This is a genomic window from Micromonospora sp. MW-13, assembly GCF_003434305.1.
Taxonomy (GTDB): Bacteria; Actinomycetota; Actinomycetes; order Mycobacteriales; family Micromonosporaceae; genus Micromonospora.
In genome coordinates, this window is sequence record NZ_QKKX01000001.1 from 1 (window position 1) to 56,966 (window position 56,966).

At 72.6% G+C, this 56,966-nt stretch carries 52 protein-coding genes, 1 tRNA gene and 3 pseudogenes (1 of these 56 running past the window's edge); 30 read left to right on the forward strand and 26 right to left on the reverse strand.

What is annotated here, in order from left to right; all coding sequences use genetic code 11:
- Positions 1-143: 143 nt before the first annotated feature.
- Entirely contained in the window at positions 144-395 is a 252-nt protein-coding gene (locus C5N14_RS31905; protein WP_165878003.1) for a hypothetical protein, read from the reverse strand.
- 11 nt (positions 396-406) lie between these two features.
- Here C5N14_RS31905 and C5N14_RS00010 point away from each other — a divergent pair, with 11 nt between their 5' ends.
- From C5N14_RS00010 to C5N14_RS00035, 6 genes and pseudogenes are all read left to right on the forward strand, one after another.
- On the forward strand, positions 407-850 hold the full coding sequence (locus tag C5N14_RS00010) for a hypothetical protein (protein ID WP_117664723.1): 444 nt from the start codon (positions 407-409) through the stop codon (positions 848-850).
- Positions 851-1,059: 209 nt separating this feature from the next.
- Positions 1,060-1,332, forward strand: coding sequence for a hypothetical protein (locus C5N14_RS00015; protein ID WP_117664724.1), 273 nt, complete (start codon positions 1,060-1,062; stop codon positions 1,330-1,332).
- A 170-nt stretch (positions 1,333-1,502) separates the two neighbouring features.
- On the forward strand, positions 1,503-1,895 hold the full coding sequence (locus C5N14_RS00020) for a nuclear transport factor 2 family protein (protein WP_117664725.1): 393 nt from the start codon (positions 1,503-1,505) through the stop codon (positions 1,893-1,895).
- Positions 1,896-2,025: 130 nt separating this feature from the next.
- Positions 2,026-2,268: pseudogene (locus C5N14_RS00025) on the forward strand (tyrosine-type recombinase/integrase); the annotation flags it as partial.
- Positions 2,269-2,771: 503 nt separating this feature from the next.
- A complete protein-coding gene (locus C5N14_RS00030; protein WP_128763494.1) occupies positions 2,772-3,335 on the forward strand; it encodes a hypothetical protein in 564 nt (187 codons plus the stop codon).
- A 35-nt stretch (positions 3,336-3,370) separates the two neighbouring features.
- Positions 3,371-4,327, forward strand: coding sequence for a hypothetical protein (locus tag C5N14_RS00035; RefSeq protein WP_128763495.1), 957 nt, complete (start codon positions 3,371-3,373; stop codon positions 4,325-4,327).
- 124 nt (positions 4,328-4,451) lie between these two features.
- On the opposite strand, the gene C5N14_RS00040 is transcribed toward C5N14_RS00035, so the two are convergent.
- Both C5N14_RS00040 and C5N14_RS31635 read right to left on the reverse strand, forming a co-directional pair.
- Positions 4,452-5,258 carry a protein phosphatase 2C domain-containing protein gene (locus C5N14_RS00040; protein ID WP_117664728.1) on the reverse strand — a complete coding sequence of 269 codons (807 nt, stop codon included), beginning with the start codon at positions 5,256-5,258 and terminating at the stop codon, positions 4,452-4,454.
- Positions 5,258-5,857, reverse strand: a complete 600-nt coding sequence (locus C5N14_RS31635; RefSeq protein WP_165878004.1) for a hypothetical protein — start codon at positions 5,855-5,857, stop codon at positions 5,258-5,260. Before C5N14_RS31635 ends, C5N14_RS00040 begins: the two co-directional genes overlap by 1 nt.
- On the opposite strand from C5N14_RS31635, the pseudogene xerC reads away from it, so the two are divergent.
- Positions 5,763-6,557, forward strand: a pseudogene (gene xerC, locus C5N14_RS00045) (tyrosine recombinase XerC); the annotation flags it as partial. The gene C5N14_RS31635 and the pseudogene xerC overlap by 95 nt on opposite strands.
- 69 nt (positions 6,558-6,626) lie before the next feature.
- On the opposite strand, the gene C5N14_RS00050 reads toward xerC, so the two are convergent.
- A tRNA-Pro gene (locus C5N14_RS00050) sits at positions 6,627-6,700 on the reverse strand.
- A 329-nt stretch (positions 6,701-7,029) separates the two neighbouring features.
- Positions 7,030-7,923 (reverse strand): metallophosphoesterase, encoded by an 894-nt coding sequence (locus C5N14_RS00055; protein WP_117664729.1) that lies wholly within the window; start codon positions 7,921-7,923, stop codon positions 7,030-7,032.
- A 25-nt stretch (positions 7,924-7,948) separates the two neighbouring features.
- Between C5N14_RS00055 and C5N14_RS00060 the strand changes: the two genes are divergently transcribed.
- Positions 7,949-8,404, forward strand: coding sequence for a GatB/YqeY domain-containing protein (locus C5N14_RS00060; RefSeq protein ID WP_117664730.1), 456 nt, complete (start codon positions 7,949-7,951; stop codon positions 8,402-8,404).
- A 124-nt stretch (positions 8,405-8,528) separates the two neighbouring features.
- Here C5N14_RS00060 and C5N14_RS00065 read toward each other — a convergent pair whose 3' ends face one another.
- Entirely contained in the window at positions 8,529-10,964 is a 2,436-nt protein-coding gene (locus tag C5N14_RS00065; protein WP_117664731.1) for a transglycosylase domain-containing protein, read from the reverse strand.
- A 400-nt stretch (positions 10,965-11,364) separates the two neighbouring features.
- On the opposite strand from C5N14_RS00065, the gene C5N14_RS00070 reads away from it, so the two are divergent.
- Complete coding sequence (locus C5N14_RS00070) at positions 11,365-11,682, forward strand: WhiB family transcriptional regulator (RefSeq protein WP_117664732.1); 318 nt, start codon at positions 11,365-11,367, stop codon at positions 11,680-11,682.
- A gap of 6 nt (positions 11,683-11,688) precedes the next feature.
- Here C5N14_RS00070 and C5N14_RS00075 read toward each other — a convergent pair whose 3' ends face one another.
- The 3 genes and pseudogenes from C5N14_RS00075 to C5N14_RS00085 all read right to left on the reverse strand — a co-directional run.
- Positions 11,689-12,840 (reverse strand): ArsA-related P-loop ATPase, encoded by a 1,152-nt coding sequence (locus C5N14_RS00075; RefSeq protein ID WP_207892563.1) that lies wholly within the window; start codon positions 12,838-12,840, stop codon positions 11,689-11,691.
- 53 nt (positions 12,841-12,893) lie between these two features.
- Positions 12,894-13,871, reverse strand: coding sequence for an ArsA-related P-loop ATPase (locus C5N14_RS00080; protein WP_117664734.1), 978 nt, complete (start codon positions 13,869-13,871; stop codon positions 12,894-12,896).
- A 77-nt stretch (positions 13,872-13,948) separates the two neighbouring features.
- Positions 13,949-14,491: pseudogene (locus C5N14_RS00085) on the reverse strand (hypothetical protein); the annotation flags it as partial.
- 667 nt (positions 14,492-15,158) lie between these two features.
- Here C5N14_RS00085 and C5N14_RS00090 point away from each other — a divergent pair.
- From C5N14_RS00090 to C5N14_RS00120, 7 genes are all read left to right on the forward strand, one after another.
- Positions 15,159-15,644 carry a hypothetical protein gene (locus tag C5N14_RS00090; protein ID WP_117664735.1) on the forward strand — a complete coding sequence of 162 codons (486 nt, stop codon included), beginning with the start codon at positions 15,159-15,161 and terminating at the stop codon, positions 15,642-15,644.
- 44 nt (positions 15,645-15,688) lie between these two features.
- Complete coding sequence (locus C5N14_RS00095) at positions 15,689-15,844, forward strand: DUF4177 domain-containing protein (RefSeq protein WP_013736319.1); 156 nt, start codon at positions 15,689-15,691, stop codon at positions 15,842-15,844.
- Positions 15,845-15,849: 5 nt separating this feature from the next.
- Positions 15,850-16,311, forward strand: a complete 462-nt coding sequence (locus C5N14_RS00100) for a RidA family protein (protein ID WP_117664932.1) — start codon at positions 15,850-15,852, stop codon at positions 16,309-16,311.
- 122 nt (positions 16,312-16,433) lie between these two features.
- Positions 16,434-17,246: an MBL fold metallo-hydrolase gene (locus tag C5N14_RS00105; RefSeq protein ID WP_117664736.1), complete on the forward strand. Its 813-nt coding sequence runs from the start codon at positions 16,434-16,436 to the stop codon at positions 17,244-17,246.
- Positions 17,243-20,830, forward strand: a complete 3,588-nt coding sequence (locus C5N14_RS00110) for an adenylate/guanylate cyclase domain-containing protein (protein ID WP_117664737.1) — start codon at positions 17,243-17,245, stop codon at positions 20,828-20,830. Before C5N14_RS00105 ends, C5N14_RS00110 begins: the two co-directional genes overlap by 4 nt.
- Positions 20,831-20,997: 167 nt before the next feature.
- Positions 20,998-21,477 (forward strand): hypothetical protein, encoded by a 480-nt coding sequence (locus C5N14_RS00115; RefSeq protein ID WP_243639007.1) that lies wholly within the window; start codon positions 20,998-21,000, stop codon positions 21,475-21,477.
- Positions 21,478-21,508: 31 nt separating this feature from the next.
- Entirely contained in the window at positions 21,509-23,077 is a 1,569-nt protein-coding gene (locus C5N14_RS00120; protein ID WP_117664738.1) for a serine/threonine-protein kinase, read from the forward strand.
- Here the strand turns inward: C5N14_RS00120 and C5N14_RS00125 are convergent.
- Positions 23,064-23,417 (reverse strand): hypothetical protein, encoded by a 354-nt coding sequence (locus C5N14_RS00125; RefSeq protein WP_117664739.1) that lies wholly within the window; start codon positions 23,415-23,417, stop codon positions 23,064-23,066. The genes C5N14_RS00120 and C5N14_RS00125 overlap by 14 nt on opposite strands.
- 112 nt (positions 23,418-23,529) lie before the next feature.
- Here C5N14_RS00125 and C5N14_RS00130 point away from each other — a divergent pair, with 112 nt between their 5' ends.
- The 6 genes from C5N14_RS00130 to C5N14_RS00155 all read left to right on the forward strand — a co-directional run bounded on the left by C5N14_RS00130 (position 23,530) and on the right by C5N14_RS00155 (position 32,606).
- Positions 23,530-24,012, forward strand: coding sequence for a hypothetical protein (locus C5N14_RS00130; RefSeq protein ID WP_117664740.1), 483 nt, complete (start codon positions 23,530-23,532; stop codon positions 24,010-24,012).
- Positions 24,013-24,189: 177 nt separating this feature from the next.
- A complete protein-coding gene (locus tag C5N14_RS00135; protein ID WP_117664741.1) occupies positions 24,190-26,001 on the forward strand; it encodes an alpha/beta hydrolase in 1,812 nt (603 codons plus the stop codon).
- Between the two features lie 131 nt (positions 26,002-26,132).
- A complete protein-coding gene (locus C5N14_RS00140) occupies positions 26,133-27,074 on the forward strand; it encodes a transporter substrate-binding domain-containing protein (protein ID WP_117664742.1) in 942 nt (313 codons plus the stop codon).
- Entirely contained in the window at positions 27,071-28,117 is a 1,047-nt protein-coding gene (locus C5N14_RS00145) for a hypothetical protein (protein WP_117664743.1), read from the forward strand. Before C5N14_RS00140 ends, C5N14_RS00145 begins: the two co-directional genes overlap by 4 nt.
- 197 nt (positions 28,118-28,314) lie before the next feature.
- Positions 28,315-31,380 carry an NACHT domain-containing NTPase gene (locus tag C5N14_RS00150; RefSeq protein WP_117664744.1) on the forward strand — a complete coding sequence of 1,022 codons (3,066 nt, stop codon included), beginning with the start codon at positions 28,315-28,317 and terminating at the stop codon, positions 31,378-31,380.
- An 80-nt stretch (positions 31,381-31,460) separates the two neighbouring features.
- A complete protein-coding gene (locus C5N14_RS00155) occupies positions 31,461-32,606 on the forward strand; it encodes a phosphatidylserine/phosphatidylglycerophosphate/cardiolipin synthase family protein (protein WP_117664745.1) in 1,146 nt (381 codons plus the stop codon).
- Here the strand turns inward: C5N14_RS00155 and C5N14_RS00160 are convergent.
- Genes C5N14_RS00160 through C5N14_RS00175 form a run of 4 tightly spaced genes read right to left on the reverse strand, consistent with a single transcriptional unit; the run spans position 32,599 to position 35,006 of the window.
- Positions 32,599-34,296: a hypothetical protein gene (locus C5N14_RS00160; RefSeq protein WP_117664746.1), complete on the reverse strand. Its 1,698-nt coding sequence runs from the start codon at positions 34,294-34,296 to the stop codon at positions 32,599-32,601. The genes C5N14_RS00155 and C5N14_RS00160 overlap by 8 nt on opposite strands.
- A gap of 43 nt (positions 34,297-34,339) precedes the next feature.
- Positions 34,340-34,606: a hypothetical protein gene (locus tag C5N14_RS00165; protein ID WP_117664933.1), complete on the reverse strand. Its 267-nt coding sequence runs from the start codon at positions 34,604-34,606 to the stop codon at positions 34,340-34,342.
- Positions 34,606-34,824 carry a hypothetical protein gene (locus tag C5N14_RS00170; RefSeq protein ID WP_117664747.1) on the reverse strand — a complete coding sequence of 73 codons (219 nt, stop codon included), beginning with the start codon at positions 34,822-34,824 and terminating at the stop codon, positions 34,606-34,608. Before C5N14_RS00170 ends, C5N14_RS00165 begins: the two co-directional genes overlap by 1 nt.
- Entirely contained in the window at positions 34,821-35,006 is a 186-nt protein-coding gene (locus tag C5N14_RS00175; protein ID WP_117664748.1) for a hypothetical protein, read from the reverse strand. The genes C5N14_RS00170 and C5N14_RS00175 overlap by 4 nt, the downstream gene beginning before the upstream one ends.
- Before the next feature lie 214 nt (positions 35,007-35,220).
- Here C5N14_RS00175 and C5N14_RS00180 point away from each other — a divergent pair, with 214 nt between their 5' ends.
- Both C5N14_RS00180 and C5N14_RS00185 read left to right on the forward strand, forming a co-directional pair.
- Positions 35,221-36,051 carry a helix-turn-helix transcriptional regulator gene (locus tag C5N14_RS00180; RefSeq protein ID WP_243639008.1) on the forward strand — a complete coding sequence of 277 codons (831 nt, stop codon included), beginning with the start codon at positions 35,221-35,223 and terminating at the stop codon, positions 36,049-36,051.
- A gap of 12 nt (positions 36,052-36,063) precedes the next feature.
- Positions 36,064-36,258, forward strand: a complete 195-nt coding sequence (locus C5N14_RS00185) for a DUF397 domain-containing protein (RefSeq protein ID WP_117664750.1) — start codon at positions 36,064-36,066, stop codon at positions 36,256-36,258.
- A gap of 293 nt (positions 36,259-36,551) precedes the next feature.
- On the opposite strand, the gene C5N14_RS00190 is transcribed toward C5N14_RS00185, so the two are convergent.
- The 9 genes from C5N14_RS00190 to C5N14_RS00230 all read right to left on the reverse strand — a co-directional run bounded on the left by C5N14_RS00190 (position 36,552) and on the right by C5N14_RS00230 (position 47,715).
- A complete protein-coding gene (locus C5N14_RS00190) occupies positions 36,552-37,715 on the reverse strand; it encodes an acyl-CoA dehydrogenase family protein (protein WP_117664751.1) in 1,164 nt (387 codons plus the stop codon).
- The gene (locus C5N14_RS00195; RefSeq protein ID WP_117664752.1) at positions 37,712-39,682 is read right to left on the reverse strand and encodes a biotin carboxylase N-terminal domain-containing protein; all 1,971 of its coding nucleotides are present in this window, start codon (positions 39,680-39,682) and stop codon (positions 37,712-37,714) included. The genes C5N14_RS00190 and C5N14_RS00195 overlap by 4 nt, the downstream gene beginning before the upstream one ends.
- 12 nt (positions 39,683-39,694) lie before the next feature.
- A complete protein-coding gene (locus C5N14_RS00200) occupies positions 39,695-41,296 on the reverse strand; it encodes an acyl-CoA carboxylase subunit beta (protein WP_117664753.1) in 1,602 nt (533 codons plus the stop codon).
- Positions 41,293-42,432: an acyl-CoA dehydrogenase family protein gene (locus C5N14_RS00205; protein WP_117664754.1), complete on the reverse strand. Its 1,140-nt coding sequence runs from the start codon at positions 42,430-42,432 to the stop codon at positions 41,293-41,295. The genes C5N14_RS00200 and C5N14_RS00205 overlap by 4 nt, the downstream gene beginning before the upstream one ends.
- Positions 42,429-44,129: an acyclic terpene utilization AtuA family protein gene (locus C5N14_RS00210; RefSeq protein ID WP_117664755.1), complete on the reverse strand. Its 1,701-nt coding sequence runs from the start codon at positions 44,127-44,129 to the stop codon at positions 42,429-42,431. Before C5N14_RS00210 ends, C5N14_RS00205 begins: the two co-directional genes overlap by 4 nt.
- Positions 44,126-44,947 carry a TIGR03084 family metal-binding protein gene (locus C5N14_RS00215; RefSeq protein WP_117664756.1) on the reverse strand — a complete coding sequence of 274 codons (822 nt, stop codon included), beginning with the start codon at positions 44,945-44,947 and terminating at the stop codon, positions 44,126-44,128. Before C5N14_RS00215 ends, C5N14_RS00210 begins: the two co-directional genes overlap by 4 nt.
- A gap of 44 nt (positions 44,948-44,991) precedes the next feature.
- The gene (locus C5N14_RS00220; RefSeq protein WP_117664757.1) at positions 44,992-45,594 is read right to left on the reverse strand and encodes a TetR/AcrR family transcriptional regulator; all 603 of its coding nucleotides are present in this window, start codon (positions 45,592-45,594) and stop codon (positions 44,992-44,994) included.
- A gap of 625 nt (positions 45,595-46,219) precedes the next feature.
- Positions 46,220-46,966, reverse strand: coding sequence for a metallophosphoesterase (locus tag C5N14_RS00225; protein WP_117664758.1), 747 nt, complete (start codon positions 46,964-46,966; stop codon positions 46,220-46,222).
- Between the two features lie 71 nt (positions 46,967-47,037).
- Complete coding sequence (locus C5N14_RS00230) at positions 47,038-47,715, reverse strand: Crp/Fnr family transcriptional regulator (RefSeq protein WP_007073398.1); 678 nt, start codon at positions 47,713-47,715, stop codon at positions 47,038-47,040.
- Between the two features lie 219 nt (positions 47,716-47,934).
- On the opposite strand from C5N14_RS00230, the gene C5N14_RS00235 reads away from it, so the two are divergent.
- The 6 genes from C5N14_RS00235 (at position 47,935) to C5N14_RS00260 (ending at position 53,298) form a co-directional block, all read left to right on the forward strand.
- Positions 47,935-48,627 carry an adenosylcobinamide amidohydrolase gene (locus C5N14_RS00235; RefSeq protein WP_117664759.1) on the forward strand — a complete coding sequence of 231 codons (693 nt, stop codon included), beginning with the start codon at positions 47,935-47,937 and terminating at the stop codon, positions 48,625-48,627.
- Between the two features lie 55 nt (positions 48,628-48,682).
- A complete protein-coding gene (locus C5N14_RS00240) occupies positions 48,683-49,846 on the forward strand; it encodes a CapA family protein (RefSeq protein WP_117664760.1) in 1,164 nt (387 codons plus the stop codon).
- 82 nt (positions 49,847-49,928) lie between these two features.
- A complete protein-coding gene (gene nth, locus C5N14_RS00245; RefSeq protein WP_117664761.1) occupies positions 49,929-50,717 on the forward strand; it encodes an endonuclease III in 789 nt (262 codons plus the stop codon).
- Positions 50,714-51,367, forward strand: coding sequence for a TlpA disulfide reductase family protein (locus C5N14_RS00250; protein ID WP_117664762.1), 654 nt, complete (start codon positions 50,714-50,716; stop codon positions 51,365-51,367). Before nth ends, C5N14_RS00250 begins: the two co-directional genes overlap by 4 nt.
- Positions 51,364-52,062 (forward strand): CoA pyrophosphatase, encoded by a 699-nt coding sequence (locus tag C5N14_RS00255; RefSeq protein ID WP_117664763.1) that lies wholly within the window; start codon positions 51,364-51,366, stop codon positions 52,060-52,062. Before C5N14_RS00250 ends, C5N14_RS00255 begins: the two co-directional genes overlap by 4 nt.
- A gap of 57 nt (positions 52,063-52,119) precedes the next feature.
- The gene (locus C5N14_RS00260; RefSeq protein WP_117664764.1) at positions 52,120-53,298 is read left to right on the forward strand and encodes a MarP family serine protease; all 1,179 of its coding nucleotides are present in this window, start codon (positions 52,120-52,122) and stop codon (positions 53,296-53,298) included.
- Positions 53,299-53,319: 21 nt separating this feature from the next.
- On the opposite strand, the gene C5N14_RS00265 is transcribed toward C5N14_RS00260, so the two are convergent.
- From C5N14_RS00265 to eccCa, 3 genes are all read right to left on the reverse strand, one after another.
- Positions 53,320-54,132 (reverse strand): phosphatase PAP2 family protein, encoded by an 813-nt coding sequence (locus tag C5N14_RS00265; protein WP_117664765.1) that lies wholly within the window; start codon positions 54,130-54,132, stop codon positions 53,320-53,322.
- A gap of 71 nt (positions 54,133-54,203) precedes the next feature.
- On the reverse strand, positions 54,204-55,556 hold the full coding sequence (mycP, locus tag C5N14_RS00270) for a type VII secretion-associated serine protease mycosin (RefSeq protein ID WP_117664766.1): 1,353 nt from the start codon (positions 55,554-55,556) through the stop codon (positions 54,204-54,206).
- 111 nt (positions 55,557-55,667) lie between these two features.
- Positions 55,668-56,966, reverse strand: the 3' portion of a protein-coding gene (eccCa, locus tag C5N14_RS00275; RefSeq protein WP_117664767.1) for a type VII secretion protein EccCa. It continues 2,688 nt past the right edge of the window; 1,299 of the gene's 3,987 nt are visible here — the last part of the coding sequence; its start codon lies off the right edge, out of view; its stop codon occupies positions 55,668-55,670.

Genomic DNA, 56,966 nt, shown 5'->3' on the forward strand with positions numbered 1-56,966 from the left:
GTCTCGACCGCGGCGTCCTCCACCTGCTCGACAATGACCGAACCCTGCTACGCAGCCTGCCCAACCCGCTGACCCCACAAGAGCAGGCCCGCATCCGCGACGGCCGACCCGCCGGACCACCACCGTCACCGCCATCAGCACCACTACGGGTCGAACGACGCATCAGTAGCCGAGGCGTCCTCGTCATCGCCGGTCAGAAGATCCACGTCGGCATCGGCCACGCTGGTCGAACCGTCACCGTCGAAGACGCCGACACCACCTTCCGCGTCCACGACGGCGACCAACTCCTCACGGAGGTGCCTCGCACGACCACCAAGCCCATCGCCCGGTTCAAGGTCCGCAAGCCCGAACCTCCACGACAGCGTCGGATAGCCTGCACCGACCGCGACGACCACGGAGCCCGACCATGAAGCTGCCGCCCGGAGCCACCGGCTTCAACCCGCCACCCGGCGACCAAGCGGACCTCAGGGCCTTCACCGCCATCTGCCACCAGGCCGCCCGCACCGTCGACGCGACCGTCACCGGCGTCACTCCTGCCGACGTCACACCGAACTTCCACACGATCGACATCACCCACCCTGAGCACCACATCACGGTGCTGCGGCATACCGCCCTGCCGTTCATCGCCTTCGCCCATCCCCGCGACGACCTCACCATCACCTTCGTCGACCATCCTGACCTCGCCGCCGCCATCATCAGCCTGACCGACACCCAGGTCCTCACCGTCGACCAGCTACGAACCCCGCTGTCACAGGTCGACCTGAGCGCCCTCGCCCCCGGCGAGCACGACCAGATCAGCTACTGGAAGCCGACCACCGTCGGCGAGCTGCTGTTCAACTTTTGGGATTGAAGAGCAGTAGCCTGAAACCAGGAACACCCAAGATCGTCTAGCCGGATGTGTAACGGATCATCTGAACGCAATCCGTCACGCATCAAGTGGAGCTCGACATGGCCGGCAGCCGGCCCGTCGGGCTTCATTTGATGCCGGACACAGCGGCTCCCAGATAATCGGTGACACAGCAGGCCAGCAACGACCGAGCCTGGGGCACACTCATTCGCATGGACGAGATTGTGCTATCGGTGCCTGGTTACGACAGCGCGCGTGGCGTTGTGGCGCCCGTGGAGGGTGGCACGGTGTCCATCGAGATCGTGGATGGCTCAGTCGAGATTTTCGGCGACCGACCCGGCCTGCGAGATCTCGCACGGTGGTGCCTGGCCCTTTCGGACGAAAGTGCGCCGTCTGGGAGTCACATCCACCTCGACCCCGGGACCTTCCCGCTGAGTCTTGACTCGGTTCCGCTGATGCTGGCCCGCGATCTGCGAGAGGGCTAGGTCCATGTGGCGTAACCCATCATGTAATGCCAACCTGGAACGTGCCGGCAGCCGGTGTCCGGTCTCGGAACCTGCGTGACACATCGGTATCAGGACCTGGGTGACACTCCGGATTCCGGCATGACCGGATACCGCCGTCGAGCGCTCTGTCAGATGGCAAACTGGCGCTAATGGATAGGAAGCAGGTGGCTGGCTGGCTCGCGGCGTACGAGCATGCGTGGCGGACGCCGGGGACGGAGGTGCTCGCCACGATCTTCACCGCACAGGCGAGCTATCTGCAGGGGCCCTTCCAGAAACGGGTCATCGGTCTGCCGGCCATCGCCCGGATGTGGGAAGACGAGCGGTTCGGCCCTGACGAGGTGTTCCAGATGGCCAGTGAGGTCGTCGCGGTCGAGGGCGACACTGCGGTGGCGCGGGTGGAGGTCCGGTACGGCGACCCAGTTGACCAGGAGTACCGCGACTTGTGGATCATGCGTTTCGCCGAGGATGGGCGCTGCAGCTCGTTCGAGGAGTGGCCTTTCTGGCCGCCGCAGCCGACCGCCGCCCGTCCCGCGGGAAGCTGACACGGGCACACCAGGACAACCGAAAAGCTGTCAGCGGTAGCTCCATACACCTGATCTTCAGGTGGGAGCGACTCCAGGCGGACGGTCATGTGTCGAGGTCGAGCCGCGAGGGTCGCGCACGTGCGCGGGGGAACCGCGCAACTTCAACCGTTCCTGGGACGCCCGCTGCGCCCGGGCCGGGGTCCGGAAGATCACCGTGCACGACGCCCGGCGTACCTACGCGACCCTGCTTGTCGACCTGGACGTTCACCCGCGCGTCATCATGCAGGTGCTCCGGCACGCCGAGGTCTCGGTGACTATGGAGATCTACTCCCAGGCGTCCTCGGACGCCACCCGCGACGCGCTGAAGCGCCTGGGGGAAAGCCTGCGATAGGCCGCTGCTGTGCTCAACTGCTGTACGGAAACACTAGAGGGCACATCCATCGATCGGATGTGCCCTCTGACCTCTGTCGGGGTGGCCGGATTCGAACCGACGACCTCTTCGTCCCGAACGAATGATCATGGGTCGATGAGGTGCCGTGTCACTGACGTTGACCAGGGAAAATGGTCCGCCCCCGTTCGCATATGTCCGCCAGCATCCGCACCTGTTGTCACTCAGTACGTCACTCAGACCTGCGGGGGTATGACGATCACTCACTCAGTCGGGGTGTCCGCAAGTGGCCAACACTGCGGCCCCAGCTCGTTGACCAGGCCCTCAATCACCGAGCGGGACAGGTCCATCAGCCGACGATTCGTCATGATCACAGCCTCCACCATGACGCGAACAATGATCATCGACACTTACGGACTCGCAACCGTGCACGGGTCGTTAGCTGCAGCGATTCATGTAAGCTCTCAGCAACTCATCGACTACGGTGAGTCACAAGGGGGGGTTGCGTGACGATCAAACATGCATTAAGGGCAGCGGCTACCGCTACAGCAGCAGCGATGGCGGCGATGACACTGCCCGGCGTCGCCCACGCCGACATCTACGTGGGATCCGGTACCCTGTACGTCGGCCCGGTGATCTCCGCAACTGTGAAGTCCAACGGCTACGCCACGTGGAACAAGAACACCCGCGTCGTCACGATCAAGGCCACCGGTTACAACATGACCAGTGGCAACTGCGAGACCACCTGGTTCGACTGGGAGGTCAGCAACGGCCACTTCGACGCCCGCGCTGTCCGGCAGTGTGACCTGTCCAGCTCACTGCACCAGGGCACGTCCACCGAAAGCGTGCCCGGCGGGTTTAGCTTTGTCGCCATGCAGAAGTTCGCCGCGTGCTACGGCGCCAACAACACGACCAGCGGGTGCGCTGACTCGTCCCAGGCGCAGATCCCGCTGGGCTCGGTCAACCCGAGCCTCAACACCAGCAACTGGATCACGCGGTACTGGCTTATGAAAGCTAACGGCACCACCGAGTACCACGACGGTGGCAACTCACGTCTGGCCGATTCCTGATGGCGTTGAACAAGGTGGCACAGAGGAGAACTGCAATGCGACGTATCGCTGACCTGCCAGCGTGGACCCCGGTAGGCGTGGGCCTGCTCGCGGCCATGGCCGCGCTGGCGGGCGGGTGCGCGGCCAGGACCACCGACGCCGGCACGACCGGGCCGCAGTTGGGTGGCGTACAGCAGTCACTCGACCGGCTCGCCCGGCAGATCGACGGTGACCTCGACGATCGCCGCGCAGGCCAGCTCCTGACGTACGTGGCCTATCAGCGGCCCATCCGTGACTGCATGGCTGACGCGAAACTCGACTACACGCCACCACGGTTCGTCAACCCGTACGAGCACTGGCAGGCGGTGCGTCCGCTGAGCATGTATGACGAGATCGTGCCGGTGGACACCGCCCACGTCACCGCCAACGGCCTGTACGTCGCCGCCGACCTGACCCGAACGCCGACACCCGACAGCGACAACCCCGGCCACGACCGTTTGAACAAGGCGGGCAAGGCCGCGTACGCCGCACAAGTCACCAAGTGCCAGCCGTCAGCGAAGGAGTACCAGAACGCGGGCACTCCGGCGCTGTCCGCCAAGCTGTTCGCAGACCTCGACACCCTGGTCGGATCCGTCGTGAGCACCTCCGAGGTCAAGGCGCAGTCCGCAGGCTACGCCACGTGCATGGCCAAACGCGGCATCAACGCGGCGAACAGAGAGGAACTGGCCGGCGTGGTCCGCAACAGCTACGCCCCGCTCCTCGACACCGATTCCGGCCGGCTGGCCGTCGCCACGACCAGCCCGCAGTTCGTTACGGCGAAGGCCGGCGAGCAGGCGGCCGCTCAAGCAGACGCAGACTGCCGACGCCCCGCGTACGAGCTGACTCTCACGCTGCTGGAGCCGAAGCTGGCTGCGTTCGAGGCCGACCACGCCACCGAGCTGACGCAGATGGCTGCCGACTGGGCTGGTGTACGGGCCCGGGCAACTCAAGCGGAGAAGACCATCGACTGGTAGCCCGTTTCGTGCCGAAAGGCCGGCCGTTCCCGTTCGGGGAACGGCCGGCCGTCGAAGGTGCTGCTACAGGCTCTATTTGCTCAGGGCCGCTGCCGCCGCCCATGCTGAGCCACCCCCAGGCGCTCTATGCCGCGTAGACGACCGTTGCATCATCGCTTCGCTTGTTGCGTGGCCAACGCGCGCCCTGCGGGTCGGCGCCCTCCAACGTCCGTACCTGGCGGATCAGTTCTGCGGGTCCGTGTGTGCTGAGGTTGTCGAGCACCGCCGGCCAGTCGAGAGCGCCGAAGAGATCCACGATCCGTGCCGCACCATCGGTGAGCACGGCCAGGCGCTGCACCTTGTCGAGCGGGACGCTGCCCACGATGGCGTGGTCAGCAGCGGTTGGGATGGCGGTGGCGACCCAGAACCCACCGGGCTGGTTGCGCGCGGCCAGCTCGGCATGCTTCATCCGCAGCAACGCCGCCTGCTTCTCCGGGGACCCGATCAGGTGTCGGTCTACCTCGTCCCGTTCGGGGCGCGCGGTGCTGTCGACCCGGGTATCGGTGACGACAACTGGTTTCCCGGCCTGCTGGTCGATGACCACGCTGATGTCACCGAGCACGAGGTACTCCCATGCGCTGCCGTTGACTCGGAGAATCGAAACCGCTGCCGATGGCGTACCCGGGTGGTTGAGGTCGCATTCCTTGTGCATCTCGGCAACCTGCTCGATGGCAGTCTTCAGGGCTTCCTTGAGAGGCGTTTCCAGGTCAGCAGCCAGCGTGCCAGTGACCGACCCCAGCTTTGCGGCGTACCAGGAAACGCCGTGCCGGCATCCGGTGTCCGTCCGGGCCGTAGCGCCGTCGAGGACGACAATCAGGCGGGGTGAAGCGCTGAACCAGTCTTCATTGGCCTTATTGGTATCACCAGGATCGGAGGCACTTAACACCCGCATTAGCCCACACCCTCATTCCGAAACACCGGGGTCATCGCTTCAGTGGAGAGAATTTCATGCGTCTTCGGGTCGTACTTGCATGCGATAAGCACCGAGAAGCGACGCGTCTTCACTTCCCGGTACAGAGTGTCAAGGTTGTCTTCCAAATACCGGCCAGCACCCTTCGTGCCCAGCGCATGAATGCCGGCCAGATACAGGAACGATCCCCGACCGTCCGGACGAGGAAGCCTGCCGACGTAGGCGTAGTCGAAAGGTTCGCCTTTATTGGCAGGTGAACGGTATTCCTCCCCGGTCACATGGTTGACCAAATACCAGCCGCCGTCATCGTTGCGGAATCCAAGGTTCGGGTCCGACTCCAACACCTGACCAACGAAGGGCAGAATTCGGGGGCTACCGCAGACAATCAGATTGGTGCGGTTTAGCTTGATCATCCCTGGCGGGGGAACTACCTCGTACTCCGCTTTGAGGCTCAGGGAACGCGCCAGTCCGGATAGCCGTTCGTAGGTAGCCGACAAGGCGGAATCGTTGAGTACCCGCACGCTGCGCGAGCTGTACGCCTGCCTGAACCGGGCCGTCAATCGGGCGATGGCGCGTGACAAGGTGAAACGGAACGTCGTGGCGCTCTGCTCGCTTCCCAATGGACAGCAGGGTCGGCCGTCGAAATCGCTCACGCTCGACCAGGCCAGGGCAATTCTCGGCGCTGCCGAAGACACCCGGCTCTACGCGTACGTCGTCTTGTCGCTGCTGACCGGTGCACGGACCGAGGAACTACGCGCGCTCACCTGGGAGCATGTCGACCTGGACGGCCGACCCGACCCCGACCCGCCTGTCCCGCCATCGATCGCGGTATGGCACTCCGTCCGGGCCGGTGGCGATACGAAGACCAGGAAGTCCCGTCGTACCCTCGCCCTACCTCTCCGGTGCGTGACCGCGCTCCGGCAACACCGGGCGCTGCAAGATCGGGACCGGAAGAAGGCCGGGAAGGACTGGCAGCCGGGGGACCTCGTTTTCACGAGTTCGGTCGGTGGCGCCCTGGACGCCGCCAACGTCCGGCGAGCGTTCCGGCGGGTCGCCACCAAGGCCGGACTCAACGCCGCCGACTGGACGCCCCGGGAGCTACGGCACAGCTTCGTGTCGGTCCTGTCCAGCAGCGGCGTGAGCCTGGAAGACATTGCCGACCTGTGCGGACACTCGGGAACCACGGTCACCGAGAAGGTCTACCGCCACCAACTCAGGCCGGTACTTCTCAGCGGCGCGATCGCGATGGACCGAATCTTCGCACTCACCTCGGACCGGTAGTCACTCAGTTAGTCACTCAGGACGCACTAGAGGGCACATCCATCGATCGGATGTGCCCTCTGACCTCTGTCGGGGTGGCCGGATTCGAACCGACGACCTCTTCGTCCCGAACGAAGCGCGCTACCAAGCTGCGCCACACCCCGAGGCGTGCCGACAAATAGTAGCCCACCCGGTCCGATGGTCAAACTCGGTACCCCCGCCCCCTCGTCCCGCCGGGGCCGGCCCGGGGCGGTCCTCCGCCGATGTCGCGAAAGACTCAGCTCCACAGGGCCGATGACCTGCCCCGCCGCCCCACACAAGCCAGTAGGACCCGGCCGCCGACCCGCCCCGCGCCGACCCCGCGCCAACCAGGGTCGGCCCCGCCCGGCAGGCGGTGGCGCAGACGGGGCAGCTCCAAAGGCGGCACACATCACACCCGCCCTGCGCCCCGGCCCGAGGCGGGGAAGGGGGCGGGGACGGGGGCGGGGGCAGGTCAGCGCGGGATCAGGGTGAGGATGCTCGCCTCCGGGCGGCAGGCGAACCGGACCGGTGCGGTCGGGTGGGTGCCCAAACCGGCGGAGACGTGCAGCCAGGAGTCGGAGCCGGGCCAGCGGTGCAGGCCCTTCGCCATCGACCGGGGCAGCCCGCAGTTGGTCACCAGCGCCCCGTAGCCGGGCACGCAGACCTGGCCGCCGTGGGTGTGGCCGGCGAGCAGCAGGCCGAAGCCGTCCTCGGCCATCCGGTCGAGCACGGCCGGCTCGGGGGAGTGGGCCAGGGCGATCGACAGGTCCGCCGAGGCGGAGACCGGGCCGGCGACGGCGGGGTAGTCGTCGCGCGCGACGTGCGGGTCGTCGACCCCGACCAGCTCGATCAGCCGGCCGCCCGCCTTGAGCGTCGTCCGGGCGTTGTTCAGGTCCGCCCAGCCGGCCCCGGTGAGGACGTCGCGCAGCTCCTCGTACGGCAGCTCTGCGCCCTCGGTGTACTCCCGGTCGGGCAGGAGGTAGCTGAACGGATTCTTCAGCACCGGCCCGGTGTAGTCGTTCGAGCCGAAGACGAACGCGCCGGGCAGGTCCAGCAGCGGGTGCAGGGCACGCAGCACGCCGGGGACCGCGCCCGGGTCGGCCATGTTGTCCCCGGTGACCACGACCAGGTCCGGATCCAGCGCCGCGAGCGACGCCACCCACTCCTGCTTGCGCCGCTGGTCCGGCATCATGTGCAGGTCCGACAGGTGTAGCACGCGCAGCGGCTCGGTGTCGGCGGGCAGCACCGGCACGTCGAACCGGCGCAGGGTGAACATGTTGCGCTCGACGAGGGACGCGTACGCCAGGGTGGCCGCTCCGGCGGCGGCGGTCCCGAGGGCGAGCCGGAATAGTGTGCGCTTTCGCATGCCAATCAGGGTAGTTTCACCGTTCATGAGCACGCTGAAGGACCGCCTGACCGCCGACATGCGCGCCGCCCTCAAGGGCCGCGACGAGCTGACCACCTCCACCCTGCGGATGGCGCTGGCCGCCGTCGGCACCGCGGAGGTCGCCGGCAAGGCCAAGCGCGAGCTCACCGACGACGAGGTGCTCGCGGTGCTGACCAAGGAGGCGAAGAAGCGGCGCGAGGCCGCCACCGCCTTCGCCGACGCCGGTCGCGCCGAGCAGGCCGCGAAGGAGACCGCCGAGGGCGAGGTGCTGGACCGCTACCTGCCCAGTCAGCTCGCCGACGACGAGCTGGCCGAGCTGGTCGCGGGGGCGCTCGCCGCCGGCGGGTTCAGCGGGAAGGCGCAGATGGGCCCGGCCATGAAGGCGGCCCAGACCGCGGTGGCGGGCCGGGCGGAGGGCGGCCGGGTGGCCGCGGAGGTGCGCCGACAGCTCGGCGTCTGAGCCTCCCGGGCCAGCCGGGGGTACGCCGACCGGCCTGAGCGCCCCCGCACACGCGAAACGGGCGGGCACCCCGGAGTGGGTGTGCCCGCCCGTCGCGTCGTCACGCCGAGCCGGGTCCGGTCGGTCAGCCGGGGCGCCCCGGGCGGCCGTTGCCGGTGCCGTTGCCGGGCGGCCCGCCGGGGCCGCCGTTGGCCGGCGGGTTGCCGCTGCCGCCGCTGACCTCGATCGTCACCACGCCGCCCCTGATGGTGCGGCCGTTGGGGCTGGTGCCGGCGGCCTTGCCGGCCGCGCAGCTCGACGGCACCCGGCTGGAGGAGACCACCACGTCGAAGCCCGCGCCCTTGAGCCGGTCCTTCGCGGTCTCGATGTCCACGCACTTCACGTCGGGGATCGAGCGCTGGTCACCCTCCATGATCTTGCCGCTGGGCGGGGTGAACTCGATGCCCTTCTTGCCCTTCATGGCGTCGCGCAGCGTCTCGTACACCGGGGGGTTGATGCCGGTCGAGACGTCGTGGCCCATCCTCTGGTTGGTCTGTGGCCAGTCCGGGTCGGCCTGTATGCCGGCGACCGCGTACTGCTTGGTCATCGCGACCAGGGAGGAGGTCTTCTCCGAGTCGGTGGTGCCGGACTTGCCGGCCACCGGCTTGCCGACGATGCCGCGCACGTTCGGGGCGGTCGCGCCGGCGCACTTGGAGGTCGACGAGCGGTCGCCGACCGGGCAGCGGGCCGCGTCCACGGCCGCCCGGGCGACCTCGGTGCTGATCCGCTGCTCGCAGCGCGGGTTGGCGATGTCCAGCTTCTTGCCGTCCGGGCCCTTGATCTCCTGCACCGGGATCGGCTCGCAGTAATTGCCGTCGGCGGCCAGGGTCGCGTACGCGTTGGCCAGGTCCAGCGGCGTGGTGGCCGAGACGCCCAGGGTGAACGCGCCCCACTGGTGCGCCGCCTCCTTGTTGGTGGCGAACCTGGCGTCCTCGGCCGAGCGGAACTGGATGCCCAGCTTCTGCGCCGCCTTGATCACGTTCTCCGAGCCGACCTGCTGCTGGAGCGGGACGAAGAAGGTGTTCACCGACCGGCCGAACGCGCTCCACATGTTGTGCACGCCGGCCATCGACTCCACGGAGTTCGTGGGGCAGTAGAAGTGCGTGCCCGGGCAGGCCGCGTTGCTGCTGCTGCTGATGATGTACTCCGACTTGAACTGCTTCGGCGAGTTGATCGTGTAGCTGAGCGGGATGCCCTTCTCCAGCGCGGCGACGATCGTGAAGATCTTGAACGTCGAGCCGGCCTGGTACCCCTTGATGTCGCCGCCGCCGGTGAGCAGCGGGTTCACCGTGTTGGGGTAGTTGCCCCGGATCTTCTTCTTGGCCTTCCTCGGGTCACTGTTGATCTTGTTCTGCGGCTTGTTCGGGTCGTCGATCTTGAAGTTCCGGTTCACCGAGAGCGCCCGGACCCGCCCGGTCCCCGGCTCGACCACCGCGACCATCCGGGCCGCCTTGCTGTTGACCCCGAGGCCCTTGCGGACCGCCTTGTCGGCGCCGTTCTGCGCCTGCGCGTCGAGGCTGGTGACGATGGTGTAGCCGCCGCTCTTGAGCCGCCGCTCCCGGTCGTACGAGGTCGAGCCGAACGTCTCCTGCTGCATCCACCAGCGGTAGAAGTAGTCGCAGAAGAAGCCCCACTCCTTCTTGTTGGTGGCGACGCAGCCGTTCGGGGTCTTCTTGTCCTTGACCACCATCTTGGTGGCCTTGGCCGCCTCGGCCTCCTCCTTGGTGATGGCGCCGATGTCGACCATGTTCCCGATGACGTAGTCGCGCCGGGCGAGGGCCAGCGGGTACCCGGCCTTGGTGGTCGGGTCGTTGGTGGTCGGAGCCTTCACCATGCCGGCCAGCATGGCCGCCTCGTCGATCCTGAGCTTGCTCGGCGGCTTGCCGAAGTAGACCTGGCTGGCGGCGTAGATGCCGTACGCGCCGTTGCCGAAGGAGGCGAGGTTCAGGTAGCGGGTGAGGATCTCGTCCTTGGAGAACTCCTTTTCGACCGAGAGGGCCATCCGCATCTCGCGCAGCTTGCGGGCGCTGGTGTCCTCGGTCGCGGCGACCACGTCGGCCGGGTGGGTGGCCGAGTACGCGACGGCCAGCCGGACGTACTGCATGGTCAGCGTCGAGGCGCCCTGCTGCGAGTTGGCGCCGGACTGGTTGTTGACGAACGCGCGGGCGATGCCGTTGAGGTCCACGCCGTTGTGCTTGTAGAAGTCGTGGTCCTCGGCGGCGATGATCGCCTTCTGCATGTACGGCGAGATGTCGGCGAGCTTCGCGTCGCGCCGGTTCTCGTCGTACATGGTCGCCAGCGGTGTCTTGGCGTCGGAGGCGAGCAGGTAGCTGATCTGCGGCGCTCGGGGCGCCGTCAGCTCGTTGGGCAGGGCTCCGAAGGTCTCCGCGCCGGCCTTGGCGGCCAGCCCGGACATCGCCACCGCGGGGAAGGCCGCCGCCGCGACCACCACGCCGGCCAGTAGGCCACAGATGAGTAGCGATGCGGCGTTGGTCAGCACATTGTGGTCACGTTTCCGCATCCAGGTCACCTCGACAGGGTACGCGAGTAGGGAATGAGGGGCGCTGGGGCGTCTTTCTCCCATTTCCTGCGCGCGCCGACCTCGTTGTGCTAAACGCACGAACCCTGGTGCGAGGTTGCGTGGATCCGGCGACGAGTCTTCACCGATCGGAGGAGCGGCGCGGCGTTTTCACCTACTCCGGCCGGGTAGACGGGGGCCGAAGGCCCGGGAAGCCGGGAGTGTCCGTAATGATGGATTTTGCCGACAACGTTGCGTAATCAGTCGACTACAGAGCATGATGGTGGCGGTGACCGAGCCACACGTCGTCCGTGCCGCCCTGGGGAGGCCGGGCGGACGACAGGGGGGATTCGACGGCTGGTCGCGCGACGTCGGTAGGTACTGCAAGGGGGGACGTGTACACATGGGCATGATCACTGACTGGCCGTCACTGGCGGCGTGTCAGAACGGGGACCCGGACGCGCTGTTCGTACAGGGCGCTGAACAGAACGTGGCGAAGCGGATCTGCCGGAGCTGCCCAGTTCGGTACGAGTGCCTGGCCGACGCGCTCGACAACCGGATCGAGTTCGGGGTGTGGGGTGGCATGACCGAGCGGGAACGCCGGGCTCTGCTGCGCCGGCACCCCCAGGTCGCGAGCTGGCGGAAGATGTTCGAGGCGGCCATGAAGAAGAACGCCAAGGAGAAGTCCGGCAAGGACAAGGTCCTGGTCACGGCTGGCTGACGCCGGTCACGGCCGGCTGATCGCCGCGCCGATCGTCCGCAGCCCGTCGACGTCGTGCACGTCGGCGGGCTGCGCCGTCACCGACACCGCCGGCACCTGCGGGAACGCCTCGGTGAACCGGGCCGCCACCTGCTGCTCGCGGTGCGCCTGCTGGGCCAGCGCGGCGTGGGCCCGCAACACGTCGACCGTGCCATCGTGCCCGCCGGCCTCGGCCAGCCGGTCGGCGGCGGCCAGGCTGGTCGCCGCGTCCAGGGAATCGACCGCTGGCCGGTGCACCCGGTTGAGCACCAGGCCGGCCAGCGGCATCCGCTCCTCGCCCAGCCGCCCGGCGAAGTACGCCGCCTCCCGGACCGCGTCCGGCTCCGGGGCCGCGACCAGCAGGAACGCCGTCTCCCGCGCCTGCAGGATCCGGTACGTCTGCTCGGCCCGCTGCCGGAAGCCGCCGAACATCGAGTCCAGCGCGGCCACGAAGCCGGACAGGTCGGTGAGCAGTTGGGCGCCGAGCACCTTCTGCACCACCTTCGAGAACATCCCGAAACTCGCGGTGACGAGGCTGAACATGCTCCGGCCCCCGCTGCGCGCCGGTGCCAGCAGCAGCCGCAGCATCCGGCCGTCGAGGAAGCGGGACAGCCGGGCCGGCGCGTCCAGGAAGTCCAACGCCGAGCGGGACGGCGGGGTGTCCACCACGATCAGGTCCCACTCGCCCCGGGCGTGCAGCTGGCCGAGCTTCTCCATCGCCATGTACTCCTGGGTGCCGGCGAAGGTGGAGCTCATGGCCTGGTAGAAGGGATTGGCGAAGATCTCCGCCGCCTTCGCCGGGTCGGTGTGCTGGAGCACCACGTCGTCGAAGGTCCGCTTCATGTCGAGCATCATGGCGTGCAGCTCGCCCCCGCTGGCCTCGACGTCGATGCCCTTGACCTGGCGGGGGGTGTTGTCCAGTTCGGTCAGGCCGAGCGACTGGGCCAGCCGGCGGGCCGGGTCGATGGTGAGCACCACCGTACGCCGGCCGTGCTGCTCGGCGGCCCGCAGCGCGAGCGCGGCGGCGGTGGTCGTCTTGCCCACCCCGCCCGCCCCGCAGCACACCACGATCCGCACGCCCGGGTCGGCGAGGATCTGGTCGACGTCCAGCTGCGGCGCCGCGTCTTCGGAAGGCACCAATCGAGCGTATCGGGCTTCGGGGAATCTCCGCGCCGTGCCGGCTCCAGTGTGAGTCAATCCGCCCGGATGAGCGCCCGGGCCAGCGTCTCCAGGCCCGCCCGGTCCACCCCGTCGGGCAGCAGCGGCAGCTCGGTCAGGGGGAGCCCCAGCTCGACCAGGTCGGCCCGGAGCGAGTCCTCCAGCTCCCGGCGGATCAGCTGGTCGCGCGCCTCGCCGGCGAGCCCGGCGACGGTGTCCCGGTCGGCCGGCAGCCCGGCGGCGACCAGTCCACGCCTCAGCTCCGCCGCGCTCACCGCCCGGCCGGCGGGCAGCGGCGGCCGGGCCGCGTTGACGACCACCCGGCCCACCGGGAAGCCGAGCTGGGTCAGCTCGGCGATCGCGTCGACGGTCTCCTGGACCGGCATCTCCTCCAGCAGCGTCACCACGTGCACCGCGGTCATCGGGGAGCGCAGCAGCGCGGCGACCCCCTCGCTCTGGCTCTTGATCGGGCCCACCTTGGCCAGCCGGGCCGTCTCCGCCGTCACGTTGAGGAACCGGCCGATCCGCCCGGTCGGCGGCGCGTCCAGCACCACCGCGTCGTACGCCCGGCGCTGCCCGACGGTGCGGGTGGTGGCCTCCTTGACCTTGCCGGTCAGCAGCACGTCCCGCAGCCCGGGGGCGATGGTGGTGGCGAAGTCGATGGCGCCGAACCTGCGCAGCGCCCGGCCGGCGGCGCCGAGCTTGTAGAACATGTCGAGGTACTCCAGCAGGGCCTCCTCGGCGTCCACCGCCAGGGCCCGCACCTCGCCGCCGCCGGGGGCGTCGGTCAGGTGCCGCTCGGAGTACGGCAGCGGGTCGGTGTCGAAGAGCTGGGCGATGCCCTGCCGCCCCTCGACCTCCACCAGCAGGGTGCGCCGGCCGCCGGTGGCCAGCGCCAGGGCCAGCGCCGCCGCCACGCTGGTCTTGCCGGTGCCGCCCTTGCCGGTCACCACGTGGAGGCGGGCCGGCCACTCGGTACCGGCCGGGTCGGCCGGCCGCTCAGCTGCTCGCACCCGTCGAGCCTATCCACCCGGCCGCGGACGCGACGGCGGCCGGCCCGGGTGGTCCCTGGTCGGCCGCCGTCGGGCGGTCAGGCGATCTCGCAGACCCACCAGCCGGTCTTCCGCACGACCGTGAAGCGGAGGTCCTGGTCGGCGACCTTCTCGTCGGACGTGGTCATGGTCACCTTGGCGCTGACCGTGGCCCGGTCGCCGGTCTGGTTGTCCACCTTCGGGCTGGGCCAGGAGAACCGGGGGCTCTTGTACTGCTCGGCGTACCCGCGCACCTCCGTCACCTTCGCGGCGATCTTCTTGTCGTCCCGCGACGCGGCGCAGACGTGGCCGGCGGCCTTCTTCGCGTCCTGTTCCTGGTAGACCGCGGTGAGGAAGGCGGCGACCGCCTCGGCCGGCTCCTTCGCACCCTCGCCGCTCTCGACGTTGCGCAGGGTGAGGAACGCGGCTGCCCCACCGCCGCCGCACAGCAGCAGCGCCAGGGCGGCCACGATCGAGGCGATCAGCACGCCGCGCCGCTTCTTCGGGGCGACCGGGGCGGGGTACGGCGGGTAGCCCGGCGGAGGCGGGAACGCGCCCGCCACGGGGTTCACCGGGCCGCCGGGCGCGGCGGGCTGGGCCGGGCCGCCGAACGGGCCCGGACCGGCCGGCGGCCCGAACGGGCCGGGTGCCGGCGCGCCGGGCGGGCCGGGGGTGGCACCGAACGGGCCGGGTGCCGGCGCGCCGGGCGGAGCGGGGGTGGCACCGAACGGGCCGGGTGTCGGCGCGCCGGGCGGGGCGGCGTTGGTGGGCGGGCCGGGGTCGACGCCGGGCGGGGTCGGTGCGGCTGGGCCGCCGGCTGGGGCCGGGGAGGCCGGGCCGCCGGCCGGGTCGGGGATACGGTCGCCGGAGGGCGGACCGCTGGGCGTACCGGTGGCGCCGCCGTCGGGCGGTTGGGTCATGTCGATCCCCCGGGGTGCGGCCCGTCGTCGTCGCGCGGACGCGAGGGCTGGTCGAACGAAGGTGGACGGTCCATGCGCGTCCGTCCGACGGAAGGGTAGCGGTGAACGGCCCTCCGGGTGGGTCCCCGGGCCGGACGCCGCGATGCGGCGATCATGGAGCGTCGATCGCCGCCATCCGGTACCGGACCCGCAATCTGTCGCATATGTGACTTGAGGTGATCGGGCATGCGCGCCCCGTTGTCCCTGTCGGGAATCGGTCCTACGTTCGTGCCGGCGCGGGGGACGGATCGGCGGATGGTCCGGGCCACATGGTGACGACTTGATCAGGTGCGAGGCCCGGAGGCAGTGCATGCGCGACACCGACAACATCTCCCGAGCCCAGTTCCCGCCCAGCGGAAGTGCCCGGCGGGTCGGGCCCGGCCCTGCGGGCGAGGAGGGGCCGGTCACCGGCCTGCCGTTCAACGAGCGGTCCTACCGGCGGCTCACCGACCCGGGGGAGATGCTGCGGACCCTGAGCCGCCCGGCCGAACGCTCCCGGGACGAGGAGGAGACCGGGTACGTCATCCACCTGCCGATCCGGGTGGCCGACCTGGCGGCGGCGGCGGCGCTGGCCGGCAAGGTGGCGATCTCGCTGGGCTTCCTGCCCGAGCTGGACGCCGGCGAGACCACCGTCTCCACCGCCGACGACCAGAACAACCGGCACCGGGTCTTCTGCGACCTCCTGCTGCCCGACCGGTCCCGCTGCCCCCAGCGGTACGACCACGAGGGGCCCTGTGGTGAGCCGCCGACCGCCCCGGAGCAGCGTCCCGCGCCGCCCGACGGCGCCGGATCGTAGGCTGTGGGCGGAAACGTCACCGCCTCCTAGGGAGCCCTGCGCCGATGCAGAAGTGGGAATACGCGACCGTGCCGCTGCTGGTCCACGCGACCAAGCAGATCCTCGACAACTGGGGTGAGGACGGTTGGGAACTCGTGTCCGTGGTCCCGGGCCCCAACCCGGAGCAGCTCGTCGCGTACCTCAAGCGACCGAAGGCGTGAGCGACGTGAGCAACGGACCGCACGCGAAGCTCGCCGAGCTCGGGCTGGAGCTGCCCGAGGTGGTGCCCCCGGTGGCCAGCTACGTGCCGGCCGTCCAGTCCGGGCAGCACGTCTACGTCTCGGGGCAGCTTCCCATGGCACAGGGCAAGCTGCTGGCCACCGGGAAGGTTGGCGCCGGCGTCTCCGCCGAACAGGCCAAGGACCTGGCGCAGCGGTGCGCCCTGAACGCCCTCGCGGCCGTCGACGCGCTGGTCGGCCTGGAGAACGTCGTCAAGATCGTCAAGGTGGCCGGCTTCGTCGCGAGCGCCCCGGGCTTCACCGGCCAGCCGGGCGTGGTCAACGGCGCGTCGGACCTGTTCGGCGCGGTCTTCGGTGAGGCCGGCCGGCACGCCCGCTCCGCCGTGGGCGTCGCCGAGCTTCCCCTCGACGCCCCCGTCGAGGTCGAACTGATCGTCGAGGTCGCCTGATCCTCCGCCGCTCCCCACGATCATGCACTCGGGGCCCGGGTCAAAGCCGTGAACGGGCACAAATCCCGGGCCGTAGGTGCAAGATCGCGGGGAGGGGCGGGCGGGGTCGTACGATCGCTGGCATGACCGGGCACATCACGGCGGCCGTGGGGGCGCTGGCAGGCGAGCTGCCGGGGTGGGTGACGCTGCTGCGCGCGCCGAACCCGGGGCCGATGACCCTCGACGGCACCAACACCTGGGTGCTGCGGTCCGGCCCCGGCGAGCCGGCGGTGGTGGTCGATCCCGGCCCGGCCGACGACGGGCACCTGGCCGCGATCGCGGCGCACGGCCCCGTCGCCACCGTGCTGATCACCCACGGGCACCCGGACCACACCGAGGGCTCGCCCCGGCTGCGCGAGCTGCTCGACGGCGCGCCCGTGCGGGCCGTCGACCCGGCGCACAGCCACGGCGGGCCGCCGCTCGACCCGGGCGGCGACCTCGACCAGGCCGGCCTGGTCATCCGGCCGCTGCCCGCACCGGGCCACACCGCCGACTCGGTCTGCTTCCTCGTGGAGCACGACGGCGAGCGGGTGGTGCTCACCGGCGACACGATCCTGGGCCGGGGCACCACCGTCGTCGCCCACCCGGACGGGCACCTCGGGGACTACCTGGCCAGCCTGGAGCTGCTCTCGACGTACCGGGGGGTGCCGGCGCTGCCGGGGCACGGCCCGGCGCTGGCCGACTGCGCGGTCGCCGCCGAGTTCTACCTCGCCCACCGCCGCGCCCGGCTCGACCAGGTACGGCGGGCGGTCGCCGAGGGCGTCACCACCGCGCCCGAGGTGGTGGCGCGGGTGTACGCCGACGTGGACCGCTCGCTGTGGTGGGCGGCCGAGTGGTCGGTCCGCGCCCAGCTGGAGTACCTGGGGGTCACCCCGGACGGGGCGGAGCGGCCGTGACCTGCCCGGTGTGCGGGACGGTCGCCGTGCCAGGTGCCCGGTTCTGCCACAACTGCGGCGCCGCCCTGCCGGCCGCCGCCACGCTGCCCGCCGCCGAGCGGCGGGTGGTCACCGTGCTCTTCGGCGACCTGTCCGACTTCACCTCCTGGTCGGAGGACCTCGACCCGGAGCGGGTCGGCGCGGTCACCGACCGGGTGCTCGCCGCCCTGGCCGGGGCGGTCAAGACCTTCGGCGGGCACGTCGACAAGCTGACCGGCGACGGGATCATGGCGGTCTTCGGCGCCCCGGTCGCCCACGAGGACGACGCCGAGCGGGCGGTCCGTGCCGCGCTGTCCATGCAGCGGGCGGTGCGCCGGGTGCTCGACGACGAACAGGGCGGCGGCGCGCCGCTCGGCCTGCGGGTCGGCCTGAACACCGGCGACGTGATCGCCGGCATCCAGGCGGCGATCGAGTACACCGTCATCGGCGACACCGTGAACACCGCCGCCCGGCTCGCCGACGCCGCCGCCGTGGGCGCGGTCTACGCCGGTGCCCGCACGTCCGCCGCGACCCGGCACGTGGCGTCCTGGCGGGCGCTGCGTCCGCTGCGGCTCAAGGGCAAGCGCGAGCCGGTCGAGGCGTACGAGCTGCTCGGCCTGCTGGACGCCCCGGGCACCCGGTCGGGCCTCGGTGACGAGGCGCCGTTCGTCGGCCGGGAGACCGAGATCGGCCGGGTCGCCGGCCGGCTCGCCGAGGTGATCGACCGGGGTGAGCCCCGGGTGCTGCTGATGACCGCCGAGGCCGGGATCGGCAAGTCCCGGTTCGCCGCCGAGGTGGAGCGCCTCGCCGCCGGCTACGACGTCGGCGCCGGGCGGTACGCCGCGCACACCGGGGCCCGGGTGCTCTCGGTGCGCTGCGCCGCGTTCGGCGAGCGCCGCCGGCTCGCGCCCCTGGCCGACCTGGTCCGGGCCGCCGTCGGCCTGCCCAACGACGCGGCGACCGCGCTGACCCGGCCGGCCGTCGAGGAGCGGCTGCGCCGGCTCAGCCAGCGCCTCGGCCGGCTCGGCGACGACGTCGCGCCGGTCGCCGCTGACCAGCTACTGGCCCTGCTCGGGTACGCCGACCTGCCCGCCGGGAGCCCGGCCGACCAGGGCGAGTGGGGCGCCGCCCAGCCGCCCGCCGACGCCGACGCGGTGCCCAACGCGGTGGCCGACCTGCTCAGCGCCATGGCCGCCGAGGCCCCGCTGGCGGTGATCGTCGACGACCTGCACGACGCCACCGCCGAGACCATCCGGGCGCTCGGGGCCACCCTGTCCCGGCTCACCGGCCCGGTGCTGGTGGTGCTGCTCGGCCGCCCCGAGCTGGTGCGTACCGCGGGGGCGCTGACCAGGGTGGCGGACGCCGAGGTGCACGCGCTGCCCCCGTTGCGCGGCGCCGACGCGGCCCGGCTGCTCACCAGCTACCTCAGCGGCGGGAAGCTGCCGCAGCCCGACGCCGACCGGCTGCTGGCCACCGCCCAGGGCAACCCGTTCTACCTCGCCGAGCTGGTCACCCTGCTGATGGAGCGGGGCGCGCTGACCGCCGTGGCCGACCGGTCCGCCCCGGCCAACGCCGGCTGGCGGCTGGCGCCCGGCTCGCTCGGCAGCCGGCTGCTCTCCCGGGACCTGGCCGCCGTGCTCGCGGCCCGGATCGACGCGCTGCCGTCGGACGCCCGGTCGGTGCTGCGGGACGCCGCCGTGGTCGGCGACACCGTCCCGGCCGGTGCCCTGGAGGCGCTGCGCGAGCAGCGCGCCGGGCGGGACGGCCGGCCGGCCGCCGTGGTGGCCGTCGAGCTGGACCGGGCCGTCGAGGAACTGCTGCAACGCCGGATGCTGCACCGGACCCGGACCGGGTTCGCCTTCGCCACCCCGCTGATGCGGGAGGCCGCCTACTCCGGGGTGAGCAAGGCTGAGCTGGCCGAGCGGCACGCCGCGTTGGCCCGCTGGGCCGCGCCCGGCGGGCCCGGCGAGCCGGCCGCCCCGGGCGGGTTCACCGACACCGCCCGGGACGCGTTCGTCGCCGAGCACGTCGAGCGGGCCGCCGCGCTCGCCGACGCGGTCAAGCTGCGTCCGGACGCGCCGGCGCGGACCGTCGCCCCGCTGGGGGTGACCGCGCTGGGCCGGGCCGCCCGCCGCTCGTTGCAGGCCGGGGAGCCGTCCGCCGCCGTCGAGTACGCCGAGCGCGCCGCCGAGCTGGCCCGGGGCGGGCTGCCGGCGGCCGACCGGGTGGCGCACGCCCGGGCGCTGCTCCAGATCGGTCGGGCGGCCGACGCGCTCGCCTACGCCGAGAAGATCGCCGCCAACGCCGGGGACGAGGCCGGCACCCGGACCAGCGCGCTGCTGCTCGCCGGGCAGGCCCACCAGACCCTCGGCGACCAGGCCCGGGCGGTGGCCTGCTGGCAGGAGGCGTTGCAGGTGGCCACCGCCGGGGAGCTGCCGACGCTGCGCGCCTCGGCGATGCGCCGGCTCGGCATGGCCGACTTCGTGGCCGGCCGGCTGGGCCAGGCGAGCAGCCGGCTCGCGGCGTCGTACCAGGTCAGCCTGACCGCGCAGGACCGGCGGGGGCAGGCGTGGTCGTTGCAGAACCTGGCCTGGGTGACCACCACCCGGGGCGACTTCGCCGGCACCGACGCGGTGCTCGGCCGGGCCGCCCGGCTCTTCGCCGAGCTGAAGGACCCGTACGGGCGGGCCTGGCTGCGCGGCACCACGGCGTTCGCCCGGCTGCTCGCCGGCCGGCTGCGGGAGGCGTGCCGGCTGGCGCGGGTCTTCCTCCCGTTCGGCGAGCGGGTCGGCGAGGCGTGGGCCGTCGGCACGCTGCGCGCGGTCGAGGCGTTCGCCGGCGCGGAGCTGGGTGAGATCGCCGAGGCCGACCGGGCGGCCCGCCAGGCGTACCGGGACTTCGCCGAGGTCTCCGACGACTGGGGGCGGGGCTTCGCCCTGGTGGCGCGCGGGGTGGTCGCCCGGGGGCTGGGCGAGCCGGCGCACGCCGCCGACCTGCTCACCGACGCGATGTCGTACGCCGAGCGGACCTCGCACCCGCTGCTCACCGGGATGGCCGGGACGCTGCGCGGCTTCGTGGCGCTGGACATGGGCGACTGCGACACCGCCGAGCGCTCGGCGCGGGCGGTGCTGACCGCCGTCGAGCCGCACAACCCGCAGGCGCCCGCCCAGGTGGGCCCCCGGGTGCTGCTGGCCACCGCCCGGCTGGCCGCCGGCGACTCCGCCACCGCCGTGGGGCTGCTCGCCCCGGTGGCCACCGCCGCCACGAACGCGCCGTCGCTGCTGTTCTCCCGCCGCCAGACCATGGCCCGGTACGCCTCCGCGCTGCTCGCCCACGGCCAGCACGAGCAGGCCCTGGACTGGGCCCAGCGGGCGATCGCCGCCCCGGCCGAGGACGTGCGCAGCCAGGTGGTCGCGGCGAGCGTGCTGGCCGAGGCGCTGGCCGCCGCTGGCCGGCCCGCCGAGGCGCTGGCCAGCGCCGAGGAGGCCGTCCGCCTGGCGTACGCGACGGAGCAGCGCAGCGAGCGGCTGGCGGCGGACGCGCTGCGGGTCCGCCTGCGGGGGTGAGCGGGGCGCGGCCGGGTGCGTGCGGCGTGCCGTCCCGACAGGCGGTCGGCGCGCGAGTCGGTTAGTCTGCCGGTTCCGCCGATGCGACGGCGGGCGGCACCGGTTACGGTGTCAGTTCCGAGTGGCGGTCCACTGTGGCGACCGTGCCGGGCCCCGGGAGGGACGTGATGAGGCTGCCACGCTCCAGCGCCGGCTGGACGATCGCGGTCTTCGGCGTCCTGGCGCTGCTGATGGGCGCGCTCGGGCTGCTCTGGCCGGAGGCCCAGCTACGGATGCTCGGCTTCGAGGTGTCGCAGGACCGGGCCCCCGGCGACTACACGGGCACCTTCCTGACCGCTTCCTCCATGGCGTCGTTCAACATGGGGGTCTACTACCTGCTGGCCACCGCCACCGAGTGGCGGGCCTTCTACCGGTTCACCGTCTTCTTCCGGCTGGTCACCTTCACCGTGTTCACCATCGTGGTGCTGGCCGGCGTCGCGCCGGGCCGGTTCTTTACGGTGGCGCTCTGGGAGGGCCTGGGCGCGGTAGCCACCGCCGTGGCCCTGCGCTGGGACGCCCGCCGGGCGGTGTCGACCCCGACGGGCGCGGAGCGTGACGGTCCGGGCGCGGTGCGCGGCGCGGTCCCGGCTGCTGACGCGGACCGCTGAGCCACCGGGCCGATTGGGTAGTTTCGAAGCCGTGACCGACACCCCGCCCGGCGCCATGCGACTGCCCATCGTGCCCGGTCTGACCGATCTGGAGGTCTTTGCCCGGGGTGGCTACGCCACCGTGTACCGGGCCACTCAGATCTCCGTGGGGCGCGAGGTCGCGGTCAAGGTGGAGAACCGCACCCTGGACAACGAGCGGGACCAGGCCCGATTCCTGCGCGAGGCGCGGGCGGCGGGAAAGATGTCCTCGCACCCGCACGTGGTGGACCTGTTCGACGTCGGGGTCACCGTCGACCGGCACCCATATCTGATCATGGAGCTGTGCGACGGGTCGTACGCCGAGCGGATGCGCAGCTCCCCGCTGGGCCCGGCGGAGACCCGCGACCTCGGCGTGAAGATCGCCGACGCGCTGGCCCACTCGCACGCCAACGGGGTGCTGCACCGCGACGTCAAGCCGGCGAACATCCTGCACTCCCACTTCAACCCGGCGGTGCTGGCCGACTTCGGGCTCGCCGTACTGGCCGAGGTGCGCGACGCGTCGGTGACCCTGGAGGTGCTCACCCCCGCGTACGCGCCGCCGGAGATGTTCAACCACAGCCCGCCGTCGCCCGCGGTCGACGTGTACGCCCTCTGCGCCACCCTCTACGCCGTGATGCACGGTCGCCCGCCCCGCTGGCAGTCCGAGCGCAACCCCAGCCTGGTCACCGTGCTGGAGATGTTCCACCAGCCGATCCCCGGGCTGCCCGGGGTGCCGGAGGACCTGCTCGACGTGCTCCGGGCGGGCATGGTGAACGACCCGGGCGCCCGGCCGTCCGCCGTCGAGCTGCGCGGCCTGCTCGCCGCCCTGCCGCTGGACCCGGTCAGCGCGCCGGTCAGCGGCGCGCCCGTGTCCGGCGGCCCGTCCTCGGGCGGCCCGACCATCGGCAGCACCACCGGCAGCCCGTCCACCTCCGGCGGCCTGTACGGCACCGGCCAGTCGGGCCGGCCCGCCCCGCGTCCCCCGGTCGAGGACGACCACCCCACCATGCCGACGACGTCCGGCCGCCGGTGGCGGCGCTGGTTCCTCGGCGGGGCCGGGGTGCTCGCGCTGGCCGCGTCGGCCAGCGCCGGCGCCTGGGTGGCAGGCGGCGCGCCGGCCGACCCGACACCCACGCCGGTCGCCAGCGCGATCGCCACGTCGGCGACCGGACCGTGGGGCACGCTGCCGGGCTGCGTGTCGGGTTCGCCGGGAGCCGTCGAGCTGCCGACGGGCGCGCGGTGCGTCGCCGAGCTGGAGTGCTTCGGTCCGGTGCGGGTGCGCGGCGACCGGGCGGAGGCCGCCCGGCTGCCCTGCGACGGCCGGCACACCTGGGAGACCTACGCCGCCGGCGAGCTGCCCCCCGCCCTGGCCGGCGCGGGGCACGACCAGGTCAGCGCCGACCCCGCCGTGCGGCGGGTCTGCAACCCGGTGACGTTCCGGTTGACCAGCGGCATCGCGTACACCAGCGGCTGGCACCTGGAGGTGCTGCCGCCGGACGGGACGGGCACCGACCGGACGTACCGCTGCCTGGCCGGGCGCGGCGCCGACGGGCTCGACGAGCCGACCCTCAGCGGTCGCTGACCCCGCCCGCGTTCCGCCGGCGTTCCTGGACCGCCCGCAGCGCGTCCCGGCTGTCCAGGGCTTCCAGCGTGTCGGCGTCGACGCCGCTCAGGCCGGTGACCCCCGGCGTCGGCCACTCCGCCGGCCCGTCACCCGTGCGCTCCCGGGCCTCCGTGCGGCGCTGCCGCAGCTCGGTCAGCGACACCCCGGCGACCATCACCAGCAGGACGCAGAGCAGGGCGAGCACCACCGCCAGGATGCTGCGCGGACGCCACCAGGCCAGCGTCACCAGCAGGGCGAGCGCCGCCAGCGACGCGGCGACCGCCCCGGCGCGCGCGTCGGGCCGAGGGAATCGGGTCACCCGTCAAGGATGGCGGAGCCGGCGTGCGTGTCAACCGCACCCGGCCCCCACCCGGCCCGGCCAGATCGGCTTCAATGGCGGGTACGGATCGTGCGGCACGCAGGGAGCATCGGTGGAGCGGACAGCCCGGATCGTGGTCGCGCTGCTGGCGGCGGGCGGGCTGGCGGCCTGCGGATCGGCGGAGCCGCCACGGCCGGTGCCGGCCGCGACGCCGACGGGCGGGCCTGCGGGCGCGACCCCGGCCGGCGCGTCCGACGGGTCGGCGGGCCCGCCCCCGGCGAGCCCGACCGCCCAGGTCACCTTCGACCAGGCGGTGGTCCGGTTCCTGAAGGGGAAGTCCGGCCGCACCCCGCGCTTCGTCGGCCTGTGCGCCGACGCGAAGCCGGACCCGGGCGCGCTCTGCGCCGCCCGACGGGCCACTGTGGACGAGGGTGAGGTGTACGGCATCGGCGCGCCGTACAGCGAGGTCGACGCGTTCCTGCTGATGCGGCGGGACGCGGGCGGCTGGCGGGTGGTCGACTCGTACGTGCCGGGTGTCGCCGGTGGCGAGGCCGCCGAACCGCCGGCCCCGGCCTGGTTCCGGGCCGTCGGCTGACCCGCCGGCCAGTCGACGGGGACAGGGAAGCGTCGATCACGAGGAATTCGTTACGTCAGTCGGAGAATTGACCCTTTCCTGGGCCTTTCGCGGGCGGCGATCCTCGACGCGGGTCCCTAGAGTGACGCAGGTCGAGGTTTCCTCGGCACGTCCCGTCCCCCACCGGAAGGCAACCGCATGCCACGGAGAACCCGGTCCCTGGCCGCAGCAGGAATCGCCGGCGTCGTCCTCGCCGGCACGGCGCTCGCGCCCGCCTCGGCGGCGCCGACGACCACCGGCTGGGGCCGTCCGGCCACGTCGGACCGGACCGACCCGGTCGAGGCCCGGCGGGTCGACCGCGTGCCCACCCCGAAGCTCGACTGGTACGCCTGCTACGGCTACGCCGAGTGCGCCACCGTCGACCTTCCGCGCGACTACGACGCCCCGTCCGGCGCCACCACGGAGGTGGCGGTGCTGCGGGTCAAGGCCCGCGACCAGCAGCGCCGGATCGGCAGCCTCTTCGTCAACCCGGGCGGCCCGGGCGGCTCGGGCACCGACCTCGCGCTCGCCGCGCCGTACTTCCTCGGCGACGACCTGCTGGACCGGTTCGACATCGTCGGCGTCGACCCGCGCGGCGTCGCGGCCAGCCAGAACGTCAGGTGCTTCCCGTCGGTCAAGGAGCAGACCAAGGCGTACGCCGGGCTGAACGTGGCCTTCCCGTGGACGAAGGCCGAGGAGCAGGCGTACGTGGCGGCCTCGAAGGCGGTCGGCAAGGGGTGCTCGACCACCGGCAGGCCGCTGACCGGGGCGATGTCCACCGCCGAGGTCGCCCGGGACATGGAGGTGCTGCGGCGGGCCGTCGGCGACCCGAAGCTGAGCTACCTCGGCTTCAGCTACGGCACCGCGCTCGGCCAGTACTACGCCAACATGTTCCCCGACCGGGTCCGCGCGCTGGTCGTCGACGGCGTGCTCAACCCGAACGCCTGGGTGGGCCAGGGCAAGGCACGCAACCAGCTCCAGGAGACCCGGCTGCGCAGCGCCGACGGCGCGTACGCGGCGCTGCACGAGATCCTGGTGCGCTGCGACAAGGCCGGGCCGGCGGCCTGCCCGCTCGCGGCCGGCGACCCGGTCGCCTCGTTCGAGCTGGTGGCGAAGCGGCTGCGCAAGAAGCCCGTGGTGATCGACGACCCGGACACCGGGGAGACGTACACCGTGAGCTACGCCGACTTCGTCGGTGCCGCGCTGAACGCGCTCTACGCCCCGTACGGCTACGACGACATCGTCGGGATGACCGCCGACCTGCTGGTCCTCACCGACCCCGCCGCCGGCACGGCCGCCCGCCGCGCCGAGGCCCGGACGGCGATCGCCCGGCGCGCCGCCACCGCCCGCCAGCAGGTGCGCCGTGGGTACGACTTCCCGTACAACAACGGCCTGGAGACCTTCCTCGGGGTGGATTGCACCGACGCATACCACCCGAAGGACGCCGGCGCCTGGCCCGCCCTGGCCGCCAAGGAGGACAAGCGGGCACCGTACTTCGGCCGGCTCTGGGCCTGGGGCACCGCGCCGTGCGCCCGCGACACCTGGACCGTGCGCGACACCGACGCCTACACCGGCCCGTTCACCAGGCGGACCAGCGCCCCGGTGCTGGTGGTCGGCAACTACTGGGACCCGGCGACCAACTACCAGGGCGCGGTCGGCTCGGCGGCCCTGCTGCCGAACAGCCGCCTGCTCAGCAGCGACAGTTGGGGGCACACCGCGTACGGCACCTCGGCGTGCGCGACCGGCGCGGTCGACGCCTACCTGATCAGGGGGACGCTGCCGGCCAAGGGCAAGGTCTGCGTCGGTGACGTCCAGCCCTTCGTGGAGCAGCCCGCGGAGGCGGCGGCCGAGCGGGCCCCGGCGTCCAAGAGCGCCCTGGCCCGCCAGGGGGCACCGGCCAGGGGCGAGCCGAAGCGGCTGCCGCCCGTGGTGGCCCCGCTGCCCGGGATCGGCTCGTTGACCGTCCGCTGAGGACACCCGGGGGTACGGTGACGATCGGGCGCCGCCGTACCCCCGGGTCCGACCGCGCGGATGACCACACGAATGGACGTGAGCGGCTACCCTCGGTGTCTCCGTAGGTGCGCCGGTCAGCGAGGTCGCCGATGAAAATGTTCCTCACCCGGTCCCGGGTCCGCTCGGTCGCCACCACCGTGGCGGTCGCGCTGACCCTTACCCTCGCGGCTGCCGCCGGCTGCGACAGCCGGCAGGAGTCGCCGCTCCCTTCCGTGAACGAGAAGCTCCGTGAGACGCACATCTACGGCCAGCCGACGCTGAAGATCGGCGTCTCCACGACCGGCCCGCTGATGGGCGAGCTGCACGGCGGCACCTACACCGGGTTCGACGTCGAGATCGCCCGGTACATCGCCGCCCAGCTCGGATACGAGGGCGACAAGCGCATCGAGTGGGTGCCGGTGGCCACGGAGGACCGGATTCCCGCAATCCAGGGCGGGGCGGTCGACCTGGTGGTCTCCACCTTCTCGATGACCGACGAGCGCGAGAAGCTGGTCAGCTTCGCCGGGCCGTACCTGGTGACCACCCAGGAGGCGATGGTCCCGACCCGGCTCAAGGACAGCATCCGCACCATCGAGGACCTGCGCGACCCCCGCTACAAGGTGTGCACCAGCGGCGGCTCCACCACGGAGGCCGAGCTGGGGAAGCACCAGATCAGGGTGTTCGTGGTCAAGGAGGTCGGCGACTGCGTCGACGGCATCCTGGAGGGACGCTACGACGCGGTCAGCTCGGACGAGACCATCCTCGCCGGCTTCCTCTCCAAGCACCCGAAGGACTTCACGATCATCGACATGCCCTTCGGCACCAGCGAGCAGATCGGTGTCGGGGTGCCGATCAGCGACCCGGCGCTGCGGGACCTCGTCGCGTTCTTCCTCGACAAGAGCTACCAGCAGGGGCGGAAGGGGCTGAGCAGCCCCTGGCTCACCGCGTATCACCAGACCCTCGGGCCGTGGCTGCGAGCGCCCAAGGTCCAGCCCCCGCCGCTGAACGTGCCGAAGTTGGTGGACTTCGACGACAAGGCGCCCCGGAAGTGACCGCGCCGACCGTCGCCGGCGGCAGCGACGTGGGCGCCGACCCGTCGACGCCCCGGCCCGCCCGGGGGCGGGACCCGGACGAGCGTCGGGCCAGGGCCAGCCAGTCGTTCTGGACGGTCGTGGTGGCCGTGCCCGCCATCTTCTCGGTGCTCCGACTCGGCGTGGAGGCCGGCGGGGAGCTACAGACCACCCTGCTGCTGGTCGCCAACGTAGGGCCGGTCAACCTGCTCGCCGGGTTCCTCACCACGGCGGCCCGGCTGCTCTCCACCGGCCTGGTCGCGGTGTTCGCCCTCGGCGCGGTGCTCGGGGTCAGCGTGGACCGGCTGCCCGGGTACCGCCGCCCGCTCTTCGCCCGTTGGGCGGACATCACCCCGGCGTGGTTCGTGCTGGCCAGCTTCCTGATCGCCCTGGTCACCTGGCCGCTGCTCTATCTGCCGCTGCTGCTGCCCGCTCTCGCCGCCGCGTTCCAGCTCCGCCCGGATCGGCTGCACGACGTGGCGGCGGCCCGGGTGCTGATCGTCGCCGCCCTGTTCGGCGGGTACCTGTTCTTCCTGGCGCCGACCCTGCTGGACGCCTGGCAACAGCGGGAACTGCTGGTCCTGGCCCTGTTCGTCGTCCCGCCGGTGCTCGCGCTCACCATCGCCGGGCCGCTGCCCGGGGCGGTGATCCGGCCGCTGGCCTCGGTCACCGAGGCCGCCGTGCTGGCCATGCTGGTCTGGGCGTCGCTGCCGGTGATCAGCACGCCCGTCCTGCCGCTGACCGTGACCACGGTGGAGGCCACGCCGGGCACGACCGAGGACGTGCGCGGCCACGTGGTCGTCGTCGACGACGTGAACATGGTGCTGCTCCAGGAGCGCGGCGGCGTCCGGTACGTGCCGATCGACCAGGTGAAGGCGCAGGTGCTCTGCCCGAGCGAGGAGGAGCTGCCCCGGCACCGGCTGCGGGTGCACGACTTCCACGTGGAGGACTCGCTGCTGGAAGGGCTGGGGCGACGGGTCCGCCCGGCGAACCGGATCGACGCCGCCTGCCGCTCGACGGGCTGACGTTCGGCGCCATCGGCGCGGGGACGGTCAGTGGTCCGGCGACGGCGTCCGGCAGCCCGCCTTCCCCGAGCACCGGCAGGGACATAGCCGGCCGTCCGAACGGTATGGTGGGTCGATCTCCTCAGTGGAGTGGCGTCGTTCTGGCCGGCGACTACGGTGGGCTCTGGTCCAGCGTCGGATGGTGAGGAGACGATCGCGTGCCAGAGCTGCCCGAGCTGCCCTTCGGCCTGCAGTACGCCGCGGTCGGGCTCTTCCTGCTCACCGTGGTCGCCGGCGTGGCGCAGCAGTTCTTCTCGGACTGGGCCCAGCGGGCGTTGGCCCGGGCGTGGCGGCGGATCTCGGGTCGGCGCCGTGGTGTCCGGGAGGACGACTGGCGTCGCTATCGGGCCTGGGCCCTCCGCACGTACAGCAGCGTGGAGCTGGGCTTCCTGCAGAACGTGTCGGTCGACCTGGGCGAGGTCTACGTGCCGCTGCAGTACGAGCAGGACGGCCGGCGGATCGACGTCCAGCGAGACCTGCGCACCGGACTCCGTACCGTCGTCCTCGGCGCGGCCGGTGCGGGAAAGTCGATGCTGCTGCGCCACTCGATGCTCCGCTGGGCCGCAGGACCGGAGGAGTCCGACCGGGTCCCGGTGCTGGTCGAGCTGACGCGGTACAACCGACAGGACCGGTCCATCCAGCAGCTCGTCGTGGACGCGCTCAACCGCCCGGACGACGAGCATCCCGGCCGGGGCCGCCAGCGTCGCAAGCCCACCCCGCCGCTGGTGGCCGATGCGGAACAGGTCACCCCGCTCGCCCTCGCCCACGGTCAGCTCTGCGTCTTCCTCGACGGGCTCGACGAGGTGGTCACCGACCGGCGGGCCGACGTCGTCCAGGACATCAAGGAGTTCGCCGAGCGCTACCCGACCTGCCAGATCGTCGTCACCTGCCGAGACGCCGTGTACGACGGCGACCTGCGGCCGACGTTCGACCGGGAGATCCGGGTGGCAGGGTTCGACGACGCGGGCATCCGGCACTTCCTTCGACTGTGGTTCACCCGGCATCGCCGGCTCTCCGGCGACGAGGAGCCGACCGACCCCCGGCAAGCGGTGGAGCAGTTGCTGGCGGACCTGCGCGGCAGCCCCACCGTCATGCGGCTCGCCCGCAGCCCGCTGATGCTGACCATGATCGCCACCCTGTACGAGGCCGATCCCGGCGCGGGACCGATGATGCCCAACTCCCGGGCCGAGTTCTACGAGCAGGCGGTCGACCACCTGCTCCGGCGCGACCGCGACCTCGGCCGCCACGGCAGCCTCGCCCGCTACAAGGCCGGCCACAAGCTGATGGCGCTGCGCGCCGTCGCGCTCGCCGCCCAGGGGGCGACCTCCGGGCAGGCCGATCAGCGGGTGATCTCCGAGGAGGAGATCTACGCGGCGCTCAGCCGCGTCCTGCCCCGGTTCCGGCTGGACGGCGACAATCTGCCGCACCTGATCGACGAGATCATCGAGCGCAGCGGACTGCTGCTGCGCACCGACGACAACAATCTGCTCTACGAGTTCGCCCACCTCACCCTTCAGGAGTACCTGGCGGCGGTGGAGCTGGCCGACGACCCCGAGCGGCTGTTCACCCTCTATTCGGAGAACCCGAAGCGCTGGCGGGAGACCGTCAAGCTGTGGTGCGCCGGCGCCAACCGGGACGCCTCCGGCCTGGTGCGGCGGATTCTCGGCGGGAACGAGCGGGATCAGCTCCTCGCCCTGGAGTGCGTGGCCGAGGCCCGGCAGATCGATGAGCGTCTGGCCGGCGACATCGTGGACCGGTTCCTGCTGCACCTAGGCGAGTCCGGCACGGACAAACATCTCGTGCTGGCCGCCCTGGGCGCGGTGGCGGGCAACGCCGGGCCCCTCGGTCAACGCCTGATCGACCAACTCCGGGTGGCCGCGGCGGCTGGCGGGCCGATCGGCGAGGACGCGGCGGTTGCCCTGGCCGAGTCCCGCCGCCGGGAGGCGATCGAGGCACTCAGCGAACTCGCGGAGGACTCACCCACGGCCCGGGCGGCCCTTCGGTCCACCGGCGAACTCGCCATCCCGGTCCTGTTGGACCGGGCGCAGGCCGGCTCGCTGGTCGCCGTGGACGACCTCGCAGCGATCGGGACTCCGGCCGCCGCCGTGGCGGTCGCAGAGCAACTGTGGGGCGCCGGGCCGGTCGCCGTACGGGCCGCGTGGCGGTTGGCAGCGCTGATCGGTGCCCCGGACGTCGAGAACGAACTGTGCCACTTCAACCCCGGCCCGTTCGCGCGCGACGGGGATCCGGAATGGTACGACTGGCTGTGGGTGCCCTTCACCGCCAGCGCCACGGATCCGATGGCCCGGACGATGGGACGGGTGGGCTGGCTGATCGACCGGTCGACGGGGGAGGACGTGCCCCCGGACCTGGAGGGAGTGGACGTCCGGCTGGCACTGGGCATCGGCGCCAAGCCGAGCCCGTTCAAGACCGGAAAGGTGCCTGCGGAGGTGAGCGAGGCTCTGGTCGCCGCCGCCCGCCGGCTCGGGCACCGACGGCGCGTCGCCGCTGCGGACCTCACCACCGTCGACGTGGAGCAACTGCTCGATCTGATCCACAGATCGGAACCGGAGCTGGCTCGTCGGCTCGCCCTGACGGTGCTCGACCTGCGCGCGAGCGACTCGCGCAACGCGCTGCTGAGGCAGCTTCCGGGGCCCGTGCTGGTCGGCCTCGCCGCCCGACTCTGGCTCTCGACGAGCCTCGATGCCGAAACCCGCGACTGGCGGACGTTGCACGAGCGGCCCGAGGCTCCGACCGTGCTCGCGGTGTGCCGCAGCATCGCCGTCACCATCGGAGTGCTGCTCGGCGTCGCACTCGTCGGCATCGGGGTGGTCCGCTCGGTGGCCACGCTGACCGGATCGTGGGTGTGGGGACCGCGCTGGCTCGCCGTGGTGGTCGTGCTGTCCCTGGCACTCTCCCTGGTCGGTTTCGTCGCCATGTTCGTGTCCGGCAAGGCTGGCGAACCTCCCTTGCCGGCCATTTTCGCCGTCCTCCTCGGTGCGGCCGTGCTGCTCGCGGCGAGCGCGTTCATCGGCGTCCCGACCCTCGCCGGGTGGATCGGAGTCTTCTCCACCGCGTTCTCGCTCTCGGCGGTGGCCATCGCGATCGTGGTCCTGACCATCTGGACCAGCCGGCGGAAGCGGGCTCTGCGTAACCCCTACCGGGCGTTGCTCCAGCGGCACAACACCGATGCGGAGGGCCTGCTCGACTCCCCGGCCGGCTGAACCGGTCGGCTGACGGAGGCGTCTGATGCCGTGCTCGGTGCCCCAGTCCGTCCAACCGTACCGTTACCGAGGGGAGTCTCATGCTTTTGCGTCGTATCGCCGGGCTACTCGTCACGGGCGGCCTCGCCGCCGCCGCGATCCTGGCCCCGACCACACCGGCGGTCGCGGCCGTGACCTCCGGCGCGGTCTTCAACAATCCCACGGTGGCCAGTCAGCAGTACGCCATCGTCGAACACGTCCAGCGGCTGATTCAGGGTGCCGCTTCCGGGTCCACGATCCGGGTGGCGATGTACCACTTCTCGCTGACCCGGGTGTCGAACGACCTGACGGCCGCGTACGACCGGGGGGTGAACGTGCGGGTCGTGGTCGACAGCCAGTCTCGCGCCTATCCGGCGGTGACCGACCTGATCAGCAAGCTTGGCACGAACAGGGCCGGTGCCTCCTGGGTGACCGTCTGCACCACCGACCGGGCCTGCATCGGCAACCTCAACTCGCCGATCATGCACAACAAGTTCTTCCTGTTCTCCGACACCCTCGGGTCAACCAACGTCCTGGTGCAGAGCTCGGCCAACCTGACCAACGACAACGCCGAGCGCTACTGGAACAACGCGGTGACGCTCGTCGGCAACACCGCCGTCTACACCTCCTACGTCGCCTATCACAGCGATCTTGCCGCACAGGTGAAGAACAACGACTACTACCGGACCACGTCCAGCGGCAACGCCAAGTCGTACTTCTTCCCCCGCGCCGGCACCACCCAGGACACCGACACGATCTACAACATGCTCAACGAGAACGTCTCCTGTGAGGGCAACACCTCGACGGGCACCGAGACCGGACGGACGATCATCCGGATCGGGATGTGGCACTTCAGCCGCAACCCGATCGCGAACAAGCTGCGGGCCCTGGCCGACCAGAAGTGCTGGGTGGAGGTCGTCTACACCGACACCGATGCCGACGTGCTGAACATCCTGTCCGGGCACAGCCGGATCAAGCTGTACCGGATCAGCGGCGACTACATCGTGCACTCGAAGTACCTGCTCATCGAGGGAACGTACGACGGGCAGAAGGACACCAAGTGGGTGGTGACCGGTAGCCACAACTACTCCAACGCCGCGCTCCGCGAGAACGACGAGGCGCTGCTGCGGGTCCAGTCGGCGACCATCCACGACCAGTACCGGTCGAACTTCTGGGCGCTGCGGGACGCCGCCGTGCCGATCAGCTGAAACCCGCCGTTGCTCCTCCGACCAGACCGCAGTGGCGGGCGATGTCCAGGGCGTCGGTCAGCTCGCCGCAGCGAGCCAGCGCCATGGCGGCCCGACCCGCCACCCGCCGCGCATTCTGAGCGTCTGGTACCGCATCGAGCATGGCAGCGAGCAGGCCGGAGTCGCCGACCTGCTCAGCGAAACGCGCCACGGGGACGACCACGCGGCGATGGCCGCCGGCGGGCAGCGCCGCCATCGCGTCCGGCACGACCGTGCGGGCCCCCGCGTCAAGGGTCGGTAGCAGCACCTCGACGGCACCCCAGCTGCCTTCCTGCAACACGCCACCTATCAGGCGGGTGAACAGCTCCCGGTCCCGCGCCAACAACCCGGTGCGGACGGCCAGCCGCGCCAGCACCAGGCTCAGTCGCGTTTCGGGCGGGCCGCTGGCAGCCTGCACACACACAGAGTCGAGCGCGGTGACGTCCCCAGCTTCGACCAGTGCGGCACCGAGCCCGACGTCGGCCATCAGCACCCATCGCCGTACGCCTCGCAGGCGCGCCCGTAGCCGCGGCACGCGCACATCGACGAGCTCGGCTCGCAGATGTTCGTCGGCCAGGGCGTGCGCGAGCGGTACGACCTCCGCGACTACGGCGGCAAGCTCCTGCGGAATGACCCGCGGGTCGGCCAGCACGTCCAGCACAGCGCGGAGCCGCTCCGGGGTTGCCGCCTCGCGCCGGCAGCCAAGCCAGCGCAACAACTCACGAGCGAGCGGGCCCGGCCCGTAACCCGACACGCGGCAGTCCCGCATCCGACTCAGGACGACAAGCGCATCGTCGACCCGGTCCAGCGCCAGGAACAGCTGCGCGAACCGGTGCTGGTACATCATCTGAGCGTCGCGTTCGCGGCTCCCCTTCGGGCACTTCCGGAACGCCGCTACGAGCGCCTTCGCGCGCGCGGCCGGGAGTCCGGGAGCCGCCAGTGCCAGCAGCGCACGCTGCTGTTCATTCGGGCCGAGCCGTTTCGCCAGCGTAAGCGCGTCGTCGAACCGGCCCGCCGTGAGGAACGCGCCGACGAGCCGCTCACCGTCGACATCCTCGACGGTTACGCAGCGCCGCTCAGCTTCGGCCAGGCCGAGGGGCCCCAACAGGGCGGCTGCCGCAGCAAGGCGGGGCCGGTCGGCCTCGTGCAGCAGCGCCGACCAACGGTCGAGGTACGCGGGTTCACCGACGTGCGCCTCAGCCAGCACCGCGAATACCGCCGAGATCCGCGCAACCCGATAGCGGGCCAACCCACGATCCTCGTTCGGCCGAACCACCAGCACGGCCCGAAGCAGCGCCGCCTCCGCGTCAGGGTCGCCGGCCACGAGTCGCGCCAGCGTCCCGGCGACCGCATGGTCGGGATCGTTGCGCCCGCTGACGAACGGACGGTACGGGTGCTCGCCGTCGAGCGCGGCGGTCGCAACCCGCACAGCCTGCTCACCGGTAAGGATTCGGGGCGCCGCCGCAGCAAACTCCTTCGGCAGCCAGCCATCCAGGCATGCCATCAGCTCGTCGGCCGCACCGGCGTGGTCACCGCCATCGAACCGGGCCACGGCCCACTCGACCCGATCAGCCAGATCCGCCCTCCACTCGGGCGGCACCGCGCCGGAGCGTGCGAGCGCGACGCGGGCGTGGTTCGCGAGGTCGGTAGAGGCAATCAGGTCAGCTGGCACGCGCCGACACTACTCATGATCTTCTTCCCATCCGGACACCGACCTATGCGCGAGTGACGGATCTGGGGGACCTCCGGGGGCCCGGCGGGAGGGGCGCAGTCTGCACGATCAACCCAGCCGGCTGTACGAAGATCAAGCGTTGTACTACGGCGTCGCCCTTGGCGTTGAGCTGGTAGCCGTCGAGCCAGATCCAGCCGTCGTAGGTGATCCAGTCCTTCCGCACCCGGATCAGCCGGAAGAAGACCGGCTGGACGAACTGGGGGCTCGCTGCCCGGGTCACGTGGAAGACCGTCCCGGCCCGGAAGTCGATCACCTCAGCCAGCCGAGGAAACGGCGGTGGAGCGTCCCCGCCGGGGCCCAGCTCATGTCCTGGCTGGCGGACACGTAGTACGAGCCCATGTAGAGCGCCAGGGCGATCGGCGAGGCCACGTACTCCTGGAGCAGTTCGTGGCGGCGGGTGGCGCAGGGCCAGGGGGCGGCGCAGCCGGCGCAGAGCCAGACGGGCAGGACGGGGCCGTGCTCGATCACCGGTCCTCACCCGGCCAGTGGCCCCGGTTGACCGGGATCTTGTGTTTGTGCCGGCAGGGCAGCTCGTTGCCGCACTTGCAGACGTGCCGCCACCTGATCCATGACCAGATCGGCTTGTGCCGGCGAGCGAGGGTCATCGCGACGGCGGTCAGGTACTGGCCGTAGTCGACGCGTCTGTGCATCCAAGCCTCCCGCGTGAGGGGACGTGGCGGCCGGGCCACGCACGGTCATCCGACCGCCACATCTAGCAACACCGTCCCATGCCTGCATGTAATCCGCAATGTGCGAGCTTCGGAATTCGGTTGGCGTGTTGCGAACGGAATTCTCGTCGGTAGCTGTCAAGATGGCGGTATGCCCCCACGTCAGAGCCCCACTGTCAGACGCCGACGGCTGGCGATGACCCTGCGACAGCTCCGAGACCGGGCCGGCATCACGTCGGCGGAGGCGGCCCGGCGGGTCGACCACGATGCGAGCTGGCTCAGCCGCATCGAGACGGCCGAGGTCCGGCCACACCCCAATGACGTGCGGGCGCTGCTGAACCTGTACGGCGTGGACGGCGACCAAGCCGAAGCCGTGATCGCGGTGGCCCGGCAAGCGCGGCAGCGTGGCTGGTGGCAGTGGTACAACGACGTGCTGCCCGACTGGTTCGCGACCTACGTCGGGTTGGAATCAGAAGTGTCCGCCATGCGGATCTACGAGTGCCAGATGGTGCACGGGCTGCTGCAAACCGAGGACTACGCCCGCGCTGTCTTCCGGGGCGCTCCCGTGGCGATGCGCGACGAGGAGGTGGAACGACAGGTTGCGCTGCGGATGGAGCGTCAAGCCATCCTCGGCGGCGATGACCAGCCGGTGCTACGGGTCGTCCTCGATGAGGGAGCGGTTCGCCGCGTGGTCGGGGGACCGAAGGTGCTGCACGCGCAGATCATGAAACTGATCGATCACTCCACCCGTACCCGGCTGCGGATCCAACTCCTGCCGTTCGAAGCGGGCACCGGGTTCGACGGCAGCTTTACGATCCTCGACTTCCCGCACTTGCCCGCGCCGTACCCCGACGCAGCCGAGGACCGCCTGGTCTACATGGACACGCTCACGGGGGCGCTCTACCTGGAGCGACCGGCGGAGGTCGCGGCCTACGCCACGGCGTTCGAACAGCTCTGTGCTCTGGCTCTCTCGCCTGCGGACACGCGGGATACGCTTCGTGCGATCGCTCAGGAGTTGGCCGCGTAGGAAGAGGTTGGCATGGACGTGTCCCGCGCAGAGTGGAAGAAGAGCACTCGCTCTGGGTCGTCCGGTAGCTGCGTCGAGGTAGCTGACAACCTGGCCAAGATCATGGTCCGCGACAGCAAGGACCAGCAAGGCCCCGTGTTGTCCTTCACGACAGTCCAGTGGGCTGGCTTTATTCGGCATTTGAAGGCTGTGAGGTTCGACGCCTAAATGTCTGCTGGTGGCGCTGGTGTGCGGGAACGGATAGATCTGTGCTCAATAGTCTTTGTCAGGGCCTGCTCTCTCTGGCCCAGCGGGCCTCTTACCCCCACGCGACCGCTTGAGGTCGGCGAGCGCGGTCGTCCGCCCCGTCCGGCCTAGCGGCCAGGAATACCTGCACCACAAGGTGATCCACCATGGAACCGGCTGCGGAGTTACGAGGGGCCTTAATCGCGCTTGCTGGCGGGTGGAGGATTCGAACCTTCGAAGCTTTCGCGACGAATTTATAGGCCATTTCAAGGATCTCAGTACGACTTGTCCTGCCCCAGCACGTGCTGAGCCACGAAGTTGAGGATCATCTCCCTACTGACCGGGGCGATCCGTCCAGCCCGCACCGCCCCCAACAGCGTCGCCACCCCGTACTCCGTCGTCATCCCCGCCCCGCCCAACGCCTGCACGGCGGTGTCCACGGCGAGCGCGGCGGCCTCCCCGGCCGCGTACTTGGCCATGTTGCCGGCGACGCCGGCCTCCAGGTCCCGGCCGGCGTCGTAGAGGGTGGCCGCCTTGTAGATCATCAGGCGGGCCAGCTCCACCTGCACCGCCGCGTGCGCGAGCGGGTGGGACACCCCCTGGTGGGTGCCGATGCTCCGGCCACCCCAGACCTTGCGGGTGGCGGTGTACTCGCTGGCCCGCTCGATGGCGTACCGGCCGGTGCCGACGCCCATCGCGGCGACCGTGATCCGCTCGGGGTTCAGCCCGGCGAACAGGGCGGGCAGGCCGGCGTCCAACGACTCGCCGACCAGCGCGTCGGCGGGCAGCCGCACGTCGTCGAGGTAGAGCAGGAACTGGTTCTCCGGGGAGACGATCTCCATGTCCAGCTTGGACCGGGTCAGCCCCGGCGCGTCGGTCGGCACCACGAACAGCGCCGGCTTGAGCTTGCCGGTGGAGGCGTCCTCGGTCCGGGCCACGACCAGCACGTACTGCGCCTCGTCCACGCCCGAGATGTAGCACTTGCGGCCCGACAGCAGCCAGTCGTCGCCGTCGCGGCGGGCCACCGTGCCGAGCCGGTGGAAGTTCGACCCGGCCTCCGGCTCGGTGATCGCGAAGGCCACCTTGAGCGAGCCGTCGGCGAAGCCGGGCAGGAAACGCTTGCGCTGGTCCTCGGTGCCGTGCTTGTTGATCACGGTGGCGGCGATGGCGGGGGAGACCACGAGCAGCAGCAGGGGACAGCCGGCGGCGGCCAGTTCCTCGCAGACGATGGCCAGTTCGGTGATGCCGCCGCCCCCGCCGCCGTACTCGGTGGGGATGTTGACGCCGAGGTAGCCGAGCCGGCCGGCCTCGTCCCACAGCTCGGTGGTGTGCTCGCCGGCCTTCGCCTTCTCGACGAAGTAGCCGTGGCCGTACCTGCGGCCCAGCGCCCGGACGGCGTCGCGGAGCTGGTCCTGCTCTTCGGTGAGGTCGAAGTTCATCGGGGGTCCTCCTCGGGGCTGACCACGGCCAGCACGGTGCCGGTGTCCACCTGGCCGCCGGCCGGCACCGGCAGCTCGGCGACCACGCCGTCGGTCGGGGCGAGCACGGGATGTTCCAGCTTCATCGCCTCCAGGGTCAGCAGCAGGTCACCGGCGGCGACCCGCTGACCGACCTCGACGTGCACCCGGGCCACCGCGCCGGGCAGCGGCGCGAGCAGCGACCCGGCGGCCAGCTCCGCGCCGGGCAGCGGGAAGCGGGGCAGCTCGGCCAGGCTCGCCGCCCCGTCCGGGCCGTCCACGAAGACCGCCGACCCCACCCGGTGTACGCGGAACGCCCGTCGCACCCCGTCGACGTCGAGTACCACCCGGTCCGGGGCCGCCCCGACCAGCGCCACGGTTCGCCGCGTCGCCGGGTCGGTGGCCCAGTCGGCGAGCGCGCCGGTGCGGTCCAGCCGGTACCGCACGTCGATCTCGCCGCCCGGCCCGGCGTAGCGGGCGACCTGCGGGAAGGCTGGCACGTTGCGCCAGCCCGAGGGGAGGCCGGCGAGCACCGTGGCCGCCGACCGGCGGGCCGCCGCCGAGGCGAGCGCGGCGGCGAGGGCGGCCAGCGGCACCCCGTCGGGCGGCAACAGCGGGGCGAACACCTCGTCGTGCCGGTCCAGGAAGCCGGTGTCCACCTCGGCGGCGGCGAACTCGGGACTGCGTAGCACCCGGACCAGCAGGTCCCGGCTGGTGGTCACCCCGTGCAGTTCGGCCCGGGCCAGCGCGCCGGCCAGCAGCCGGGCCGCCTCCGCGCGGGTCGGGGCCCAGGCGACCAGCTTGGCCAGCATCGAGTCGTAGTGCACGCCGACCGTCGAACCGTCCACCACACCCGAGTCGAGGCGCAGCCCGCGGGTCGGGGCGAACATGCCCGCCACGCCGGGGACCGCGAACCGGTGCAGGGTGCCGGTGGCCGGCCGGAAGCCCTCCGCCGGGTCCTCGGCGCACAGCCGCACCTCGATCGCGTGGCCGGTGACGGGCGGGGTGGCCGCCAGCGGCAGCGGCTCGCCCTCGGCGACCAGCAGTTGCAGCCGGACCAGGTCCAGCCCGGTGACCGCCTCGGTGACCGGGTGCTCCACCTGGAGGCGGGTGTTCATCTCCAGGAAGTAGAACTCCCCGTCGGGCGCGAGCAGGAACTCGACCGTCCCCGCGCCGACGTAGCCGACCGCCCGGGCGGCGGCGACCGCCGCGGCGTGCAGCCGTTCGCGCACCCCGTCGGGCAGGACCGCCGGGGCCTCCTCGACGATCTTCTGGTGCCGGCGCTGGATCGAGCAGTCCCGCTCCCCGAACGCCAGCACCGTGCCGTGGACATCGCCGAAGACCTGCACCTCGACGTGCCGGCCCCGCTCGACGTACCGCTCGACGAAGACCGTACCGTCGCCGAACGCGCCGGCCGCCTCCCGCCGGGCGGAGGCCACGGCCTCGGCCAGGCCGGCGGCGTCGGAGACGATCCGCATGCCCCGGCCGCCGCCCCCGGCGGACGCCTTCACCAGCACCGGGAAGTCGGTGATCTCGTCGGCGTCGGTCCAGGTGGGCAGCATCGGCACGCCCGCGTCGGCCAGCAGCGCCTTGGCCGCCATCTTGTCGCCCATCGCGGCGATCGCCTTGGCCGGCGGACCGACCCAGGTCAGCCCCGCGTCGGTCACCGCCGCCGCGAACTCGGCGTTCTCGGCGAGGAAGCCGTAGCCCGGGTGCACGGCGTCCGCGCCGGACTTCCGGGCCGCGTCGAGGATCGCCTCGATCCGCAGGTACGTCTCGGCGGGCGTGCTCCCCGGCAGGCGTACGGCCTGGTCGGCCTCGGCGACGAACGGCGCGTCCGCGTCGGCGTCGGAGTGCACGGCCACCGTCTCGACGCCCAGCATCCGGCAGGTGGCGAGGACCCGCCGGGCGATTTCGCCCCGGTTGGCCACCAGCAGTCGGGTGATCATGAGTGGCAGCCCCTACATCCGGAAGACGCCGAAACCGTCGGCGCCCCTCACCGGTCCGTTGTGGATCGCCGACAGGCACAGCCCCAGGACGGTACGGGTGTCCCGGGGGTCGATCACCCCGTCGTCGTAGAGCCGGCCGGACAGGAAGAGCGCCCCGGACTGGGACTCGATCTGCTGCTCGACCATCATCCGCATGGCGGCGTCGGAGTCCTCGTCGTACTCGTTCCCCCGGGCGGCGGCGGCCTGCCGGGCCACGATCGACAGCACCCCGGCCAACTGCGCCGGCCCCATCACGGCCGACTTGGCGTTCGGCCAGGTGAACAGGAACCGTGGCTCGTACGCCCGCCCGCACATGCCGTAGTTGCCGGCCCCGTACGACGCGCCCAGGTTGACGGTCAGGTGGGGGACCTTCGAGTTCGACACCGCGTTGATCATCAGGGCGCCGTGCTTGATGATGCCGCGCTGCTCGTAGGCGGTGCCGACCATGTAGCCGGTGGTGTTCTGGAGGAAGACCAGCGGGGTGTCGGACGCGTTGGCGAGCTGGATGAACTGGGCGGCCTTCTGCGCCTCCTCGCTGAACAGCACCCCCCGGGCGTTGGCCAGCACGCCGACCGGGTACCCGTGCAGCTCGCCCCACCCGGTCACCAGGGCCGTCCCGTACGCCGGCTTGAACTCGTCGAAGTCGCTGCCGTCGAGCACCCGGGCCAGCACCTCGCGCGGGTCGAACGGCACCTTCAGGTCGGCGCTGGTGATACCGAGCAGTTCCTCCGGGTCGTACTTCGGGGGCTGCGGGACCGGGTTGCGCGGCGGCGGGCCCTGTTTGCGCCAGTTGAGCCGGCGGACGCACTGCCGGGCCAGCCGGATGCCGTCCCGCTCGTCGGACGCGAGGAAGTCCGCGAGCCCCGACGTCGCCGCGTGCATGGCCGCGCCGCCGAGGGACTCGTCGTCGGTTATCTCGCCGGTGGCCATCTTCACCAGCGGCGGCCCGGCCAGGTAGACCTGCGACCGGTCCCGGATCATGATCACGTGGTCGGACATTCCCGGCACGTACGCGCCGCCGGCCGTGGCGTTGCCGAAGACCACGCTGACCGTGGGGATCCGGTTGGCCGAGAGCCGGGTCAGGTCGCGGAACACCCGGCCGCCCGGGATGAAGATCTCCGCCTGGGTGGGCAGGTCCGCACCGGCCGACTCGACCAGGTTCACCATGGGGAGCCGGTTGGCGAGGGCGATCTCGCCGGCCCGCCGGGTCTTCGCCAGCGACCACGGGTTCACCGCGCCGCCGCGTACCGTCGGGTCGTTTGCGACGATCAGGCACTCCACGCCCTCCACCGCCCCGATCCCGGTGACCACGCTGGCCCCGACCGGGAAGTCCGTCCCGTACGCGGCGACCGGCGACAGCTCCAGGAACGGGCTGTCCGGGTCGAGCAGCAGCTCGATCCGCTCCCGGGGGAGCAGCTTGCCCCGCCCGTGGTGCCGGGTCACGTACTTCTCGCCGCCGCCCGCGCGGGCCCGGTCGAGGGCCGCGTCCAGCTCGGCGAGGCGTTCCAGCAGCGCCTCCCGGTTGGCGCGGTGGGCCGGCGAGGACGGGTCGATCGCGCTGTCCAGTGTGGTCACATCCCCATGCCCTTCGCGACGATCTCGTTCATGATCTCGGTGGTGCCGCCGCCGATGCCGAGGATGCGGGCGTCCCGGTAGTGCCGCTCCACCTCGGCGTCACGCAGGTAGCCGTACCCGCCGTGCAGTTGCAGGGCGGCGTCGACGACGAAGTCGCAGGCGGCCACCGCGACGTTCTTCGCCATCGCCACCTCGGTCACCACCGGCTCGCCAGCGGCGACCCGGGCCGCCACCTCGTGCACGTACGCGCGGGCCGCCTCGGCGCGGGTGTGCATCTCGGCCAGCCGGTGCCGGACGAGCTGGCGGCCGGCCAGCGGCCGGCCGAACGTGGACCGGTCCCGGCACCAGCGCACGGCCAGGTCGACGCAGCGTTGCGCCGTCGCGTACGCCTGCGTGGCCAGCGACAGCCGCTCGGCGGCGAAGTGCTGCATGAGGGTGAGGAATCCGGTGTCCTCGTCGCCGATCCGGTTGCTGGCCGGCACCCGCACGTCGGCGAAGGACAGCTCGGCGGTGTCCGAGCAGTGCCAGCCGAGCTTCTCCAGCCGCCGGCCGACGGTGAACCCGGGCGTCCCCTTGTCGATCACCAGCAGGGAGAGGGAGCCGCTGCCCGGGAAGTCGGTACAGACCGCCGTGGTCACGAAGTCCGCGCGCACCCCGCTGGTGATGTACGTCTTCGACCCGTTCACCACGTAGTGGTCGCCGTCGCGGCGGGCGTGGGTACGGATCGAGGCCACGTCCGAGCCGCCGTCGGGCTCGGTGATCGCCAGCGCGCCGATCATGGTCCCGGCCAGGGTCGGCCGCACGTACCGGTCGACCAGGTCCCCGTCCCCGGAGGCGACGATGTGCGGCAGCGCGATGCCGTGCGTGAACAGCGCCGCGATCAGGCCCGAGGAGCCGCCGGAGCGGATGATCTCCTCGGTGACGATGACCGAGTCGAGCAGGTCGCCGCCGCTGCCGCCCACCCGCTCGGGGAAACCGATGCCGAGCAGGCCCAGCTTCGCGGCCGTGGCGTGCAGCTCCCGGGGCACCTCGCCGGCCCGCTCCCAGCCGTCCAGGTGCGGCAGCACCTCCTTCGTGACGAACGCCCGGGTCAGCTCGCGGAGCTGTCGCCGCTCGGGGGTGTCCACGATGGTCACGGGACCACCTCCCTGGCCGGCCCGGTGGCGAGCCCCGTCGGCAGGTCGACGACGCGGGAGCGGAGCAGTTCGCCGAGCGCCTTCGCCTGCGGGTCGAACCGGGTGGACGCGGCCACCCCCTGCCCCAGCAGTCCCCGGAGCACGAAGTTCACCGCGCGCAGGTTCGGCAGCTCGTACCGCTCCACGGTCAGCGGGGCGGTCTCCGGCAGCAGCCCGGCCAGCCGCTCGACGGTCAGCCAGCCGCGCAGCCAGGCCCAGGTCGCGTCGGTGCGGGCCCAGACGCCGAGGTTCGCGTCGCCGCCCTTGTCGCCGGACCGCGCCCCCACCAGCTCGCCCAGTGCCCCCCGCCGGGTGGGCTGCGGCGGCGAGCCCCCGGTCGACGGATGCCGCTGTACCGGGGGCCTCTGCACAGCCGTCACGGCCGGCGCGGCGATCCGGACCCGCTCGCCGGAGGGGAGGACGGCGACGTGCGCGACCGCGTCCTGCGGGACCGCGTCGGCGGTGAAGACCCCGTACGGGGTGGCGTCGCCGGGCAGCGTGGTCAGCGTGCAGCCCGGGTAGGAGGCCAGCGCCAGCTCCACCGCGGCGGCCGAGAACGCCCGCCCGGCCCGCCCCTTGTCGCCGTCGCGCAGGTGTACGTGCAGCAGCGCGCTCGCCGCCTCGGTGTCACCCGCGTCCGGGTGGTCGGTACGGGCCAGGACGCACTCCAGCCCGTCCGTGCCGACGGCCGCCTCGATCTGACCCCGGACCAGGGCGGCCTTGGCCGGGATGTCCAGCCCGCACAGGACGAACGTCATCGAGTTGCGGAACCCGCCGAGGTTGTTCACCCCGACCTTGAGGGTGTCGGGCGGTGGGCTGCCCCGGACCCCGGTGACCCGCACCCGGTCCGGCCCGTCCACGCCCAGCGCGATTGTGTCCAGCCAGGTCACCACGTCCGGGCCCAGGTAGGCCGGGCCGCCCACCTCGTACAGGAGCTGGGCCGTGACCGTCTCCACGGTGACCGCGCCGCCGGTGCCGGGATGCTTGGTGATCACCGACGAGCCGTCCGGGTGGATCTCCGCGATCGGGAAGCCGGGGCGGTGGCCGCCGTCGGGCAGCTCCGTGAAGAAACTGAAGTTGCCGCCGGTGACCTGCGCACCGCACTCGATGAGGTGCCCGGCCACGGTCGCCCCGGCCAGCGCGTCGAGGTCGCCCCGCCCCCAGCCGAACCGGGCGATCGCCGGCCCCACCGCCAGGGACGCGTCGGTGACCCGGCCGGTGACCACCACGTCCGCCCCGGCGTCGAGGCAGGCGGCGATCCCGAACGCGCCCAGGTACGCGTTCGCGGTGAGCGCGTCCGGGCGGGCGAGGGCGTCGCCCTCGACGTACCCGACCCGGGCGGTGAGGCCGAGCCGGCCGGCGAGCGTGCCGATCGCGGCGGCCAACCCGGCGGGGTTCAACCCGCCGGCGTTGGTCACGATCCGCACCCCGCGCTCCAGCGCGGTGCCGAGGCAGCCCTCCAACTGGCGCAGGAACGTCTTCGCGTAGCCCAGGCCGGGGTCGCGCAGCCGGTCCCGGCCGAGGATCAGCATGGTCAGCTCGGCCAGGTAGTCGCCGGTCAGCACATCCAAATCGCCGCCGTCGAGCATCTCCCGCCAGGCGGTGGACCGGTCGCCGTAGAAGCCGGACGCGTTGCCGACCCGCAGCGGCGCGGTCATGCCGTCGTCCCGGCGGCCGGGGCCCGCCCCTCCAGCGGTTCGCGGCCGGCACCCGGCGGGCCGGCGAACGCCTGTGCCACGTCGAGCCACTCGTCGGCGACCGGCCCGGCGGCGACCAGGGCCAGATCGGCGCGGTGCCGGCGCTGGGTGACCAGCAGGCAGAAGTCGCGCGCCGGGCCGGTCACCCGGTCGGGGGCGTCCGCCGGGCCGTGCGCCCAGGTGCCGCCGCCCGGCGCGGCGAGTTCCAGCCGCACCGGCGCCGTCGGCACTGCCCGGCCGTGGGCCGTGAAGCCGTGCCCGAGGGTACGGAAGCCGAGGTGCGCGACGTGCCGAAGCCGGGCGGTCGGGGCGCGGGTGACGCCGAGCGCGTCGGCCACGTCCTCGCCGTGCGCCCAGGTCTCCATGATCCGGGCGGTGGCCATCGAGGTGGCCGACATCCGGGTGCCGTACCAGGGCAGCTTCTCCCCGGCCGGGACGGCGGCGAGCGCGTCGGCCAGCGCGGTGCGGCCCGCCCGCCAGCGGGCCAACAGCTTGGCCGCCGGGGCGAGGAACTGTTCGGCGCCGTCGTCCACCAGCCGGCCCAGGTCGGGGGCCGAGGTCACCGAGGCGAAGAACGCCCCGGGGTCGGTGGCGGCGAGCAGGGCGACGTGGTCGGTCCAGGCCAGGTGGGCGATCTGGTGGGCGATCGTCCAGCCGGGTGCCGGGGTGGCCCGCGCCCAGTCGCCCCACGGGAGGGGGGCGACCAGGGCGTCCAGCTCGCCGGACTCGTCGGCCAGGTCGGTGAGCAGGTCGGTGAGCAGGTCCGTGCGGTCGACCATGGGACCTCCAGGGCGGGTGAGGCCGGGTGGGCCTCTGCGGCTGGTCAGGGGGTGAGCAGGGCGGCGAGCTGGCGCTTCCAGGTGCTGAGCAGGGCGGCCCGGCGGGCCGAGTCGTCGTTGAGCAGGTTGGCCACCCCGAGCCCGCGCAGCAGGTCGAGGGTGGCCTGTACGGCCTCCCGGACGCCGGGTCGGCGCTCGTCGACCCCGAGCAGCGCGACGGTCAGCCGGTGCATCTCCCGCCCCACCTGGGCCTCCAGCGGCACCAGGGCGCGCCGCAACTCGGCGTCGGTGCGGGCGGCGACCCACAGTTCGAGGGCGGCGACGAAGAATGGCCCGGTGAACGCGGCACCGAGCAAGTCGATCACCCGATCGAGCCGCTGCGGCCCGGCGGGCAGCGCCTCGGTCTCCGTGCGCAGCTCCTCGGCGCGGCGCTCGGCGAGGTGCGCGATCGCAGCGGTGACCAGGGCGGCCTTGGTGGGGTAGTGGTGCAGCTGGGCGCCCCGGGAGACGCCGGCCCGGGCCGCCACCACGGTGGTGGTCGTACCGGACCAACCGTGCTCGACCAGGCACTCGACGGTCGCCTCCAGCAGCCGGGCCTGGGTGGCACGGCTGCGCTCCTGCTGAGGGACGCGGGTCGATGCGGACACGGGGACAGCGTGCCGCCGCCAAAACAAACAGTCAAGCCTGACTTTTTCGGCCCCGGCCCAAACGGTTCACCGGTGCCGGTGCCGGTGCCGGTGTCGGTGTCGGTGGTGCCGGCGGTGGTGGCGGCGGGGCTGGCTTGTCCTGGTTGGGCACAAAGGGCCGGGGCGAAGGGTCGGGGTTCACGGTTCACGGGTTCAAGGGTTCAAGGAGTCGAGTCGGCATGTTGTGAAAGACCAGGTGACGGGCCGGCATGTCGCGGGCCAGGTGGCATCGCCGACGTGCTTTGGAGCTGATGTCGTGGACGGATCGCCGTCCCGTGCTTTGGAGCTGATGTCGTGGACGGATCGCCGTCCCGTGCTTTGGAGCTGATGTCGTGGACGGGTCGCCATCCGGTTCTGATGACGCAGACGACTCAGCTCCATAGGCGGCGGGTAGGCAGGCAGGGGCTGCCGCGAGACCGCGGCCCGCCCGTGGAGCAACCCTGCTTTCCTCGGGTCGGTCGGCCCGGCAGCGTGGATCCCGGGCGGCCAAAGCAGCAGCCTCAGGTCGGGTCGACGGTCGACCGGTCGACCGTCTCGGGACCGGCCAGCCCTGTCGGGTCAGCCCTGTCGGGTCAGCCCTGTCGGGTCAGCCCTGCCGGGTCAGGGGGCCGAACACCGCCAGCGCGTCGGCGTCGCTGTGCCGGGATCGCAGGTACTCGTCGGCCCAGGCCGCGGCGTCCGGGAAGCCCGACTCCGTCGCCACCCGGGCGCAGGCGGCATCGACGTCGAACGCCGTACGTCGTAGCTGCGCCCCCGGCCCGAGCAGTGCCCAGTCCGCCCCGGGCCCGCCGTAGGGCATGCCGATGCTGCCCGCGTTGACCACCAGCCGGCGGTCGACCAGTCGGGTGAACGGCATGTGGGTGTGCCCGCAGACCACCGTGCCGACCGCGGCCGGGACGCCGGAGAGGACCTCCGCCCACCGGGCCATCCGGGAGTCGACGAGGACGATCTCCTCGTCGTCGCGGGGCGTGGCGTGGCAGAAGAGCACCTCGCCCAGCCCGGCTACCGGCAGGGTGACCGTCAGCGGAAGCCCGGCCAGCCATTCGACCTGGTCGTCGCGGAGCTGTTCCGCGGCCCAGTTCGACACGTCGATGTCCGACGGCTTCCCGGCCCGCGCCTCGACCAACTCCCGGTCGGCGTTGCCGCCCACCCAGCGGACCCGGTCGCCGAGGCTGGCCAGCAGGTCCAGCACCTCGACGGGCTGCGGGCCGGCGGCGACATCCCCGGTGAGCACGATCAGGTCGGCGGCGGCGACGTCCGGCTCGGCCAGCACCGCCTCCAGCGGGGGCAGTGCGCCGTGGACGTCGGACAGGACGGCGACACGTTCCAGCATGGTCCCACCGTCCCGCCCGCCAGCCGGGCCGTCCAGCGATTCTGCCCGGGGCAGACGGGACGGCCGGGCGGTCAGACGCGGGCGCGGCGGGCCAGGCGCTCCGGGTCCAGGATGATGATGCTCTTGCCGTCCAGCCGCAGCCAGCCGCGCGAGGCGAAGTCGGCGAGCGCCTTGTTCACGGTCTCCCGGGAGGCGCCGACGAGCTGGGCGATCTCCTCCTGGGTCAGGTCGTGGGTCACCCGCAGCACGCCGCCGTCGCGGGTGCCGAACCGGCCGGCCATCTGGAGCAGGTTCTTCGCGACCCGCCCCGGCACGTCGGTGAAGATCAGGTCGGCCAGCGAGTCGTTCGTCCGGCGCAGCCGGCGGGCCAGCACCCGGAGCAGCTGCTCGGCGATCTCGGGCCGGTTGTTCAGCCACGGCCGCAGGGCCTGCTTGCGCAGCCGTACCAGTCGGGTGTCGGTCACCGCGGTGGCCGTGGCCGTCCGGGGGCCCGGGTCGAAGAGCGACAGCTCGCCGACCATGTCCGACGGGCCCATCACGGCGATCAGGTTCTGCCGGCCGTCGGCCGCCCGGCGACCGACCTTGATCTTGCCGGACAGGAGGATGTAGAGACTGTCGCCGGGCTCGCCCTCGTTGAACACGACCTCGCCCTTGCGGACCTCGATCGTCTCCATCTCCTTCGCGAGCGCCTCGGCAGCCTCCGGGTCGACCCCCTGAAAGATCCCGCTGCGGGCCAGTACCTCGTCCATCGCGCACCTCCGCCTGCGCGTGCCGTCCGTCGGCCGGGTCCGCCGTCCGCTGATCCCTCGCGCGAGGCCAGTCTAGGCGCACGTGAGCAGTAATCAGAGGTGCACCCCTGGAATCTTGATCGTTGGGCGTAACCCCGCCCAACCTGATCAACCACTATGATCGCCGGTTCGGTGGGCCCCGGCCCGCCCGCGACGCGCCCGGGACGTAGGGTCTGCGGCGTGCTGACCGAGCCGACCCTGACCAGCCGCCACGAGGACGGGTGGGACGTACCGTTGCTCGTCTGGCGCGCCGACCGGCCGCTGCTCGCGGTCAGCTCCGCGCCGCTGGGCGGCGGGATCGGTGTCCGGAACTGGGTGGTCAACGCGACCGTGCCGATGTCGTACCACCGGGACGACCCGGCCGAGCACCTGGCCGGGCTGGCCGGCCAGCTCGGCCTGGACGGGCCCGGCGTCGGGCTGCTGACCGGGGTCGACGTCGCCGAGGTGGTCGCCCGGACCGACACCGGCGTGCGGGTCTGGGCCACGGTCGGGCTGGGCACCCCGCTCCAGGCCGCCGAGCCCGCCCCGGCCGGATCCACCGTGCCCGAGCCCGCCCCAGCCGAGTCCGGGGCGCGGGTCGGCACCGTCAACATCGTGATCCAGGTACCCGCCCGGCTCGGCGACGCCGCGCTGGTCAACGCGGTGGCCACCGCGACCGAGGCGAAGGTGCAGGCGATCCGGGAGCTGGGGCTGGTGGCCACCGGCACCCCCACGGACGCGGTCACCGTGCTCTGCCCGGTCGACGGGGCGCCGGCCGCGTACGGGGGTCCGCGCTCCACCTGGGGAGCGCCGCTGGCCCGGGCCGTGCACGCCGCCGTGCTCGCCGGCGGGGCCGGCTCCGTGGTGCCGTGGTCGCAACGACGTACGGCCTGAAGTCCGACCGATCGGCCATCGTCAGCGCGTTGCCCGGCCGGTAGGGTCGCGGGCGATGTATGCTGCCGCTCCTTCCGGAATCCGCCCGCGCCGCGCCGCGCTCGCCCTCGGCGTGCTGCTCACCGCGCTGCTCGCCGCCGGCTGCGCGCAACCCGGCGACGATCCTGTCTGGCAGCCGGGTGCCGCGGGCGGCAGCACCAGCGCGCCCGGCGCTCCGACGCCGACCCGGACCCCGGCCGCCACGCCGGAGGGCGAGGCGAAGAGCGTCTCGCTCTCCGCCACCGGCGACATCATCATGGGCAACGCGCCGAACCGGCTTCCGCCGGGCGGCGGGAAGGGGTTCTTCGACTCGGTCAAGGACGCCCTCGCCGCCGACCTGGTGATGGGCAACCTGGAGGAGCCGCTGACGGTGGACACCGGGACCGGCAAGTGCGGGGCCAACTCGACCCGGTGCTTCCAGTTCCGCGCCCCGCCGGAGTACGCGGCCCACCTGCGTGACGCCGGGTTCGAGCTGCTCAACCAGGCCAACAACCACGGGTACGACTACGGCCCCAAGGGCTACCAGAACACCCAGCGGGCGTTGGAGAAGTACGACCTGGCGCACACCGGCGCGCCCGACCAGATCACCGTGGTCGAGGTCGAGGGCGTCAAGGTCGCCGTGGCCGGCTTCTCGTCGTACGTCTGGTCCAACAGTCTGGTCGACATCGACGCCGCCAGCGCGGTGGTCAAGAAGGCCGCCACCATGGCCGACCTGGTCGTGGTGCAGGTGCACATGGGCGGCGAGGGCGCCGACAAGACCCGGGTCCGACCGGGCACCGAGATGTTCCTCGGCGAGAACCGGGGCGATCCGGTGAAGTTCTCGCACGCCATGATCGACGCCGGGGCGGACCTGATCGTCGGCCACGGCCCGCACGTGCTGCGCGGCATGGAGTTCTACCAGGGCCGGCTGATCGCCTACAGCCTCGGCAACTTCGCGGGCGGCGGCAACTCGCTGAGCAACAACGGCCGGCTGGGCTGGGGCGGTGTGCTCAAGGTGTCGCTCAAGCCGGACGGGAGCTTCGCCGGTGGGTCGTTCACCTCGACGTACATGAACTCGATCGGCAAGCCGACCATGGACCCGGACGACCGGGGCCTCGGCCTGGTCCGGCAGCTCACCCGGACGGACTTCCCGAAGACCGGTGCCCGGTTCGACGACCAGGGCCGGATCACCGAGGGGTGACCGGGCCGCGCCCGCTTCAGCGGTGACGCGCCGCCCGCGTGCGCGCGTCGGGCCGGCACCGGGCCGACGTAGGCTTTCCGTCGTGACCACCAGTTCCCCCGCAGCCACCGAGACCGACCTCGGTCGCACGCGCCGTGCCCGGAAGATCGGTCGGGTGCTGTCCGAGACCCACCCCGACGCGCACTGCGAGCTGGACCACACCAACCCGCTGGAGCTGGCCGTCGCCACGATCCTGTCCGCGCAGTGCACGGACAAGAAGGTCAACGAGGTCACCCCGAAGCTGTTCGGTCGGTACCCGACGGCAGCCGACTACGCCGGCGCCGACCGGGCGGAGCTGGAGGAGCTGATCCGGCCCACCGGCTTCTACCGGAACAAGACCGACTCGCTGATCAAGCTGGGCCGGGGCCTCGTCGAGCGGTACGACGGCCGGGTGCCGGGGAAGCTCGTCGACCTGGTCACGCTGCCCGGGATCGGCCGCAAGACCGCCAACGTCATCCTCGGCAACGCCTTCGCCGTTCCCGGCATCACCGTCGACACCCATTTCCAGCGGCTGGTGCACCGCTGGCGGCTGACCGACGAGACCGACCCCGTCAAGATCGAGCACGCGGTCGGCGCGATGTACCCGAAGCGCGACTGGACGATGCTGTCGCACCGGATCATCTTCCACGGCCGGCGGGTCTGCCACGCCCGTAAGCCGGCCTGCGGCGCCTGCACCCTGGTGAAGCTCTGCCCGTCGTACGGGACCGGGCCGACCGGGCCGGCCGCCGCCGCGAAGCTGCTCAAGGGCCCCCGGGCGCGGGACCTGGCCGCCGCCGCAGGCGTCGACCCCGAGCTGGTGCCGCAGCAGGCGGTGGCTGCGGAGGTGCCGTGAAGCGCCGCCTTGCCGCCCTGCTCCTGCCGGTGGCGCTGCTCGCCGCCGGCTGCACGGCTCCCGCCGGGGAGCCGGCGCCGCCCGAGCCCCGGAGGAACACCCGGCCCTCGCCGTTCGCCGCCTGTGCGGCCCTGACCACGCCGCCGGCCCAGGCCGGCCCGACGCCAACCGGGTCAGGGGCCGGGCCGACCGGGGCCGGGCCGACCAGGACCGGGGCGCCTGGCGGGTCGGCGCTGCCCGAGTTGACGCTGCCCTGCTTCACCGGCGGCGACCCGGTCGCGCTGCGGGACATCCGGGGACCGGCCGTGATCAACCTGTGGGCGTCCTGGTGCCCGCCCTGCCGCAAGGAACTGCCCGCCTTCCAGCGGCTCAGCGAGCGCGCGGCCGGCCGGCTCCAGGTGGTCGGGGTGAACGCCCGGGACGACCGGGACGCCGCCCAGTCGATCGGCGAGGACTTCGGCATCCGCTTCCCGGTCCTGTTCGACCAGGGCGACAGCCTGAGCCGGGGGCTCAACCGCAACGCCATCCCGCTGACCGTGTTCGTCGACGCCGACGGCCGGGTCCGGCACGTCGACGTCTCCGGGGCGCTGGACGACGCCCGGCTGGCCGAGTTGGTCCGCCGGCACCTCGGGCTGGAGGTGTCCGGGTGACCCGGCAGCCCCCGCCCTGGATCGACCCGCTGCTGGCCCGGCTCGGCACCGCGCGGGTCGAGGACTTCACCCGGATCGCCACCCCGAGCAGCGGCGGGCGGGAGAGCGCCGTGCTGGTGCTGCTGGCCGAGGAGCCGGGGGCCGGCCCGGACGTGCTGGTCCTCCAGCGCGCCGCGACCCTGCGCAACCACGCCGGGCAGCCGGCCTTTCCCGGCGGGGCGGCCGACCCGACCGACGCCGACTCCGCCGCCACCGCCCTGCGCGAGGCGAACGAGGAGGTAGACCTCGACCCGGCCAGCGTCACCGTGCTGGCCGAGCTGCCGAAGCTGTGGATCCCGGTCAGCGACTTCGTGGTGACCCCGGTGCTCGGCTGGTGGCACCGGCCGCACCCGGTGCACCCCCGGGAACCGGCCGAGGTCGCGCACGTCGCCCGGCTGCCGGTCGCCGAACTCGTCGATCCGGCCAACCGCATCCGGGTACGCCACCCGAGCGGCTGGATCGGCCCGGCCTTCTCGGTGCGCGGCATGCTGGTCTGGGGCTTCACCGCCGGGGTGCTCGCCACCCTGCTGGAGATGGGCGGCTGGGCCCGCCCCTGGCCGCGCGACCGGGTCGTCGACCTGCCGCCCACCGGGGCCGCCCCGGCGCCGTCGGCCGGCACCGACGAGGCCGACGAGATGACCGGCCCGCGCACCTGACCATCGCGTTCGCGAGCGGCGGGCCGCCGGCGAGCCGGGTGCCCGTACCCTTGGGGCGTGTCCGCCGTGGATCTCGTCCTGCTCCTGCTCATGCTCGTGTTCGCGATCAGCGGATACCGTCAGGGCTTCGTCATCGGGGTGCTGTCGTTCTCCGGCTTCTTCGTGGGCGCGCTCGTCGGTCTCCAGGTCGGCCCGCTGCTGGCCCGGCAGTTCGTGGACAGCGGCGCCCGGGTGCTGATCTCCCTCGTCGCGGTCTTCGGGCTGGCCGTGGTGGGTCAGGCGCTGGCCGGCTGGCTCGGCTCACACCTGCGCCAGACGATCACCAGCGACGTCGGCAGGCGGGCCGACGACATCGGCGGGGCGGTCGTCTCACTCGTCGCCGTCATGCTGGTGGCCTGGCTGGTGGCCGTGCCGCTGGGCTCGTCGTCGCTGCCCTGGCTCGCCTCCTCGGTGCGCAACAGCGCGCTGCTCACCGTGGTCGACCGGGTGCTGCCGGACAAGGCGCAGGAGCTGTCCAACGCGCTGCGGGACACGGTGGACACGAACGGCTTCCCGGACGTCTTCGGCGACCTCGCGCCCACCCGGGCCCGGCAGGTCGATCCGCCCGACCCGGCGCTCGCCGGCTCCGAGGTGGTCGCCAACGGCCGGCGCTCGGTGGTCAAGGTGCTGGGCTCCGCGCCGAGCTGCGCCCGCCGCATCGAGGGCTCCGGCTTCGTGTACGCCGACGACCGGGTGATGACCAACGCGCACGTGGTGGCCGGCACCCGCTCGGTCGCCGTGGAGCTGGGCGGCGACCGGTACGACGGTGAGGTCGTCGTCTACGACCCCGACCGGGACCTGGCGGTGCTGCGGGTGCCGGGCCTGCCCGGCCCGTCCCTGCGCTTCGCCGCTGGCAACGCGGGCAGCGGGGCGGACGCGATCGTGCTGGGCTTCCCGCTGGACGGGCCGTACAACGCCCAGTCGGCCCGGGTGCGCGACGTCGACCGGATCACCGGTCCGGACATCTACTCCTCGGGCGACGTCACCCGGGAGATCTACACGATCCGGGCGCTGGTCCGCAGCGGCAACTCGGGCGGTCCGCTGCTCTCCTCGAACGGCCTGGTGCTCGGGGTGATCTTCGCGGCGGCGGCGGACGACCCGAACACCGGCTTCGCGGTGACCGCGGCCGAGGCCCGCCCGGTGGCGCTGGCCGGCGCCGAGCGCACCCGCCCGGTCGGCACCGGCGAGTGCACCTGACACGGCCCGTGGCTCCGGCCGCTACGCCGGCCCGCCCTCCGGCCCCGGCCGGCCCGCCTCGTCGGCCAGCTCGGGCTCGACGCCCTCGGTCGCGGGGTGCGACGGGCGGCGGCCCGTGCGGGCCCGCCAGGTGCGGAAGGCGGCCGTCGTGGCGGCCACCGTCGCAGCGCCCAGCAGCCAGCCGCCGATCACGTCGCTGGTCCAGTGCACGCCCAGCGCCACCCGGCTCACCCCGGTCAGGCCGGCGACCACGACGGCGGCGGCCCACAGCGCCCACCGGGCGGCGGGACGCTTCCGGGCGTACGGGAGGAAGATCAGCAGCAGCACCCCGGCGGCCAGGGTGGCGTTCAGCGCGTGCCCGGAGGGGAACGAGTAGCCGGCGGCCCGGGCCACCGGGTCGAGCAGGTCCGGCCGGTCCCGGCCGACCAGCAGCTTGAGCAGCGCGCCCAGTAGCCCGCCCACGGCCATCGTGGTGACCGCCCACCAGGCCAGCCGCAGGGCGCGCCGGTAGTACAGCCAGACCACCACGGCGAGCACGGCGACCCGCAGCGGCCCGGGGCCGAAGACGTTGGTCCAGCCGGTCATGAACCACACCCAGCCGGGATGGCCGAGGGCGTACCCGTGCAGGGCGTCCGTCACCGCGGCGTCCAGCCGGTGCAGCGGCGCCCAGGCGCCCAGCACCAGCAGGGCGAGCAGGGCGAACGGCACCAGGACCAGGAAGGCCGCAGTGGCGGCGAGGGTGAGCCGCAGCCCCAGCGACCGGTCCTGGTCGAGGCGGCGGGCCCGCCACGACGGGGACGCCGACGCGGGGGTGTGCTGACCGGGCGTGCTCATGCCGGATCCCTACCCAGCCGGGCACCGGAGCAGGCCGGCCGGCGCCGACGGAACCCGACGGTGGCGACCGGTCAGCGGACCGACCGGCGGAGGCGGCGGGCCACCAGCACGGCCCCGGTGGCCAGGGCGGCGAAGGCGGCGACGCTCGTCCAGAGCTGTCCCGGGTCGGAGCCGTCCGAGCCGCCGGCCGGCCGGGCCGTCCAGCGGGTCTGCTGGCGGGGCGCGGTGAAGCCGAGCGGGTCCGCGCCGGCGCCGGCGACCGGCTCCTCGGCGGTGCCGGGCGCCGGGCCGAAGCCCACCACACCGGGGGAGGTCTGGTCGTCGAGCGGGTTGCGCTGCACCGGCGGCACGGCGGCGGTGAGCGCGGCGACCGGGTCGACCACGCCGTACCCGAAGCGGTCGTCGCGGCCGGCGGGCCCGATGTCCCGTGCGGTGCTGATCAGACGGTTCACCACCTCGCCGGCGGACATCTGCGGCCAGTGGGCCCGGACCAGGGCGGCGGTGGCGGCGACGAGCGGGGCCGCGAAGCTGGTGCCCTGCACCCGCCAGTATCCGCCCGGCCGGGCCCCGACCAGGCCGGCGGCCGGCGCGGTGAGGACCGTGGCGTCGCCGGTGATCGAACCGGACCAGAGGTTGTCGCTGGCGCGTTCCAGGCCGGCGACGGCGATCACGCCCGGCTCCCGGGCCGGGTACCAGACCTTGGTGTCGGCGGACACGGCCAGGTTGCCGGTGCAGGCGACCACCACCACGTCCCGGACGAACGCGTAGTCCAGCGCCGCCGCCAGGGCGGGGCTGTCGCCGCTGCCGCCGAGGGACAGGTTGATCACCCGGGCGCCGTTGTCCACGGCCCACCGGACTCCCTTCGCGACGATCATCGCGTCGTCGTACCGGTTCTCGTCGTCGAGGACCCGCACCGGGAGGATCTTCGCGTCGGGGGCCAGCCCGACCGCGCCGCGCCTGTCGTCGTCGCGCCCGGCGATCAGGCCGGCCACCGTCGTGCCGTGCCCGACCGGGTCCGGGCCCTCGTCGGTGTCGCCGTCGTCGACCAGGTCGATGCCGGGCAGCACCTGACCGGTCAGGTCCGGGTGCGAACCGTCCACCCCGGAGTCGATCACCGCCACGGTCACGCCGCGCCCGGTCGAGGTGCGCCAGGCGGTCGACGCCCGCAGCTCGTCGAGCTGCCACTGCTCGTCGCGGACCTGGTCGGCCCGGGCCGGGGTGTCCACCGGCGACGCCCGCCAGGGCGCCGACCCGGCCGGCGGCGCGGCGAGCGCGGCGGGGCGGGCCGGCGCGGCGAGCGCCGGGGGCGGAACCGGACCGATGAGCGACACCGCGAGCGCCGTCGCGCCGAGCAGCGCGTGGCGGGTGAGCCGTCGCGCCGTCGTCGGACGGCCCTGCCGATCCCCAGTCACATTCCCAGCCATTCATCGCGGCGAACACATGCAGCTCGGAGATTACCGGTTCTTTCCTCCGTCACGCGCCGATCCGGCAACAGGTCACCGGGAGCGCCGCAGACGCGGGGGCGGTGCGGGCGTTCACTGCGGAGGGAGATGGGCGAGCTGGACCAGGCGTACGCCCTCCCGCCGGGTCACCAGCCGGGCCCGTCCGGGCGGGAGCGGGCCGGGCCGGACCTGGCCGACCAGCGGCCCCTCGTCCGGGCTGCCGGCCATCACCAGGCCCGGGGTGGACAGCTCGCGCAGCCGCTGGAGGAACTGGTCGTAGCCGCGGGTGGCGCCGCCGGCCCGGCGGGCCAGCACCAGGTGCAGGCCGATGTCCCGGGCCTGCGGCAGGTACTCCTCCAGCGCCCGCAGCGGGTTGACCGGCCCGCTGGCCACCAGGTCGTAGTCGTCGACCAGCACGAACAGCTCCGGCCCCGACCACCACGACCGCTCGCGTAGCTGGGCCGGGGTGATGTCCGGGCCGGGCAGCCGGCGCTGCATGTACCCGGCGGCCGACTCGATCAGCTCGGCGGTGCGGGCGGCGGCGGTGCCGTAGCCGATCCGGTGCTCCGTCTCGACGGCGCCGAGCAGGCTGCGCCGGTAGTCCACCAGGATCACCCGGGCCTGGGCGGGGGTGAACCGGCCCACGACGGTGGCGGCCAGCGCCCGCAGGAACGACGACTTGCCGCACTCGGCGTCCCCGAAGACCAGCAGGTGCGGCTCGGTGGCGAAGTCGAGCACCACCGGGCGCAGGTCCGCCTCGGCGATCCCGACCGGCACCGCCAGCCCGGTCGTGGCGGCCAGGTCCAGCTCCGCGTACGGCAGCACCGGCGGGAGCAGCCGGACCCGGGGCGCGACCGGCCCGGTCCAGGCCCCGGCGACCGCCTTCACCAGCGTGGCGGTCTCCCCGTCCGGCCCGGCCAGCCGGGGCAGCGCGGTGAGGAAGTGCAGGCCCTCGCCGGTCATGCCCCGGCCGGGCGCCTTGTCCGGCACCCCCGCCGCCGACGCCCGCCGGACCAGCAGCGAGTCCGACGGGTCGCCCAGGCGCAGCTCCAGGCGGGAGCCGAACAGGTCCCGGACGGCGGGGCGGAAGTCCGTCCAGCGCAGCGCGCTGGCCACCACGTGCAGCCCGTACGACAGCCCCCGGGTGGCCAGCTCGGTGACCAGGGGCTCCAGGTCGTCGTACTCGGTGCGCAGGGTGCCCCAGCCGTCCACCACGAGGAACACGTCGCCGAACGGGTCGGCGGCCGGCTGGCCGGCGGCGGCGAGGGCGGCCCGCCGCTGCCGGTACGCCGCCATCGACTCCACCCCCAGCTCGGCGAAGCGGCGCTCCCGGTCGGCCAGCAGGGTGGCCATCTCCCCGACGGTGCGCCGCACGGCGGTCGGGTCGGTCCG

Excerpts from the sequence above, each read along its gene's own strand:
- C5N14_RS00265 (WP_117664765.1), bottom strand. The coding sequence starts at position 54,132 with ATGAGCACGCCCGGTCAGCACACCCCCGCGTCGGCGTCCCCGTCGTGG.
- C5N14_RS00060 (WP_117664730.1), top strand. The coding sequence starts at position 7,949 with ATGAGCACGCTGAAGGACCGCCTGACCGCCGACATGCGCGCCGCCCTC.
- C5N14_RS00090 (WP_117664735.1), top strand. The coding sequence starts at position 15,159 with ATGCGCGACACCGACAACATCTCCCGAGCCCAGTTCCCGCCCAGCGGA.
- C5N14_RS00015 (WP_117664724.1), top strand. The coding sequence starts at position 1,060 with ATGGACGAGATTGTGCTATCGGTGCCTGGTTACGACAGCGCGCGTGGC.
- C5N14_RS00040 (WP_117664728.1), bottom strand. The coding sequence starts at position 5,258 with ATGCGGGTGTTAAGTGCCTCCGATCCTGGTGATACCAATAAGGCCAAT.
- C5N14_RS00210 (WP_117664755.1), bottom strand. The coding sequence starts at position 44,129 with ATGACCGCGCCGCTGCGGGTCGGCAACGCGTCCGGCTTCTACGGCGAC.
- C5N14_RS00225 (WP_117664758.1), bottom strand. The coding sequence starts at position 46,966 with ATGCTGGAACGTGTCGCCGTCCTGTCCGACGTCCACGGCGCACTGCCC.
- C5N14_RS00155 (WP_117664745.1), top strand. The coding sequence starts at position 31,461 with ATGCTTTTGCGTCGTATCGCCGGGCTACTCGTCACGGGCGGCCTCGCC.
- C5N14_RS00115 (WP_243639007.1), top strand. The coding sequence starts at position 20,998 with ATGAGGCTGCCACGCTCCAGCGCCGGCTGGACGATCGCGGTCTTCGGC.
- C5N14_RS00070 (WP_117664732.1), top strand. The coding sequence starts at position 11,365 with ATGGGCATGATCACTGACTGGCCGTCACTGGCGGCGTGTCAGAACGGG.
- C5N14_RS00020 (WP_117664725.1), top strand. The coding sequence starts at position 1,503 with ATGGATAGGAAGCAGGTGGCTGGCTGGCTCGCGGCGTACGAGCATGCG.
- C5N14_RS00095 (WP_013736319.1), top strand. The coding sequence starts at position 15,689 with ATGCAGAAGTGGGAATACGCGACCGTGCCGCTGCTGGTCCACGCGACC.
- C5N14_RS00195 (WP_117664752.1), bottom strand. The coding sequence starts at position 39,682 with ATGATCACCCGACTGCTGGTGGCCAACCGGGGCGAAATCGCCCGGCGG.
- C5N14_RS00230 (WP_007073398.1), bottom strand. The coding sequence starts at position 47,715 with ATGGACGAGGTACTGGCCCGCAGCGGGATCTTTCAGGGGGTCGACCCG.
- C5N14_RS00135 (WP_117664741.1), top strand. The coding sequence starts at position 24,190 with ATGCCACGGAGAACCCGGTCCCTGGCCGCAGCAGGAATCGCCGGCGTC.
- mycP (WP_117664766.1), bottom strand. The coding sequence starts at position 55,556 with ATGGCTGGGAATGTGACTGGGGATCGGCAGGGCCGTCCGACGACGGCG.
- C5N14_RS00215 (WP_117664756.1), bottom strand. The coding sequence starts at position 44,947 with ATGGTCGACCGCACGGACCTGCTCACCGACCTGCTCACCGACCTGGCC.
- C5N14_RS00010 (WP_117664723.1), top strand. The coding sequence starts at position 407 with ATGAAGCTGCCGCCCGGAGCCACCGGCTTCAACCCGCCACCCGGCGAC.
- C5N14_RS00105 (WP_117664736.1), top strand. The coding sequence starts at position 16,434 with ATGACCGGGCACATCACGGCGGCCGTGGGGGCGCTGGCAGGCGAGCTG.
- C5N14_RS00055 (WP_117664729.1), bottom strand. The coding sequence starts at position 7,923 with ATGCGAAAGCGCACACTATTCCGGCTCGCCCTCGGGACCGCCGCCGCC.
- C5N14_RS00140 (WP_117664742.1), top strand. The coding sequence starts at position 26,133 with ATGAAAATGTTCCTCACCCGGTCCCGGGTCCGCTCGGTCGCCACCACC.
- C5N14_RS00065 (WP_117664731.1), bottom strand. The coding sequence starts at position 10,964 with ATGCGGAAACGTGACCACAATGTGCTGACCAACGCCGCATCGCTACTC.
- C5N14_RS00035 (WP_128763495.1), top strand. The coding sequence starts at position 3,371 with ATGCGACGTATCGCTGACCTGCCAGCGTGGACCCCGGTAGGCGTGGGC.
- C5N14_RS00240 (WP_117664760.1), top strand. The coding sequence starts at position 48,683 with ATGTATGCTGCCGCTCCTTCCGGAATCCGCCCGCGCCGCGCCGCGCTC.
- C5N14_RS00175 (WP_117664748.1), bottom strand. The coding sequence starts at position 35,006 with ATGCACAGACGCGTCGACTACGGCCAGTACCTGACCGCCGTCGCGATG.
- C5N14_RS00185 (WP_117664750.1), top strand. The coding sequence starts at position 36,064 with ATGGACGTGTCCCGCGCAGAGTGGAAGAAGAGCACTCGCTCTGGGTCG.
- C5N14_RS00180 (WP_243639008.1), top strand. The coding sequence starts at position 35,221 with ATGACCCTGCGACAGCTCCGAGACCGGGCCGGCATCACGTCGGCGGAG.
- C5N14_RS00190 (WP_117664751.1), bottom strand. The coding sequence starts at position 37,715 with ATGAACTTCGACCTCACCGAAGAGCAGGACCAGCTCCGCGACGCCGTC.